Source organism: Citrobacter sp. CRE-46, assembly GCF_059615875.1.
Genome location: NZ_CM184341.1, coordinates 344,792 through 402,462, shown reverse-complemented (window position 1 = coordinate 402,462; position 57,671 = coordinate 344,792). Strand labels below are relative to the sequence as shown.

Annotated in this window: 51 protein-coding genes and 2 pseudogenes (2 of these 53 running past the window's edge); 27 read left to right on the top strand and 26 right to left on the bottom strand. The window is 53.4% G+C overall.

What is annotated here, in order from left to right; translation table 11 throughout:
• From AC534G_RS01885 to AC534G_RS01875, 3 genes and pseudogenes are all read left to right on the top strand, one after another.
• Nucleotides 1-147 (top strand): annotated as a pseudogene (locus AC534G_RS01885) (hydrolase); it begins 913 nt to the left of the window's first position.
• The gene (locus tag AC534G_RS01880) at nucleotides 144-362 is read left to right on the top strand and encodes a YheU family protein (protein ID WP_003023615.1); all 219 of its coding nucleotides are present in this window, start codon (nucleotides 144-146) and stop codon (nucleotides 360-362) included. Before AC534G_RS01885 ends, AC534G_RS01880 begins: the two are co-directional and overlap by 4 nt.
• A 53-nt stretch (nucleotides 363-415) precedes the next feature.
• Nucleotides 416-1,285, top strand: coding sequence for a phosphoribulokinase (locus tag AC534G_RS01875; protein WP_003827751.1), 870 nt, complete (start codon nucleotides 416-418; stop codon nucleotides 1,283-1,285).
• Nucleotides 1,286-1,383: 98 nt separating this feature from the next.
• Here the strand turns inward: AC534G_RS01875 and AC534G_RS01870 are convergent, their stop codons facing one another.
• Nucleotides 1,384-1,788, bottom strand: a complete 405-nt coding sequence (locus AC534G_RS01870) for an OsmC family protein (RefSeq protein WP_006687378.1) — start codon at nucleotides 1,786-1,788, stop codon at nucleotides 1,384-1,386.
• Between the two features lie 308 nt (nucleotides 1,789-2,096).
• On the opposite strand from AC534G_RS01870, the gene crp reads away from it, so the two are divergent.
• Nucleotides 2,097-2,729, top strand: coding sequence for a cAMP-activated global transcriptional regulator CRP (gene crp, locus AC534G_RS01865; RefSeq protein ID WP_000242758.1), 633 nt, complete (start codon nucleotides 2,097-2,099; stop codon nucleotides 2,727-2,729).
• Between the two features lie 51 nt (nucleotides 2,730-2,780).
• Nucleotides 2,781-4,868: a YccS/YhfK family putative transporter gene (locus AC534G_RS01860; RefSeq protein WP_110496662.1), complete on the top strand. Its 2,088-nt coding sequence runs from the start codon at nucleotides 2,781-2,783 to the stop codon at nucleotides 4,866-4,868.
• A 99-nt stretch (nucleotides 4,869-4,967) separates the two neighbouring features.
• Here AC534G_RS01860 and argD read toward each other — a convergent pair whose 3' ends face one another.
• The 5 genes from argD to ppiA form a co-directional block, all read right to left on the bottom strand.
• Entirely contained in the window at nucleotides 4,968-6,185 is a 1,218-nt protein-coding gene (gene argD, locus AC534G_RS01855; protein ID WP_110496660.1) for a bifunctional acetylornithine/succinyldiaminopimelate transaminase, read from the bottom strand.
• 85 nt (nucleotides 6,186-6,270) lie between these two features.
• Complete coding sequence (gene pabA / locus AC534G_RS01850; protein WP_038634811.1) at nucleotides 6,271-6,834, bottom strand: aminodeoxychorismate synthase component 2; 564 nt, start codon at nucleotides 6,832-6,834, stop codon at nucleotides 6,271-6,273.
• 31 nt (nucleotides 6,835-6,865) lie between these two features.
• Entirely contained in the window at nucleotides 6,866-7,468 is a 603-nt protein-coding gene (locus AC534G_RS01845) for a putative adenosine monophosphate-protein transferase Fic (protein ID WP_069323811.1), read from the bottom strand.
• Complete coding sequence (gene ficA, locus AC534G_RS01840; RefSeq protein ID WP_110496658.1) at nucleotides 7,458-7,625, bottom strand: FicA/YhfG family antitoxin; 168 nt, start codon at nucleotides 7,623-7,625, stop codon at nucleotides 7,458-7,460. Before ficA ends, AC534G_RS01845 begins: the two co-directional genes overlap by 11 nt.
• 107 nt (nucleotides 7,626-7,732) lie before the next feature.
• Nucleotides 7,733-8,305, bottom strand: a complete 573-nt coding sequence (gene ppiA / locus AC534G_RS01835; protein WP_003023595.1) for a peptidylprolyl isomerase A — start codon at nucleotides 8,303-8,305, stop codon at nucleotides 7,733-7,735.
• A gap of 264 nt (nucleotides 8,306-8,569) precedes the next feature.
• Here ppiA and tsgA point away from each other — a divergent pair, with 264 nt between their 5' ends.
• From tsgA to AC534G_RS01805, 6 genes are all read left to right on the top strand, one after another.
• The gene (gene tsgA, locus AC534G_RS01830) at nucleotides 8,570-9,751 is read left to right on the top strand and encodes an MFS transporter TsgA (protein WP_110496656.1); all 1,182 of its coding nucleotides are present in this window, start codon (nucleotides 8,570-8,572) and stop codon (nucleotides 9,749-9,751) included.
• Nucleotides 9,752-10,022: 271 nt separating this feature from the next.
• Nucleotides 10,023-12,566: an NADPH-nitrite reductase large subunit gene (nirB, locus tag AC534G_RS01825; protein ID WP_061381016.1), complete on the top strand. Its 2,544-nt coding sequence runs from the start codon at nucleotides 10,023-10,025 to the stop codon at nucleotides 12,564-12,566.
• Nucleotides 12,563-12,889, top strand: coding sequence for a nitrite reductase small subunit NirD (nirD, locus tag AC534G_RS01820; protein WP_038634824.1), 327 nt, complete (start codon nucleotides 12,563-12,565; stop codon nucleotides 12,887-12,889). Before nirB ends, nirD begins: the two co-directional genes overlap by 4 nt.
• Nucleotides 12,890-13,073: 184 nt before the next feature.
• The gene (gene nirC / locus AC534G_RS01815; RefSeq protein WP_110496654.1) at nucleotides 13,074-13,883 is read left to right on the top strand and encodes a nitrite transporter NirC; all 810 of its coding nucleotides are present in this window, start codon (nucleotides 13,074-13,076) and stop codon (nucleotides 13,881-13,883) included.
• 11 nt (nucleotides 13,884-13,894) lie between these two features.
• The gene (gene cysG / locus AC534G_RS01810; protein WP_038634829.1) at nucleotides 13,895-15,268 is read left to right on the top strand and encodes a siroheme synthase CysG; all 1,374 of its coding nucleotides are present in this window, start codon (nucleotides 13,895-13,897) and stop codon (nucleotides 15,266-15,268) included.
• Nucleotides 15,269-15,540: 272 nt separating this feature from the next.
• A complete protein-coding gene (locus AC534G_RS01805; RefSeq protein ID WP_110496652.1) occupies nucleotides 15,541-15,711 on the top strand; it encodes a YhfL family protein in 171 nt (56 codons plus the stop codon).
• A gap of 65 nt (nucleotides 15,712-15,776) precedes the next feature.
• Here the strand turns inward: AC534G_RS01805 and trpS are convergent, their stop codons facing one another.
• From trpS to AC534G_RS01745, 12 genes are all read right to left on the bottom strand, one after another.
• Nucleotides 15,777-16,781, bottom strand: coding sequence for a tryptophan--tRNA ligase (gene trpS, locus AC534G_RS01800; protein ID WP_038634836.1), 1,005 nt, complete (start codon nucleotides 16,779-16,781; stop codon nucleotides 15,777-15,779).
• Nucleotides 16,774-17,532, bottom strand: coding sequence for a phosphoglycolate phosphatase (gph, locus tag AC534G_RS01795; RefSeq protein WP_038634839.1), 759 nt, complete (start codon nucleotides 17,530-17,532; stop codon nucleotides 16,774-16,776). The genes trpS and gph overlap by 8 nt, the downstream gene beginning before the upstream one ends.
• Complete coding sequence (rpe, locus tag AC534G_RS01790; protein ID WP_110496651.1) at nucleotides 17,525-18,202, bottom strand: ribulose-phosphate 3-epimerase; 678 nt, start codon at nucleotides 18,200-18,202, stop codon at nucleotides 17,525-17,527. Before rpe ends, gph begins: the two co-directional genes overlap by 8 nt.
• 17 nt (nucleotides 18,203-18,219) lie before the next feature.
• Nucleotides 18,220-19,056 carry an adenine-specific DNA-methyltransferase gene (gene dam / locus AC534G_RS01785; protein ID WP_085048999.1) on the bottom strand — a complete coding sequence of 279 codons (837 nt, stop codon included), beginning with the start codon at nucleotides 19,054-19,056 and terminating at the stop codon, nucleotides 18,220-18,222.
• A 117-nt stretch (nucleotides 19,057-19,173) separates the two neighbouring features.
• Nucleotides 19,174-20,469, bottom strand: coding sequence for a cell division protein DamX (damX, locus tag AC534G_RS01780; RefSeq protein ID WP_038634845.1), 1,296 nt, complete (start codon nucleotides 20,467-20,469; stop codon nucleotides 19,174-19,176).
• 96 nt (nucleotides 20,470-20,565) lie between these two features.
• Complete coding sequence (gene aroB / locus AC534G_RS01775) at nucleotides 20,566-21,654, bottom strand: 3-dehydroquinate synthase (protein ID WP_110496649.1); 1,089 nt, start codon at nucleotides 21,652-21,654, stop codon at nucleotides 20,566-20,568.
• Nucleotides 21,655-21,711: 57 nt separating this feature from the next.
• A complete protein-coding gene (gene aroK / locus AC534G_RS01770; RefSeq protein WP_003023552.1) occupies nucleotides 21,712-22,233 on the bottom strand; it encodes a shikimate kinase AroK in 522 nt (173 codons plus the stop codon).
• A gap of 405 nt (nucleotides 22,234-22,638) precedes the next feature.
• Nucleotides 22,639-23,874, bottom strand: a complete 1,236-nt coding sequence (hofQ, locus tag AC534G_RS01765; RefSeq protein WP_174330367.1) for a DNA uptake porin HofQ — start codon at nucleotides 23,872-23,874, stop codon at nucleotides 22,639-22,641.
• Nucleotides 23,789-24,202, bottom strand: a complete 414-nt coding sequence (locus AC534G_RS01760) for a HofP DNA utilization family protein (protein WP_038634853.1) — start codon at nucleotides 24,200-24,202, stop codon at nucleotides 23,789-23,791. Before AC534G_RS01760 ends, hofQ begins: the two co-directional genes overlap by 86 nt.
• Nucleotides 24,192-24,647, bottom strand: coding sequence for a HofO family protein (locus tag AC534G_RS01755; RefSeq protein WP_110496645.1), 456 nt, complete (start codon nucleotides 24,645-24,647; stop codon nucleotides 24,192-24,194). The genes AC534G_RS01760 and AC534G_RS01755 overlap by 11 nt, the downstream gene beginning before the upstream one ends.
• Nucleotides 24,631-25,170: a PilN domain-containing protein gene (locus AC534G_RS01750; protein ID WP_038634859.1), complete on the bottom strand. Its 540-nt coding sequence runs from the start codon at nucleotides 25,168-25,170 to the stop codon at nucleotides 24,631-24,633. Before AC534G_RS01750 ends, AC534G_RS01755 begins: the two co-directional genes overlap by 17 nt.
• Nucleotides 25,170-25,949 (bottom strand): type IV pilus biogenesis protein PilM, encoded by a 780-nt coding sequence (locus tag AC534G_RS01745; protein WP_110496643.1) that lies wholly within the window; start codon nucleotides 25,947-25,949, stop codon nucleotides 25,170-25,172. Before AC534G_RS01745 ends, AC534G_RS01750 begins: the two co-directional genes overlap by 1 nt.
• Nucleotides 25,950-26,069: 120 nt before the next feature.
• On the opposite strand from AC534G_RS01745, the gene mrcA reads away from it, so the two are divergent.
• Nucleotides 26,070-28,622 carry a peptidoglycan glycosyltransferase/peptidoglycan DD-transpeptidase MrcA gene (mrcA, locus tag AC534G_RS01740; protein ID WP_199981055.1) on the top strand — a complete coding sequence of 851 codons (2,553 nt, stop codon included), beginning with the start codon at nucleotides 26,070-26,072 and terminating at the stop codon, nucleotides 28,620-28,622.
• A 55-nt stretch (nucleotides 28,623-28,677) separates the two neighbouring features.
• Here mrcA and nudE read toward each other — a convergent pair whose 3' ends face one another.
• The gene (gene nudE / locus AC534G_RS01735) at nucleotides 28,678-29,238 is read right to left on the bottom strand and encodes an ADP compounds hydrolase NudE (protein WP_038634868.1); all 561 of its coding nucleotides are present in this window, start codon (nucleotides 29,236-29,238) and stop codon (nucleotides 28,678-28,680) included.
• Between the two features lie 322 nt (nucleotides 29,239-29,560).
• On the opposite strand from nudE, the gene igaA reads away from it, so the two are divergent.
• The 5 genes from igaA (at nucleotide 29,561) to pckA (ending at nucleotide 35,943) form a co-directional block, all read left to right on the top strand.
• Nucleotides 29,561-31,696 (top strand): intracellular growth attenuator protein IgaA, encoded by a 2,136-nt coding sequence (igaA, locus tag AC534G_RS01730; protein WP_038634871.1) that lies wholly within the window; start codon nucleotides 29,561-29,563, stop codon nucleotides 31,694-31,696.
• 62 nt (nucleotides 31,697-31,758) lie between these two features.
• Nucleotides 31,759-32,427: a GMP/IMP nucleotidase gene (gene yrfG / locus AC534G_RS01725; RefSeq protein ID WP_110496639.1), complete on the top strand. Its 669-nt coding sequence runs from the start codon at nucleotides 31,759-31,761 to the stop codon at nucleotides 32,425-32,427.
• 10 nt (nucleotides 32,428-32,437) lie between these two features.
• Nucleotides 32,438-32,839 carry a ribosome-associated heat shock protein Hsp15 gene (hslR, locus tag AC534G_RS01720; RefSeq protein ID WP_003837900.1) on the top strand — a complete coding sequence of 134 codons (402 nt, stop codon included), beginning with the start codon at nucleotides 32,438-32,440 and terminating at the stop codon, nucleotides 32,837-32,839.
• 24 nt (nucleotides 32,840-32,863) lie between these two features.
• Nucleotides 32,864-33,742 (top strand): Hsp33 family molecular chaperone HslO, encoded by an 879-nt coding sequence (gene hslO / locus AC534G_RS01715; RefSeq protein WP_016157640.1) that lies wholly within the window; start codon nucleotides 32,864-32,866, stop codon nucleotides 33,740-33,742.
• Nucleotides 33,743-34,320: 578 nt separating this feature from the next.
• Nucleotides 34,321-35,943, top strand: coding sequence for a phosphoenolpyruvate carboxykinase (ATP) (gene pckA, locus AC534G_RS01710; protein ID WP_038634881.1), 1,623 nt, complete (start codon nucleotides 34,321-34,323; stop codon nucleotides 35,941-35,943).
• Between the two features lie 74 nt (nucleotides 35,944-36,017).
• On the opposite strand, the gene envZ is transcribed toward pckA, so the two are convergent.
• Together envZ and ompR are read right to left on the bottom strand one after the other, a co-directional pair.
• Nucleotides 36,018-37,370: a two-component system sensor histidine kinase EnvZ gene (gene envZ / locus AC534G_RS01705; protein ID WP_038634884.1), complete on the bottom strand. Its 1,353-nt coding sequence runs from the start codon at nucleotides 37,368-37,370 to the stop codon at nucleotides 36,018-36,020.
• Nucleotides 37,367-38,086 carry an osmolarity response regulator transcription factor OmpR gene (gene ompR, locus AC534G_RS01700; RefSeq protein ID WP_001157751.1) on the bottom strand — a complete coding sequence of 240 codons (720 nt, stop codon included), beginning with the start codon at nucleotides 38,084-38,086 and terminating at the stop codon, nucleotides 37,367-37,369. Before ompR ends, envZ begins: the two co-directional genes overlap by 4 nt.
• Nucleotides 38,087-38,311: 225 nt before the next feature.
• Between ompR and greB the strand changes: the two genes are divergently transcribed.
• The 6 genes and pseudogenes from greB to AC534G_RS01670 all read left to right on the top strand — a co-directional run.
• Nucleotides 38,312-38,785, top strand: coding sequence for a transcription elongation factor GreB (gene greB, locus AC534G_RS01695; RefSeq protein WP_003023524.1), 474 nt, complete (start codon nucleotides 38,312-38,314; stop codon nucleotides 38,783-38,785).
• A gap of 98 nt (nucleotides 38,786-38,883) precedes the next feature.
• The gene (locus AC534G_RS01690; RefSeq protein ID WP_110496635.1) at nucleotides 38,884-41,217 is read left to right on the top strand and encodes a Tex family protein; all 2,334 of its coding nucleotides are present in this window, start codon (nucleotides 38,884-38,886) and stop codon (nucleotides 41,215-41,217) included.
• Between the two features lie 375 nt (nucleotides 41,218-41,592).
• A complete protein-coding gene (gene feoA / locus AC534G_RS01685; RefSeq protein WP_003023519.1) occupies nucleotides 41,593-41,820 on the top strand; it encodes a ferrous iron transporter A in 228 nt (75 codons plus the stop codon).
• A gap of 18 nt (nucleotides 41,821-41,838) precedes the next feature.
• On the top strand, nucleotides 41,839-44,157 hold the full coding sequence (gene feoB / locus AC534G_RS01680; RefSeq protein WP_038634892.1) for a Fe(2+) transporter permease subunit FeoB: 2,319 nt from the start codon (nucleotides 41,839-41,841) through the stop codon (nucleotides 44,155-44,157).
• Nucleotides 44,158-44,168: 11 nt separating this feature from the next.
• On the top strand, nucleotides 44,169-44,405 hold the full coding sequence (feoC, locus tag AC534G_RS01675; RefSeq protein ID WP_069323799.1) for a [Fe-S]-dependent transcriptional repressor FeoC: 237 nt from the start codon (nucleotides 44,169-44,171) through the stop codon (nucleotides 44,403-44,405).
• An 11-nt stretch (nucleotides 44,406-44,416) separates the two neighbouring features.
• A pseudogene (locus AC534G_RS01670) lies at nucleotides 44,417-44,845 on the top strand (Rpn/YhgA-type helix-turn-helix domain-containing protein); the annotation flags it as partial.
• 43 nt (nucleotides 44,846-44,888) lie between these two features.
• Here the strand turns inward: AC534G_RS01670 and bioH are convergent.
• Entirely contained in the window at nucleotides 44,889-45,659 is a 771-nt protein-coding gene (gene bioH, locus AC534G_RS01665) for a pimeloyl-ACP methyl ester esterase BioH (RefSeq protein ID WP_110496633.1), read from the bottom strand.
• A 37-nt stretch (nucleotides 45,660-45,696) separates the two neighbouring features.
• On the opposite strand from bioH, the gene gntX reads away from it, so the two are divergent.
• From gntX to gntT, 3 genes are all read left to right on the top strand, one after another.
• The gene (gene gntX, locus AC534G_RS01660; protein ID WP_038634901.1) at nucleotides 45,697-46,380 is read left to right on the top strand and encodes a DNA utilization protein GntX; all 684 of its coding nucleotides are present in this window, start codon (nucleotides 45,697-45,699) and stop codon (nucleotides 46,378-46,380) included.
• Between the two features lie 58 nt (nucleotides 46,381-46,438).
• Nucleotides 46,439-47,014 carry a Fe-S biogenesis protein NfuA gene (nfuA, locus tag AC534G_RS01655; protein ID WP_003023509.1) on the top strand — a complete coding sequence of 192 codons (576 nt, stop codon included), beginning with the start codon at nucleotides 46,439-46,441 and terminating at the stop codon, nucleotides 47,012-47,014.
• Nucleotides 47,015-47,382: 368 nt separating this feature from the next.
• Nucleotides 47,383-48,699 (top strand): gluconate transporter, encoded by a 1,317-nt coding sequence (gntT, locus tag AC534G_RS01650; protein ID WP_003023507.1) that lies wholly within the window; start codon nucleotides 47,383-47,385, stop codon nucleotides 48,697-48,699.
• 96 nt (nucleotides 48,700-48,795) lie between these two features.
• Here the strand turns inward: gntT and malQ are convergent, their stop codons facing one another.
• A complete protein-coding gene (gene malQ, locus AC534G_RS01645; protein WP_110496631.1) occupies nucleotides 48,796-50,883 on the bottom strand; it encodes a 4-alpha-glucanotransferase in 2,088 nt (695 codons plus the stop codon).
• Nucleotides 50,884-50,892: 9 nt separating this feature from the next.
• The gene (gene malP / locus AC534G_RS01640; RefSeq protein WP_110496629.1) at nucleotides 50,893-53,286 is read right to left on the bottom strand and encodes a maltodextrin phosphorylase; all 2,394 of its coding nucleotides are present in this window, start codon (nucleotides 53,284-53,286) and stop codon (nucleotides 50,893-50,895) included.
• Between the two features lie 630 nt (nucleotides 53,287-53,916).
• Here malP and malT point away from each other — a divergent pair.
• A complete protein-coding gene (gene malT, locus AC534G_RS01635) occupies nucleotides 53,917-56,622 on the top strand; it encodes an HTH-type transcriptional regulator MalT (RefSeq protein WP_496594478.1) in 2,706 nt (901 codons plus the stop codon).
• A gap of 41 nt (nucleotides 56,623-56,663) precedes the next feature.
• Here malT and AC534G_RS01630 read toward each other — a convergent pair whose 3' ends face one another.
• On the bottom strand, nucleotides 56,664-57,422 hold the full coding sequence (locus tag AC534G_RS01630) for a DeoR/GlpR family transcriptional regulator (protein WP_003023499.1): 759 nt from the start codon (nucleotides 57,420-57,422) through the stop codon (nucleotides 56,664-56,666).
• A 95-nt stretch (nucleotides 57,423-57,517) separates the two neighbouring features.
• Nucleotides 57,518-57,671: the final stretch of a rhomboid family intramembrane serine protease GlpG gene (glpG, locus tag AC534G_RS01625; RefSeq protein WP_110496625.1), read on the bottom strand. 677 nt of this gene lie beyond the right edge of the window; 154 of the gene's 831 nt are visible here — the last part of the coding sequence; the start codon falls outside the window, past its right edge; its stop codon occupies nucleotides 57,518-57,520.

Here is a 57,671-nt window from a genome sequence, read left to right as displayed (position 1 = left end):
GAAAACCTGCCCTCACAGGTGGAGTATCAGTTGACTGAACACGGCGGACACGTCGGATTTATTGGCGGCACAGTGCGCCGCCCTGAGATGTGGCTGGAATCCAGAATTCCCGACTGGCTGACAACGTATCTGGAGGCGTCATCATGATTATCCCCTGGCAAGACATCTCCCCGGACGCGCTGGACAATCTGATTGAAAGCTTTGTCTTGCGCGAAGGTACCGATTATGGTGAACATGAACGTTCGCTCGAACAAAAAGTCGCCGACGTCAAACGCCAACTACAATCAGGTGAAGCCGTCCTGGTGTGGTCCGAACTGCATGAAACGGTCAACATCATGCCGAGGAAGCAGATTCACGAGTAATTCGTAGCCGACGGCTGACTATAATAAAAAATCAACCTATTCATGGAGTTGTTATGTCTGCCAAACATCCGGTGATTGCGGTAACAGGATCCAGCGGCGCGGGGACCACCACCACCAGCCTCGCGTTTCGTAAAATTTTCGCGCAGCTAAATCTGCGCGCCGCCGAGGTGGAAGGTGACAGTTTTCATCGCTATACCCGTCCGGAAATGGATATGGCGATTCGCAAAGCGCGCGATGCCGGGCGACATATCAGTTATTTCGGGCCCGAAGCCAATGACTTTGGTCTGCTGGAACAAACCTTCATTGAATACGGCCAGACGGGAAAAGGTCAGTCGCGTAAATATCTGCACACCTACGATGAAGCCGTACCGTGGAACCAGGTCCCGGGAACGTTTACCCCCTGGCAGCCATTGCCTGAACCGACGGATGTCCTGTTCTATGAAGGGCTACACGGCGGCGTCGTCACCCCACAGCAAAATGTGGCCCGGCATGTCGACCTTCTGGTCGGCGTAGTGCCGATCGTTAACCTGGAATGGATCCAGAAACTGACCCGCGATACCAGCGAGCGTGGACACTCGCGTGAAGCGGTGATGGACTCGGTTGTGCGCTCAATGGACGATTACATCAATTACATCACGCCGCAGTTTTCCCGTACGCACATTAACTTTCAGCGCGTACCCACCGTCGATACCTCAAACCCCTTTGCTGCCAAGAGCATTCCGTCGCTGGATGAAAGCTTTGTGGTCATTCATTTTCGTAATCTGGAAGGGATCGACTTTCCGTGGCTTCTGGCCATGCTGCAAGGCTCATTCATTTCCCACATCAATACATTAGTCGTACCTGGCGGCAAAATGGGTCTGGCGATGGAATTGATTATGCTGCCGCTGGTCCAGCGACTGATGGAAGGTAAAAAGATAGAGTGAGGTACGGGATGTGCCCGACGGCGCTACGCTTATCGGGCCTACGAATCGGTATCGTCCTGTAGGCCCGATAAGGCCAAGCTGCCATCCGGCTTCACGTATTACGCAGCAACCACTTCATAGGAGTGGGTAATATTCACCGCCTTTTCCAGCATCAATGCCACGGAACAATATTTTTCCGCCGAGAGATCGACGGCGCGGGAGACCGACGCCTCTTTCAGATCGTTGCCGGTGACGATGAAATGCAGATTAATGTGGGTAAACAAACGCGGCGCTTCTTCACGGCGCTCAGAGGTGAGCTTCACTTCGCAGTTGGTCACATCCTGACGCCCTTTTTGCAGGATCGACACCACATCGATCGCGCTACAACCGCCTGCAGCCATTAATACCATTTCCATCGGGCTCGGCGCTTTATCACCGGAGTTACCGTCCATCAAAATTTGGTGGCCAGAGGCGGACTCACCGAGGAAGGTTAACCCCTCAACCCACTTTACACGCGCTTGCATATTTCGTAACTCCAATGTTTCAATTTTCCTGACAGATTACGCGTACATAACAATTCTCGCAACGGAAGGCGACCTGCGTCATGCTGAAGCGAGACACCAGGAGACACACGGCGAAAGCTATGCTAAAACAGTCGGGATGCTACAGTAATACATTGACGTACTGCATGTATGCAGAGGACATCACATTACAGGCTGCAGTATATTTTTAGTAGCCCCCTTCCCAGGTAGCGGGAAGCACATTTTTGCAAACCCAGAGGCAGCGTCGTTTTCTGGCTCTGGAGACAGCTTATAACAGAGGATAACCGCGCATGGTGCTTGGCAAACCGCAAACAGACCCGACTCTCGAATGGTTCTTGTCTCATTGCCATATTCATAAGTACCCATCGAAGAGCACGCTGATTCACCAGGGTGAAAAAGCGGAAACGTTGTATTACATCGTTAAAGGCTCAGTGGCAGTGCTGATCAAAGATGAAGAAGGGAAAGAAATGATCCTTTCTTATCTGAATCAGGGCGATTTTATTGGTGAATTAGGCCTCTTCGAAGAAGGCCAGGAACGTAGCGCTTGGGTACGGGCCAAAACCGCATGTGAAGTCGCTGAAATTTCCTACAAAAAATTTCGCCAATTAATCCAGGTCAACCCGGATATTCTGATGCGCCTGTCTTCTCAGATGGCTCGTCGCCTGCAGGTCACGTCTGAAAAAGTAGGCAACCTTGCCTTCCTCGACGTCACCGGCCGTATTGCCCAGACTCTGCTGAATCTGGCAAAACAGCCTGACGCGATGACTCACCCGGACGGTATGCAGATTAAAATCACCCGCCAGGAAATCGGCCAGATCGTTGGCTGCTCCCGTGAGACCGTTGGTCGTATTCTGAAGATGCTGGAAGATCAGAACCTGATCTCCGCTCACGGTAAGACCATTGTCGTTTACGGCACACGTTAATCCCATCGAAATGGCGCGTTACCCGGTAGCGCGCCATTTTTGTTTGTTCCGATGTGGCGAAGACTGATTTATCACCCCGAGATCAACTACGCACTACGGCAGACGCTGGTGCTGTGTTTACCTGTGGCTGTCGGTCTTATCATTGGTCAGCTTCATCTGGGGCTTCTGTTTTCCCTCGTCCCTGCCTGTTGCAACATTGCCGGTCTTGATACCCCGCATAAACGCTTTTTTAAACGTTTAGTTATTGGCGCATCGCTGTTTGCCGGTTGCAGCCTGATCATGCAGTTACTGCTGGCGCAAGATATACCACTGCCGCTCATCCTCACCGGCCTGACGCTAATTCTTGGCGTAACCGCCGAGCTAAGCCCGTTGCATGCGCGACTGCTGCCAGCCTCACTCATCGCGGCAATTTTCACGCTAAGCCTTGCCGGGAACATGCCCGTCTGGGAGCCATTGCTGATCTATGCACTGGGTACGTTGTGGTACGGTCTGTTCAACTGGTTCTGGTTCTGGATGTGGCGTGAGCAGCCACTGCGTGAATCGCTTAGCCTGCTGTACCGCGAATTAGCCGATTACTGTGAGGCCAAGTACAGTCTGCTGACCCAGCATGCCGATCCAGAAAAAGCGCTGCCTCCGCTACTGGTTCGTCAACAAAAAGCGGTGGATTTGATTACCCAGTGCTACCAGCAAATGCACATGCTGTCGGCGCATCACAATAATGAATACAAGCGACTGTTGCGTGCCTTTCAGGAAGCGCTCGATTTGCAGGAACATATTTCAGTTAGCCTGCATCAGCCGGAAGAGGTGCAAAAGCTGGTCGAGCGAAGCCACGCGGAACAGGTGATTCGCTGGAACGCGCGCACCGTCGCCGCCCGCCTGCGCGTCCTGGCCGATGATATCTTGTATCACCGCTTACCGACCCGTTTCTCAATGGAAAAGCAAATTGGCTCGCTGGAGAAAATCGCCAACCAGCATCCGGATAATCCGGTAGGACAGTTTTGCTACTGGCACTTCAGCCGTATCGCCCGCGTGCTACGGACCCAGCGCCCGCTGTATGCCCGAGATTTGATGGCGGACAAACAGCGGCGGTTGCCGTTGATCCCGGCGCTGAAAAACTATCTGTCGTTGAAATCCCCGGCGCTGCGTAACGCCGGGCGCATTAGCGTCATGCTGAGTATCGCCAGCCTGATGGGCAGCGCCTTACATCTGCCTAAACCTTACTGGATTTTGATGACGATCCTGTTCGTCACGCAAAATGGCTATGGGGCGACCCGAGTGCGTATTTTGCATCGTTCGGTGGGTACGCTCGTCGGACTGGTGATTGCCGGCGTCACATTGCACTTTCATATTCAGGAAGGTTTCACGCTGGCAGGCATGTTGCTGATCACATTAGGCAGCTATCTGATCATTCGCAAAAACTACGGCTGGGCCACCGTCGGCTTTACGGTTACGGCGGTGTACACCCTGCAACTGCTGACGCTGAACGGGGAACAATTTATCGTGCCGCGGTTTGTCGACACGGTGATTGGCTGCTTAATCGCCTTTGGCGGCACGCTCTGGCTGTGGCCACAGTGGCAGAGTGGTCTGTTGCGTAAGAACGCCCACGATGCGTTAGAAGCCGACCAGGAGGCTATTCGCCTGATCCTCAGCAACGATCCGCAGGCCACGCCGCTGGCGTATCAACGCATGCGGGTCAACCAGGCGCATAACACGCTGTTTAACTCACTGAATCAGGCAATGCAGGAGCCGGGATTCAACGCGCACTATCTGGCGGATATGAAACTGTGGGTCACGCACAGCCAGTTTATTGTCGAACACATCAACGCGATGACCACACTGGCAAGGGAACATACGATGCTGACGCCAGATTTGGCGCAGCGGTATCTGGAGTCCTGCGAAATTGCGCTCCAGCGCTGTCAGCAGCGGCTGGAGTATGACGGACCGGGAAGCTCGGGCGATGTGAATATTCTCGAAGCGCCTGAAATGCTGTCCCACGGTCCATTAAGCACCCTGGAGCAGCATCTGCAGCGAATCTTGGGGCATCTGAACACCATGCACACCATTTCGTCGGTAGCATGGCGTCAACGACCCCACCACGGGATCTGGCTTAGCCGTCGGTTGCGGGACATGAAAGGTTAAGATCGGCTGCCGGATGCGCTACGCTTATCCGGCCTACGAATCACACCTTACCCTGTAGGCCGGATAAGGCGCTCGCGCCGCCATCCGGCAATCAGGCATTCAGCCCACCACCTTCGCTACCGCCTGCGCGAAACGCAGCATCCCTTCCTCGATATCCGCGTCTTCCACCACCAGCGACGGCGCGAAACGCATCACGTCCGGCCCGGCATTCAGCACCATCACCCCTTCGTGCGCGGCGGCGTAGAGGAAATCGCGCGACCGGCCTTTAAACTGCGGCTTCAGCTCGGCGCCAATCAGCAGCCCCATGCCGCGAATATCGCTGAAAATATCGAACTGCTGATTAATTTTCTGCAAATGATGCACAAACGTCTGACGTTTGCCCTGAATACCTTCCAGCACTTCCGGGGTGTTGATGATATCAAACGCGGCATCTGCAACCGCACAGGCCAGCGGATTACCGCCGTAAGTGGAACCGTGCGAACCCACGTGGAACGCGGAGGCAATTTCCTGAGTGGTCAGCATGGCGCTCACCGGGAAACCGCCGCCGAGCGCCTTGGCGCTGGTGAGGATATCCGGCGTCACGCCGTAGTGCATATAGGCAAATAAATCGCCGGTACGCCCCATCCCACACTGCACCTCATCAAAGACCAGCAGCGCCTGGTGCTGGTCGCAAAGTTCACGCAGACCTTGCAGGAATTCCGGGGTTGCCGCAGTGACGCCGCCTTCTCCCTGAATGGGCTCCACCACCACCGCGCAGGTGTGATCGTCCATCACCGCTTTTACCGCATGCAGATCGTTAAACGGCACATGGATGATATCCGCCGGTTTTGGTCCAAAGCCGTCGGAATATTTCGGTTGCCCACCAACAGATACGGTAAACAGCGAACGACCGTGAAACGCATTATGAAAGGCGATGATTTTGGTTTTGAACGGGCTGTGGCGTACGCAGGCATAATGACGCGCCAGCTTAAAGGCGGTTTCATTGGCTTCGGTACCGGAGTTCATGAACAGCACGCGTTCAGCAAAGGTCGCATCAATGATTTTACGACCTAAGCGCAACGCCGGTTCGTTGGTGAAAACGTTACTGGTGTGCCACAGGGTTTCGCCCTGGGTTTTTAACGCCTCAACCAGCACCGGATGGCAATGCCCTAACGCGGTAACTGCAATGCCGCCCGCGAAATCAACATACTCTTTGCCCTGTTGATCCCAGACCCGACTCCCTTTTCCTTTTACCGGGATAAACTCAGCCGGTGCATAAATCGGCAGAATTACTTCATCGAATGTCGCGCGCGTAATCGCAGTTTGTTCAGTTGCCATGTCATTACCACCCTGTTAAGCAGAAATGTTAGTGAAATTATAATCACAAAATATGAATAAAAAATCACTGAATAGCAACCACAAATCACCGTTGGAGGAAATTATCCAGCAGCTGATGCCCCTGTTCGCTGAGAATACTCTCCGGGTGAAACTGCACGCCTTCCAGATCCCACTCGCGGTGGCGAATGCCCATTATCTCTTGTGTTTCACTCCAGGCCGTCACTTCAAAGCAGTCAGGAAGCGTTTCGGGGGCAACCACCAGAGAATGGTAGCGTGTCACGGTTAATGGGTTGGCGAGTCCCTGAAAAACCCCCTGCCCGTTATGCGTAATCGGCGAGGTTTTACCATGCATCACTTTTGCTGCCCGAACCACGGTCGCGCCAAACGCCTGCGCCATCGCCTGGTGACCAAGACATACACCCAGCAGGGGAATTTTGCCCGCAAAATGGCGAATAACATCCAGCGAGATACCGGCATCATCCGGCGTGCATGGGCCGGGGGAAATCACGATTTTTTGCGGATTCAGCGCGTCGATTTGCGACAGCGTCAGCTCGTCGTTACGCCTGACGAGGACATCAGCACCCAGTTCGCAGAAGTATTGGTACAGGTTCCAGGTAAAAGAATCATAGTTATCGATAAGCAGGATCATGGCGGCTCCGGTACATAAGAACCGCGCTATTCTACTCAGTTTCCGGGGCTTCGCTTACCACTTTACGAAATATCGCCCGCAGAGCGGTCAGGTCGCCCATCGCCCCGCTCTGGTTCGCCTGGTTCCACTCCTCAACCTGAATGTCATCCCAGCTCAGCATATACCCGGCATGGATCGCTAGCTGTTCGAAGAAAATACGCTGCGCGAGACCGCTACCAATACGAAACGGATGCAGCACATTGATTTCGCAATAATAGTGCGCAAGGCGGTCGACGAATTTTTCTTCCGGCAATCCCACCAGCCAGGACTCCTCTTCCAGGTCCTGCATCAGCGCATTGCCCTCTTTCTCGATATAGGCGAAATGGCAAAAGCGAGTATCGCCCTGGTAGATATCAACTTCCCGCAGTTGTCCCGCCCAGTCGAAAATATCCTGGTATAACTGGCGATGAATGGCGCACAGGTGTGGCAGGCCACGCTTTAAAGGCCCCAACTCAACCGTCGCGGCGCGCAGTGCTGTTAATTCGTATGCCGCTTGTGCCAGACGCTGGGCCTGATGAATCCCCAGGCGGTTACGCATCACATTCAGACCGGGGTACAGATAAGGGTCGCGTCCATCACCGAATTTATCGCTCATAGTGCCTCCTCAACTCATCCAGACGCGTCAGGGCGTCTTCCGCACTCAGAGTAATCCGTGGAATATCCACGCCTTCCAGTCGTCGACTTCCCTGGAAATTGACATTACGCCGTTGCTCCCAGAGCCTGTACTTTTGTTTATCGGTGAGTTTTTTCACGTGACCTCCCTGAATGTAAGCGGCACTTGCCACAAGTATAAGCAGCAATTTCGGGTTACGCAGAGAAGGGAGAGAACGCGGGCAGGAACTGCCCGCGCAAAATACGATTACGGCAGGACTTTAGCAGAAAGGATAACAATCGGTTTTGACGGGACATTCTGGTAAGGGCCAACATCATGGGTCTGTACCTGAGAGATCTTATCTGCAACATCCATACCTTTCACAACTTTACCGAACACAGCATAGCCAAAGTCGCGTTGGCCATGATCGAGAAAAGCGTTGTCTGCAATGTTGATAAAGAACTGGCTGGTCGCGCTGTCTTTATCCGCTGTACGCGCCATCGCAATCGTACCGCGGGTGTTACGCAGACCGTTATCGGCTTCATTCTTGATTGGCGGGTTAGGTTTCTTCTGCTGCATCTGCTCGGTGAAGCCGCCGCCCTGTACCATAAAGCCTGGGATCACACGGTGGAACGTGGTGTTGTTATAAAAACCACTGTTCACATAATCGACAAAGTTTTGCACTGAAACCGGGGCTTTCTGGCTGTTCAGCTCCAGCTCGATGTTACCAGCAGAGGTGGTCAGCAGGACATGTGGGTCACCTTTTGCTGCCAGTGCTGCAGGAGAGAGCGCGGAAAGAGCGAGAACAGCTGCAACAGCCGCCAGAGTCGATTTGAGCATGAGAAGTCCTTAACAAGAGCAGAAATGAAGCAAGTGAAGTGATTCTAAAGAGCCTTCAAGGACAAGGCCATCCCTTTACTTAATTTTACGTATCTGAAACAAATGTAACTGCATAACCGGAATACCCATTGTGATCCAGCTCACATACAAAAATGTAACGGAGCAAGTTATTGCCATTAAATATTTAAATACGTCACTAAAACGCCTAAAATCTGCCCGCTCACGGCGCAATCAATGCGTCTTACACTTCTATACAGGCCAGTCATGACTAACAGCAATCGCATTAAGCTCACATGGATTAGCTTTCTCTCCTACGCCCTGACAGGCGCGTTGGTAATTGTCACCGGGATGGTGATGGGAAATATCGCAGATTACTTCCATTTGCCCGTTTCCAGTATGAGTAACACCTTCACCTTCCTGAATGCCGGCATCCTGATTTCTATCTTTTTGAATGCCTGGCTGATGGAAATTGTGCCCCTGAAAACCCAGTTGCGCTTTGGCTTTATCCTGATGGTTCTGGCGGTCGCCGGACTGATGCTCAGCCATAGCCTGGCCTTGTTCTCAGCAGCAATGTTTGTACTGGGGCTGGTGAGCGGTATCACCATGTCGATTGGTACGTTCCTGGTCACGCAGATGTATGAAGGTCGCCAGCGCGGTTCCCGCCTGCTGTTTACGGACTCCTTCTTCAGCATGGCTGGCATGATCTTCCCGATGGTGGCGGCGTTTCTGCTAGCGCGCAGCATCGAATGGTACTGGGTTTATGCCTGCATCGGCCTGGTATATGTTGCCATTTTCCTGCTGACCTTCGGTTGCGAATTCCCGGCGCTGGGCAAACACGCGCAGCAGTCAGACGCACCGGTAGTAAAAGAAAAATGGGGCATTGGCGTACTGTTCCTGTCCATTGCGGCTCTGTGCTACATCCTCGGCCAGCTTGGTTTTATCTCGTGGGTGCCGGAATATGCCAAAAGCCTGGGCATGAGCCTGGGTGATGCGGGTAAACTGGTCAGCGACTTCTGGATGTCTTACATGGTTGGTATGTGGGCGTTTAGCTTTATTCTGCGTTTCTTCGATTTGCAGCGCATCCTGACGGTACTGGCGGGTTTGGCCACCGTCCTGATGTATCTGTTTATCACCGGTACGCCGGAGCATATGCCGTGGTTCATTCTGACGCTGGGCTTCTTCTCCAGCGCGATTTATACCACCATTATTACCCTCGGTTCCCAGCAGACGAAGGTCGCCTCACCTAAACTGGTTAACTTCATTCTGACCTGCGGCACCATCGGTACCATGCTTACTTTCGTCGTCACTGGCCCGATCGTCGCTCATAGCGGTCCAATCGCGGCACTGCAAACAGCTAACGGCTTGTATGCCGTTGTGTTTGTGATGTGCTTTATCCTTGGGTTTGTTACGCGCCATCGCCAGCATAACGCGCCGGCCACGCATTAATCACTCTGCCGGATGGTGTCCTCGCCATCCGGCATATCCCTGGCGTCCCTTCCTCCATTGGTGATGTAGGCCAATTCATAAAAAAACCCCCTTAATTTGTGCGCTTTTTATACAAACACGAAAAGCCAGTCAATTCCGTAACTTATAAAAATGTAGGTAAATCAGTTATATACCTCTTAAGGAGTATATGAGGGCGAATTTGATTTGTATCAATAAGCGGGGTAGCTGAATCGTTAAGGTAGGCGGTAATAGAAAAGAAATCGAGGCAAAAATGAGCAAAGTCAGACTCGCTATTATCGGTAATGGTATGGTCGGCCATCGCTTTATTGAGGATCTTCTTGATAAATCCGACGCTGCCAATTTTGATATTACCGTCTTCTGTGAAGAACCCCGCAAAGCGTACGACCGCGTACACCTGTCTTCCTACTTCTCCCACCACACCGCCGAAGAGCTTTCTCTGGTGCGCGAAGGATTCTACGAGAAGCACGGCGTTAAGGTATTAGTCGGCGAGCGCGCAATTACCATCAACCGCCAGGAGAAGGTGATCCACTCCAGCGCGGGTCGTACGGTTTATTACGATAAGCTGATCATGGCGACTGGCTCTTATCCGTGGATCCCGCCGATTAAAGGTTCGGAAACCCAGGACTGCTTCGTTTACCGCACCATTGAAGACCTCAACGCCATTGAGTCTTGCGCGCGCCGTAGCAAACGCGGTGCTGTCGTCGGCGGTGGCCTGCTGGGCCTGGAAGCCGCCGGTGCGCTGAAAAACCTCGGCGTTGAAACCCACGTGATTGAATTCGCTCCGATGCTGATGGCTGAACAGCTGGATCATATGGGTGGCGAGCAGTTACGTCGCAAAATTGAAAGCATGGGCGTGCGTGTGCACACCAGCAAAAACACGAAAGAGATTGTCCAGGAAGGCGTCGAAGCGCGCAAAACCATGCGTTTTGCCGATGGTAGCGAACTGGAAGTCGACTTTATCGTTTTCTCTACCGGTATTCGTCCACGCGACAAACTGGCTACCCAGTGCGGTCTGGACGTCGCTCCGCGCGGTGGGATCGTGATTAACGACACCTGCCAGACTTCTGACCCGGACATCTATGCCATCGGCGAATGCGCCAGCTGGAACAACCGTGTATATGGTCTGGTGGCACCCGGCTACAAAATGGCGCAGGTTGCCGTTGACCATATCCTCGAAACCGAAAACGCCTTCGAAGGCGCAGATTTAAGCGCCAAGCTGAAGCTGCTTGGCGTTGACGTTGGCGGGATTGGCGACGCACATGGCCGCACACCGGGTGCGCGCAGCTACGTTTACCTCGACGAGAGCAAAGAAGTCTACAAACGCCTCATTGTCAGCAAAGATAACAAAACGCTGCTCGGCGCGGTTCTGGTGGGCGACACCAGCGATTACGGCAATCTGCTGCAACTGGTGCTGAACGCTATCGAACTGCCGGAAAACCCGGACTCATTGATCCTGCCTGCGCACGCGGGCAGCGGCAAACCGTCTATCGGCGTCGATAAACTGCCGGACAGCGCGCAGATTTGTTCCTGCTTCGACGTCACCAAAGGCATGCTGGTTGCTGCTATCAATAAAGGTTGCCACACCGTTGCGGCGCTGAAAGCTGAAACCAAAGCCGGTACCGGCTGCGGCGGGTGTATCCCGCTGGTAACGCAGGTCCTGAACGCTGAACTGGCGAAACAGGGTATTGAAGTTAACAACAACCTGTGTGAACACTTCCCGTACTCGCGTCAGGAACTGTTCCATCTCATTCGTGTAGAAGGCATTAAAACCTTCGAAGAGTTGCTGGCAAAACACGGGAAAGGCTACGGCTGTGAAGTGTGTAAACCTACCGTCGGTTCCCTGCTGGCCTCGTGCTGGAATGAGTACATTCTCAAACCTCAGCACACGCCGCTGCAAGACACCAACGACAACTTCCTGGCGAATATCCAGAAAGACGGCACCTACTCCGTGATCCCGCGCTCCGCTGGCGGTGAAATCACACCGGAAGGCCTGGTGGCCGTGGGACGTATCGCACGTGAATTTAACCTGTATACCAAAATCACCGGTTCTCAGCGTATTGGCCTGTTCGGCGCGCAGAAAGATGACCTGCCGGAAATCTGGCGTCAGTTGATTGAAGCCGGTTTCGAAACCGGTCATGCCTATGCTAAAGCGTTGCGTATGGCGAAAACCTGCGTGGGCAGCACCTGGTGCCGCTACGGCGTGGGCGATAGCGTCGGTTTCGGCGTCGAGCTGGAAAACCGCTACAAAGGCATTCGTACGCCGCATAAGATGAAGTTCGGTGTCTCTGGCTGTACCCGTGAATGCGCGGAAGCCCAGGGCAAAGACGTGGGTATCATCGCCACTGAAAAAGGCTGGAACCTGTACGTTTGCGGTAACGGCGGGATGAAACCTCGTCACGCCGATCTGCTGGCGGCAGATATCGATCGTGAAACGCTGCTGAAGTATCTCGATCGCTTCATGATGTTCTACATCCGCACTGCCGACAAACTGACCCGTACCGCACCGTGGTTAGACAACCTGGAAGGCGGCATTGAGTATCTGAAATCGGTCATCATCGACGACAAGCTGGGCCTGAACGAGCATCTGGAAGAAGAGATGGCCCGTCTGCGTGAAGCGGTGGTATGCGAGTGGACAGAAACCGTTAACACCCCATCCGCGCAGGTTCGCTTCAAGCACTTCATCAACAGCGACAAACGCGATCCGAACGTCCAGGTGGTGCCTGAACGTGAACAACATCGTCCGGCAACGCCTTATGAGCGTATCCCGGTGACTCTGGTGGAGGAGAACGCATGAGCCAGTGGCAAAACATCTGCAAAATCGATGACATTCTGCCTGCAACAGGCGTCTGCGCCCTGTTAGGTACTGAACAGGTCGCAATTTTCCGCCCGTATCACAGTGACCAGGTGTTTGCGATCAGCAACATCGATCCGTTCTTTGAGTCCAGCGTGCTTTCTCGTGGCTTGATCGCTGAGCATCAGGGCGAACTGTGGGTCGCCAGCCCGCTGAAAAAACAGCGCTTTCGTTTAAGCGACGGACTGTGCATGGAAGACGAACAGTTCTCCGTGAAACATTACGAAGCGCGCGTGAAAGACGGCATGGTGCAGTTGCGCGGTTAATAAACTTTTGGGAGGCGCAACGCCTCCCCTTTTTTGACGTATTTGTAGGTCTTTTATTGGTAGGCCTGATAAGCGTAGCGCCATCAGGCAATTGCAAAAGCACATTGCCGGATGGCGGCATAAATGCCTTATCCGGCCTACGGTTAAGATTTTTTTTATTTTTTTGTACTTCAAGGATAATCAAATGTTTACTGACACTATTAATAAGTGTGCGGCTAATGCTGCGCGCATCGCACGCCTGTCGGCTAATAATCCGCTCGGATTCTGGGTCAGTTCGGCAATGGCAGGGGCCTATGTCGGTCTCGGCATCATTCTTATTTTCACCCTCGGCAATCTGCTCGACCCGTCCGTACGTCCTCTGGTAATGGGTGCAACCTTTGGTATCGCCTTAACGCTGGTCATTATCGCGGGTTCTGAACTGTTTACCGGTCACACCATGTTCCTGACGCTCGGCGTCAAAGCGGGCACCATCAGCCACGGTCAAATGTGGGCAATTTTACCGCAAACCTGGCTGGGTAATCTGGTCGGTTCCGTGTTTGTCGCTCTGCTTTACAGTTGGGGTGGCGGCAGCTTGTTGCCGGTAGATACCAGCATCGTCCATTCGGTTGCACTGGCGAAAACCACCGCGCCTGCGACGGTACTGTTCTTCAAGGGCACACTGTGTAACTGGTTGGTTTGTCTGGCAATCTGGATGGCAATCCGTACCGAAGGCGCAGCAAAATTCCTCGCTATCTGGTGGTGTCTGCTGGCGTTTATTGCTTCCGGCTACGAACACTCGGTTGCCAACATGACGCTGTTTGCCCTCTCCTGGTTCGGCCACCACAGCGAAGCCTATACCCTGGCCGGAATTGGTCATAACCTGCTGTGGGTGACACTCGGTAATACTTTGTCCGGTGTCGTATTCATGGGATTGGGTTATTGGTATGCTACGCCAAAATCGGAGCGTCCGGCTCCGGCAAAAATCAATCAGCCAGAGGCTGCTGCCAATAATTAAGGGGTAATGTCGTGGATCATTTGCCTATATTTTGTCAACTACGTGACCGTGACTGCTTGATCGTCGGCGGTGGTGATGTCGCAGAACGCAAAGCGCGGTTATTACTGGAAGCGGGCGCCCGTTTAACGGTTAATGCGCTGGCGTTTATTCCGCAGTTCACCGTATGGGCAAATGAAGGCATGCTGACGCTTGTTGAGGGGCCGTTCGATGAATCCCTGCTCGATCCTTGCTGGCTGGTTATCGCCGCCACCGATGACGATGCCGTCAACCAAAGCGTCAGCACCGCCGCAGAATCACGCCGTATTTTCTGCAACGTGGTCGATGCGCCAAAAGCAGCCAGTTTTATCATGCCCTCCATTATCGACCGCTCGCCGCTGATGGTGGCGGTCTCGTCTGGCGGCACTTCGCCGGTGCTGGCCCGTCTGCTGCGTGAAAGACTCGAATCCATACTGCCTCAGCATCTTGGCCAGGTCGCACAGTATGCGGGCAAGCTGCGTTCCCGGGTTAAAAACCAGTTTGCCAGTATGGGTGAACGTCGCCGCTTCTGGGAAAAATTGTTCATTAATGACCGCCTGGCGCAGTCGCTGGCAAACAACGATCGGAAAGCTGTCGAGGAAACCACCGAGCAGTTGCTCAGCGAACCACTGGATCACCGTGGTGAAGTAGTGCTGGTTGGCGCCGGTCCTGGCGATGCCGGGCTACTAACGCTGAAAGGGCTGCAGCAGATCCAGCAAGCCGACGTAGTGGTTTATGACCGTCTGGTTTCCGACGATATTATGAACCTCGTGCGCCGCGATGCGGACCGGGTATTCGTCGGTAAACGCGCGGGTTACCACTGCGTACCGCAGGAAGAAATCAACCAGATCCTGCTGCGTGAAGCGCAACAAGGCAAGCGCGTGGTACGACTAAAAGGTGGTGACCCGTTCATCTTTGGCCGCGGTGGCGAAGAGCTGGAAACGCTTTGCCACGCCGGTATTCCATTCTCCGTTGTGCCGGGTATAACTGCGGCTTCCGGTTGCTCCGCTTATTCAGGTATTCCACTGACCCATCGCGATTACGCGCAAAGTGTTCGTCTGGTTACCGGACACCTGAAAACCGGCGGCGAGCTGGACTGGGAAAATCTGGCGGCAGAGAAACAGACGCTGGTGTTCTATATGGGACTGAATCAGGCGGCCACAATTCAGGAAAAACTGATCGAATTTGGCATGCAGGCCAATATGCCGGTTGCGCTGGTAGAAAACGGTACCTCCGTGAAGCAACGCGTCGTCAACGGTGTGCTGACGCAGCTCGGGGAATTAGCGCAACAGGTTGAAAGCCCAGCGCTGATTATCGTCGGTCGCGTGGTTGGACTACGCGATAAGCTGAACTGGTTCTCGAATCATTAATTGAATGTAAATACATGCCCTGATATTCAGGGCATGTATTTATCATCCTGCAGAAATAAATAATAAACGAAATACGCTACATGCTCACTTCAGCAAACCAATTATTAATTAAAATATAACCGCCCAGTAATCCAATTCATTAATTATATAATTTACATAAAGCTTGTTATGTCCTTATCCGGACTACTTAAATTTTATTTAAGTTGATATCTTAACCGTCGAGAAATGGATTTCATCCATTTTAAAAATAGATATCTTACAAGGATTTTAACATGCTGAAATTTGCAAAAATCACCATTGTCGCTGGGATTCTGGCTACACTGACCGCATGTACGGGTCATATTGAAAACAAAAAAAATAACTGCAGCTACGATTATTTCCTGCATCCAGCAATTTCAATTTCTAAAATTATTGGTGGCTGTGGTCCGGCTGCAGACCAGTAATAGATGCTATTGCGCAGATACAAAAAAACCGGGGATTCCCCGGTTTTTTTGCAACGCAGAAAATATTACGGTCTGGCGACAAAACCAATCGCTTCGTAAACGGCTTTCAGCGTAACAGACGCGCGTGCGCTGGCTTTTTCCGCACCGTCTTTCATTACTTTCTGCAGGAAAGCTTCATCGTTACGGAAACGGTGATAACGTTCCTGAAGCTCGGTCAGCATGCCGGAAACGGCCTCCGCGACTTCACCTTTCAGATGACCATACATTTTGCCTTCGAAGTGCTGTTCCAGCTCGGGAATACTCTGGCCGGTGACGGCAGAAAGGATATCCAGCAGGTTCGAAACGCCCGCTTTTTCTTTCACATCGTAACGAACAACAGGCGGCTCTTCCGAGTCAGTCATCGCTCGTTTGATTTTTTTGACCACAGATTTTGGATCTTCCAGCAGACCGATCACGTTGTTGCGGTTGTCATCCGACTTGGACATTTTTTTCGTCGGCTCCAGCAGCGACATCACGCGCGCGCCGGATTTAGGGATGAACGGTTCCGGTACTTTGAAGATGTCGCCATACAGCGCATTGAAGCGCTGAGCGATATCGCGGCTCAGTTCAAGATGCTGTTTCTGATCTTCGCCAACCGGTACCTGATTGGTCTGATACAGCAGAATGTCTGCCGCCATCAGTACCGGATAATCAAACAGACCGGCGTTGATGTTCTCTGCGTAACGCGCAGATTTATCTTTGAACTGGGTCATACGGCTCAGCTCGCCGAAATAGGTGTAGCAGTTCAGCGCCCAGCCTAACTGTGCGTGTTCCGGTACGTGCGACTGAACGAAAATGGTGCTTTTTTCAGGATCGATCCCGCATGCCAGATACAGCGCCAGCGTATCCAGCGTTGCTTTACGCAGTTGCTGAGCATCCTGACGAACGGTAATGGCATGTTGGTCAACGATGCAGTAGATGCAATGGTAGTCATCCTGCATGTTCACCCACTGACGCAGCGCACCCATATAGTTGCCAATGGTCAATTCACCTGAGGGCTGTGCGCCACTAAAAACGATGGGCTTAGTCATTTTTCGATTCCTGATTTTCGCTATGCGGAAGCCCGAGAGCGGGCAATAGTTCATTAATGCGGTTGTACATGACATCGGGCTCGCTCAATGCGATAGACTCACCGTAGTTGTAGCCATACGTCAGACCAACGGACGGACAACCAGCAGCCTTAGCCGCCTGAATATCATTACGAGAATCCCCTACGAAGAGCATTTGCTCAGGCTTGATGCCAAGCTTACTTGCCACCAGCAGCAGCGGATCCGGGTGTGGTTTTTTATTCTGCACGTCGTCACCACCGATGACCACGCTGAAGTATTTGGCGATATCTAACGCCTCGAGCAATGGCGCGACAAACGGGGTTGGTTTGTTGGTCACCAGACCCAGCGGCAAACCTTTAGCATGCAACGCGCCCAGCGTGTCGGCAACATCAGGGAACAGGAATGTCCCCTCTTCTGCGACATCGCCGTAGTACCTGTCGAACAGCTTACGCAAAATACGTACCTGTTCCTCGGCAGGAATATCATCATCAATGGGGGGTTTACCCATCGTTTTACGTAATGTCGCGCGCTCCTGACGAGACCATGCCAGCGCGCGCTCCATCAGTACATCTGCACCATTACCAATCCAGGTGATTACACGTTCTTCACCAGCAACCGGCAGTTCCAGCGCATACAGCGCCATATCCACCGCTGCGGCTAATCCCGGCGCGCTGTCGACCAGCGTGCCGTCGAGGTCAAAAGCGGCGCCCCGAATATCCTGAAACTTATCCATGACTTACCTTCGCCAGTTCATTGCGCATTTCACCAATGACTTTTTTGTAGTCTGGTTGGTCGAAAATAGCGGAGCCTGCAACAAACATATCTGCACCCGCCGCCGCGATTTCACCGATGTTGTTCACCTTGACGCCACCATCAACTTCCAGGCGGATGTCATAGCCAGATTCATCAATACGACGACGCACTTCACGCAGCTTATCCAGCGTTTGCGGGATGAAAGACTGTCCGCCAAAGCCTGGGTTAACGGACATCAGCAGGATCACATCCAGCTTATCCATGACATAGTCCAGGTAGCTTAAAGGCGTTGCCGGGTTAAACACCAGGCCCGCTTTACAACCATGTTCTTTGATCAGCTGCAAGGTACGATCAACGTGCTCGGAGGCTTCTGGATGGAAAGTAATGATGCTGGCGCCAGCGGCGGCGAAGTCAGGGACAATACGATCGACCGGTTTCACCATCAGGTGAACATCAATCGGGGCGGTGATGCCATATTTACGCAGCGATTTCAGAACCATCGGTCCGATGGTCAGGTTCGGTACGTAGTGATTGTCCATGACGTCGAAGTGTACTACATCGGCACCGGCAGTCAGCGCTCTCGCGGTGTCTTCGCCCAGGCGGGCAAAATCAGCCGACAGAATTGAGGGGGCGATCAAATACTGTTTCATCCGCTTCTCCTTGAGAATTATTTTTTCGCAGGCGTTGCGACTCCTGGTTTATACAGCGCCAGCAGTTCGTTCACCTTTTTACGCGTGCCGCCATTGCTGCTGATGCTGCGCCGCACTTTGACCTGAAAATGTTTCGCTGCCCGGTACCACTCACGGGTATCGGGCGTGTCATGGTTCGAAATTAACACCGGAATCTGCTTACTGACCAGCTTTTCTGCCATCTCGGCCAAATGCGCCTGCTCTTTCGGGCTAAAGCTGTTGGTATGATACGCGGTGAAATTTGCCGTCGCCGAAAGCGGTGCATAAGGCGGGTCACAATAGACTACGGAGTTGGTATCCGCACGGTCCATGCACTCTTCATAGGAAAGGCAATGGAACTCCGCATTCTGCGCTTTTTCAGCAAAATGGTATAACTCGGCTTCCGGAAAATAAGGTTTTTTATAACGACCAAACGGTACGTTAAACTCACCGCGCAGGTTATAACGGCACAACCCGTTGTAACCAAAGCGGTTCAGATACAGGAATAGCACTGCGCGGCGGAACGGGTCCTGGCAGGTATTAAATTCTTCCCGGAACTGGTAGTACACCTCAGCCTGATTAGTTTCAGGCATAAACAGCTCGCGCGAAGCCTGCACGTACTCATCGGTACGGGTCTTCACGATGTTATAGAGACTGATGAGGTCGCTGTTGATATCGGCAAGAATATAACGAGAAAAGTCGGTGTTGAGAAACACCGACCCGGCCCCTACGAAGGGTTCAATCAGACACTCACCCTGGGGTAAATGCCGTTTGATATCATCAAGCAGGGGGTATTTTCCCCCTGCCCATTTCAAAAAAGCGCGATTTTTTTTCATGCTGACTAACTAATTACACCTTCTCCGGCTGTGGAGAAAGCTCCGACAGCATCCTGCGCTTTAGTCTTTGTCCCGCAATTGGGCGAAACAGCAAACCATTGCAGAACATATCCTATCTTACTTCAAATCGGCCTGAACCTGGTGCAGCGGTTTTGCCCACGGATTTTTCGCCTGAATATCGGCGGGTAACGTAGACACTGCACGTTTCGCATCTTCTTTAGATGCATACACGCCCGTCACCAGAACATACCACGGTTGACCGTTACGCGTCGTCTGATACACCACGTAGTTCTTCAGGTTTTCTTTCTTCGCCCAACCGTTCAGGTTGTCGTAGTTAGAAGAACTGCTGAGCTGCAGCGTGTAATGGCCGGACGGCGCAGATTTTAACGCGCCAACATTTCCTGTACTTTTCGCTCCGCCAGCCACAGGCGTTGCCGTCGCGGTTGGCGCAGGTGTTGCAGTTTGTGCAGGCGTCGTCGTCGCGGTTGCTTTCGGTTCTGCTGTCGCTTTTGGCGCAGCGGTTACCACAGGCGCTTTGGTTGTAGTCGTCGGCGCAGTCGCGGCTGGTTTTGCCTGAGCAACAGGTTTCGGCTCTGTTGTCGTCGCTTTCACCGTGGTCTGCGGTTTGCTCTTCGGCTCAATGACGGCCTGTTTACGTTCCTGGTGCGTAGCAGCAGGACGTTCAACCGTTTCCGTTTTGGCAGTCTGGCGCGCAGCAGTACCATTACGAACTGGTGCGACGGTCGCAGGTTCAGTCGGCAGCGTAGAGTTCACCACGACGTTGTTAACCTGCTCCTGACCTTGCGGTTGCGTCAGCGCATTGTTCAGATCGCCCTGCACTTCAACACGCTGCTGACCTTCAGTTGCCGCAGGCGTCTGGCCTTGAGTTGGGGTAGAGGAAATCGGCGGCAGGGAAACATCCTGCTGGGTATTGCCCGCAGTCTGCTCAGCGCCCGTTGCAGGCGTATTCGTGTTCGCCTGATCCGTCGCATTGCTGCCAGAAAGATCGATGCTCTTCTCGCCAGACGCCGTCTGTTCACTGGAAGAAGATGAGGGGGCTTTCAGCGCAGAACCAATACCGATGATCAACAGCAGCAGCACCAGCACGCCCACACCCATCATCATATACTGACGAGAGGCAGGTTTACTGACCGCTTTCTTACGCTTGCGCGGACGACGTTCTACACGCTCTTCATCCACCGCATCGTCATCAGATTCATAGTCTTCTTCGATGTCCCGCTCTTCTTCACGCTCTTTACGTGCGCGCGCAGGACGGCGATCGTCAGCATCCAGATCAACATCATCAAAATTGATTTGCGGCTCATTATCGCGTTCAGACGATTGACGAGAACGACCAGTACGACGATCGCTGGGATCGGGTTTCAGCTCGTCTTCTGGTTTGAATTCATCCATTTAACACCCCACTCAAAGGTTAATGCTTACAACTTTGCACGTAACCTGAAGCTAAAAGACCTACGTTTTGCAACGTACGTCGGACCTTTCTTGTTGTTACGCCTGCTGGCAATCAGCAATAGCGTTAAGAACCACCTCGTGCGACACTCCGCCGCGCACTTCACTCTTCCCTATTGCCTGCGGAAGCACTAAACGAATTTCTCCCGCTAACACTTTTTTATCTCGCAGCATATGCGGTAAATAGGCCTCGGTGGACATTTCACGTGGCCCATTAACCGGTAAGCCTGCTCGCTGTAGCAGCGTAATGATGCGCTGCGTATCCGCAGAGCTAAACTGACCCAGACGTTCTGACGTACGAGCAGCCATTACCATACCTGCTGCGACAGCTTCACCATGTAACCAATTGCCATAACCCATTTCAGCTTCGATCGCATGGCCGAACGTGTGTCCCAGATTCAGTAAAGCACGTAAGCCCATTTCGCGCTCGTCTGCTGCGACAACTTCTGCTTTCAGCTCACAACAACGGCGAATACAGTACGCCATTGCCGGACCGTCCAGACGCAATAACGCGTCCAGATTGTCTTCCAGCCAGTTGAAAAACTCACCGTCAAGAATGATGCCGTATTTGATGACTTCCGCCAGCCCCGATGCCAGCTCACGCGCAGGAAGCGTTTTCAGACAATCGAGATCCACCACCACGGAGGCTGGTTGGTAAAACGCGCCAATCATGTTTTTACCGAGGGGATGGTTTACGGCGGTTTTGCCGCCGACGGAGGAGTCGACCTGCGACAACAGAGTTGTCGGGACTTGAATGAAACGAACACCGCGCTGGTAGCTGGCTGCCGCGAAACCGGTCAGATCGCCAATCACGCCGCCGCCAAGTGCGACTAACGTGGTATCGCGACCGTGCGGTTTTTGCAGTAACGCGGTGAAAACCGTATCCAGAACCGTCAGGCTTTTATACTGTTCGCCATCGGGAAGGATAACGCTATCAACGTTAACACCCGCCTGTTCAAGTACGCCGCGAACCTTATCGAGATACAGGGGAGCCAGGGTTTCGTTGGTCACCAACATAACCTGATCGCCCGATTTCAGCGGTAAGAATGAAGCTGGCTCATTGAACAAACCAGCCGCGATAGTGATAGGGTAACTACGTTCCCCGAGAGTGACTGTGATCCTCTCCATTACGCGACATCCACCTTAGTTACTTGTACCCGCAGACGAGTGTGTATTCGGCCAGAATTAGTTGCTTTCCAACATATGAATAATCTGGTTTGCTACGACTTTTGCGCTCTGATCGTCGGTGCGAATGGTCACGTCGGCAATCTCTTCGTACAGAGGATTGCGTTCGTCAGCCAACGCTTCCAGAACTTCACGAGGCGGTGATTCTACCTGCAGCAGCGGGCGTTTCTTGTCACGTTGAGTACGCGCAAGTTGTTTCTCAATTGTCGTTTCAAGATAGACCACGACGCCACGCGCGGAGAGACGGTTACGTGTTTCACGTGATTTTACAGAGCCACCGCCAGTTGCCAGCACAATACCCTGTTTTTCCGTCAACTCGTTGATGACTTTTTCTTCGCGATCACGGAAGCCGTCTTCACCTTCTACATCGAAGACCCAGCCCACATCAGCTCCGGTTCGTTTCTCAATCTCTTGATCAGAATCGTAAAATTCCATATTGAGTTGTTGAGCTAACTGCCGCCCAATAGTGCTTTTTCCGGCACCCATAGGCCCAACCAGAAAGATATTGCGTTTCTCTGCCATTTTTTCGGTACTACTAAGACTATTCGTTAATGGTAAACCCGCTTCGCAGACACCCAGCGCAGCAGGACATGAACTGAAACCTCATAAGATATTGCGAGAGTCAGACTGAAAATTATCTCAATACTCAAGCGGGTTTGGCAACTGAATAAATCACCAAACCCTACGCATTTCTGGTCGTGGCAGGCATGCAGCCCTGCAAACATCAGACATGGCGACATATCGCGTAGTCCAATGACGGCAAAATAAGCCTATGACACACCACCAGAAAGGCAAAGCGTATTCATTGCCGCATAAGTAAAGAAAAGTACCGACGCTCAAATCGGTACTCCTTGTATGCTAAATACACCCCCACGTCAAATCCCTGAAACGTGTTCAGTGCAAAAACAACGGTTTTTCATGCATAAGTTATTCCGTTGACACCAGTCTGGGCGTAATAAAGACCACTAACTCACGACGCTCATCTTCTTTTCCATCGTGACGAAAAAGAGAGCCAAGCCAGGGGATGTCGCCTAACAACGGCACGCTGTCAGCCGCAGATTTATTTTTATGTGAAAAAATGCCGCCCAACGCAATCGTCTCTCCGCTTTTTACCTCAACCTGCGTTTCAATTTCCTGCTTATCGATAGCCAGAACTTCACCATCAGCTTGTTGTAGCACCTGCCCGGGGACATTCTGGCTGATATGCAGTTTCAGCCTGATTCGCCCTTTCTGCAAAACAGTGGGCGTAACCTCCATCCCCAGTACCGCTTCTTTAAACTCGACGGATGTCGCCCCGCTTTCTCCGCTGGAGACCTGATACGGGATCTCGCTGCCCTGCTTAATACTGGCAGGTTGCAGATGAGAAGCCAGTAATCGCGGACTGGCGATGATATCAAGCTGCTGTTTTTGCTCCAGTGCCGACAGCTCCAGTTCCAGTAACCGACCGTTAATGCGACCAATATTAAATCCCACACGGGATGTTGCTGCGGGCACCGAAAGATCGCTGGCAAGCGTAGTGACATTCCCCACCACCCCCGGTTGTTGCGCGTCGGCCAGCGACCATTTAACCCCCAGCTCGCGCAAACTTTTTTCATTAATCGTGACGATATGCGCCGCCAGTTCGACCTGTTCAACGGGTAAATCCATTTGCGCCACCCACTTTTCCAGCGCGTTAAGCACAACGCTATTATCACGCAGCAGTAAGCGGTTGGTTCGTTTATCAACCGTCATGCTGCCTTTAGCGCTCAGCAACTTCTCTCCGGCTTTTGCCAGCTCGGCGGCGTCAGCGTATTGCAAAATGATGCTGCGATGTTCCAGAGGCAGACTGGCCTGCATTCGTGCCTGCTCATTTTCCTGGCGGGCCGCATTTTCACTCTGCCATTGCATAGAATGCACATGCAGAATGTTGCCCTCCTGGCGTAGCACTAATCCGGCGCTTTTCACGACCGTTTGCAACGCCTGCTTCCAGGGCACATCTGTCAGATGCAGTGACAGCACCCCGCCGACATCCGGTGAAACCACCAGGTTTTTCTTTTCTTGTTCCGCCAGGGCCTGCAAAACCTGCACAACAGGCACATCATCCACCACCAGCGTTACGTTTTGCGGTTTTCCCGCCTGCCCGCTGAACACCGCGACCAGCAGCATCATGGCTATCCATCTCATCCATCGCTTCATTTACCGCTCCCTGTCGTTGCCACTGCCATTGAGCAGGCTCGCAGCTTTTCTCTGTGTTGAGAGTTAAGCTTTCAGCCGTTATCTGCGAAATCGTCCAGCCGTTTTTCAGGACGTCATTTCGCTCAACTCGCCGCCATTTGTGCTGCCCATCCTGCACGATGCCGATCGGTCGCTCACCCACGCTCACCATTCCCTGATAACGCCACGTGGACCACTCAGCTATCTGGCAAGGGTCCTCCGGCGGTAAGAAGGGATTACGCATACCGGTCAGGATCAGCACACTGATGCATGCCAACAGCCAGCGTTCAACCGTCATTCAGATGTTCCAGTTGTAGCGTTAACAGCAGTTCAGCGCCTTCTACACTGAGAGAAAAACGGCTGACGTTCATCCCTTGTTCCGCCAGTTGGACAAACACCGGCGGGATAGCCTCCCACGCAGGCCTCAGCGTCATCTCCCCGCCCTGAATGGCGGGTTGCCAGTGGACAAGACGTACAAGGGGCGTCTGAAACAGCAACGGAGAGAATGGAATAAACGTCTCTTCAGCCTCTCCTGACGATGACGCCAGCAGATACAGGTTTCGCCATTGCGTCTGAATGGCAGCACGTTGCTGGTTTAGCGCCTCTTGTTGCATATCCCGCTGCCTGGCGGCGGGGTAAAGACATAGCGCTACCATCATAAGCAGCCCTAAAATCCAGCCGCATGCGCACATAACACGAAAGCGCAGCGACTGCGCGAGCCAGGCATCACAGAGCGTTATCATGCGTGTCACTCCGCGTCAGACGATAGTGGAATTGCCAACGCCCTTGGGCATCCTGCTGCGTTTCGCCGGGACGATTTAGCGTAAACAACGGCTGCTGGCGTAATTGCGTTTCCAGCGCCTTAAGGGCGGCAAAGTTCAGCGTATTTCCCGTCAGTTCCAGCGTCCCTTGCTGCCAGGTCATTTTGGTTAACCACGCCTGCTCCGGGAGTAATTCCGCCAGTTGTTGCAGAATCTTTTGCCAGCTTTGGGTCTGGTCACGCTGTTTGTTTCGCGCTTGTACCTGTTGCCATTGTTGCAGGCGCTGCTGCAAACGAGGCTTTAGCGCCGTCAGCGCCGCAATGCGCTTATTTTCAGCCTCTACCAGCAGGAGTTCGACCCGGTTTTCCACGCTAAAAACGCTGTTATAGATTAACGTCACGCCAATGCTCAGCAGTAGAGCAGCGCTAAAGAAGACGCCCCAGAAACGCAAACAGGTATACCGCCGAGTCTGACGCCAGGGCAGAAGATTGATGGTCGCTATCATCAATACGATCCTCCCATGGCCAGTCCTAATGCAATGGTAAAGCGGTGGCTGTGTGGTGGAATTGGCGGCTGGCGAACGGACACGACGTTTAAAGGATCGAATCCGCTGGGGTCGCATAGCGCAATAGCTGTCGGGGAAAGAGATAACGTTGCGGCGAGTTCGTCGAGACGGCCAATATCGCCCGTCAATTTTCGCCCCCATGACGAGCGGGTCGCCCATAGCCACTGGGTCTCATCACGCCATACCAGACACTGTTGATGTTCGGGTAAATAAGGAATAAATCGTTGCAAGGCGCTGGCGTCCGGCGTAATCGCTTTAACCTGTACTTTCAGCGCTTGTATTAACGTCAGCAGCGTTGAAATCTCTTTGCTTTGCGCGGCAGTGACGTTAAACGCCGGGCTCAACGTGTCTTCGCTATAATCAAAATGCAGCGCATCCTGCGACATATCCAGTTCACGTGCCATCAAACCGGACAACCATGCGGTTTGCTCTGGCTCTCGCAAGGTCATTGCCGGACGAGGAAACTTTTTTTGTAACGTCCTGTTGGCGGGAAAGGAGAGATAAATATGATGTCGGCGAGGAAGCTCACGGCTCCACGGCAATAGCGTTGCGACAAGCTGTTCTGGCTCACGAATGTGACCATCAACGATAACCTGAGGTGCCAACGACATACGCCACCAGCGCTGTAGAAACCAACCGGTCGCGTCGCGAACGACAGCGACAGCCAGCGCTTCATGTTGCTGAATATGCAGACCAATTTTCCAGATATTAAAAGCCATTGCTGATGATCTCCGTATCACCCGTTGCTTTAACGGGTATATCAATGCGTCTGGCTTGCCTTTATACTACCGCGCGTTTGTTTATAAACTGCCCAAATGCCACTAAATGGGAAATCTCCAGTGAAGTTCGTAAAGTATTTATTAATCCTTGCAGTATGTTGCATCCTGCTGGGAGCAGGCTCGATTTATGGCCTCTATCGCTATATTGAGCCGCAATTACCTGACGTCGCGACGCTCAAAGATGTGCGTTTACAGATCCCGATGCAGGTTTACAGCGCTGACGGCGAGCTGATCGCGCAATATGGCGAGAAACGTCGAATCCCGGTCACGCTGGATCAGATGCCGCCAGTGATGGTCAAAGCTTTTATCGCCACAGAAGACAGCCGCTTTTATGAGCACCACGGGGTCGACCCGGTGGGGATCTTCCGTGCAGCCAGCGTCGCATTGTTCTCCGGTCACGCCTCACAAGGGGCGAGTACCATTACCCAACAGTTGGCGAGAAACTTCTTCCTGAGTCCGGAACGTACGCTGATGCGTAAGATCAAAGAAGTTTTTCTGGCGATCCGCATTGAACAACTGCTGAGTAAAGATGAAATCCTCGAGCTGTATCTGAACAAGATCTACCTGGGATATCGCGCCTATGGCGTGGGGGCGGCCGCGCAGGTCTATTTCGGCAAGACGGTCGATCAGCTCAGCTTAAGTGAGATTGCGGTGATTGCCGGTCTGCCAAAAGCGCCGTCAACCTTCAACCCCCTCTATTCGATGGACCGGGCCACCGCACGACGTAACGTCGTGCTGTCGCGTATGCTGAGTGAAAATTACATTACGCAGGCCCAGTACGATCAGGCGCGCGGCGAGGCCATTGACGCCAACTATCACGCGCCGGAAATCGCCTTCTCTGCGCCGTATCTGTCTGAGATGGTGCGCCAGGAGATGTATAACCGCTATGGCGAGAAAGCCTATGAAGACGGGTATCGCATCACCACCACCATTACGCGCAAAGTGCAGCAGGCGGCCCAGCAGGCAGTACGTAACAACGTGATGGATTACGACATGCGTCACGGCTACCGCGGCCCGTCAAACGTGCTGTGGAAAGTGGGCGAAAGCAGTTGGGACAGCAAGAAAATCACCGATACGCTGAAAGCGCTGCCAACATATGGACCACTGCTGCCGGCGGTTGTCACCAGCGCCAATCCGCAGGAAGCCATTGCCGCGCTGGCAGATGGCACATCAGTTTCATTACGGATGGATGGCATGCGCTGGGCGCGTCCTTACCGCTCGGATACTCAGCAAGGTCCGACGCCGCGTAAAGTGACAGATGTGGTACAGACCGGGCAGCAAATCTGGGTACGCCAGGTTGGCGATGCCTGGTGGCTGGCGCAAGTGCCGGATGTTAACTCCGCACTGGTTTCTATTAATCCGCAAAACGGCGCGGTGTTGGCGCTGGTAGGGGGTTTTGACTTCAACCAGAGCAAGTTTAACCGTGCGACCCAGGCGCTACGCCAGGTAGGTTCCAACATCAAACCATTCCTCTATACCGCCGCAATGGATAAAGGTCTGACGCTGGCGAGCATGCTCAACGATGTGCCGATCTCCCGCTGGGATGCCGGTGCCGGTTCCGACTGGCAGCCGAAGAACTCACCGCCGCAGTATGCTGGTCCTATCCGTTTACGTCAGGGGCTGGGCCAGTCGAAAAACGTGGTGATGGTACGCGCCATGCGTGCTATGGGCGTGGATTACGCAGCAGAGTATCTGCAACGTTTCGGCTTCCCGGCACAGAACATTGTGCACACCGAATCGCTGGCGCTGGGTTCCGCCTCGTTCACACCATTGCAGGTGGCGCGCGGTTACGCGGTGATGGCGAACGGCGGCTTCCTGGTCGATCCGTATTTCATCAGTAAGATCGAAAGCGATATGGGCGGCGTTATCTTCGAAGCGAAGCCAAAAATTGCCTGCCCGGATTGTGATATCCCGGTGATTTATGGCGATACTCAGAAATCTAACGTGCTGGAAAACAGTAATGTAGAAGATGTCGCCGTCTCGCAGGAGCAGCAGAATGCCGCCGTGCCTATGCCACAGCTTGAGCAGGCCAACCAGGCGTTGGTCGCGCAGAGTGGAACGCAGGAGTACGCTCCGCACGTGATCAACACGCCGCTGGCGTTCCTGATTAAAAGCGCGCTGAACACCAATATCTTTGGGGAACCAGGCTGGATGGGAACCGGCTGGCGTGCGGGCCGCGACCTGAAACGTCACGATATCGGCGGAAAAACCGGGACTACCAACAGTTCTAAAGATGCGTGGTTCTCCGGTTACGGACCAGGCGTAGTGACATCAGTATGGATCGGCTTTGACGATCATCGCCGCAATCTGGGTCACACGACAGCTTCCGGGGCGATCAAAGATCAAATCTCCGGCTATGAAGGCGGCGCGAAGAGCGCGCAGCCTGCGTGGGATGCTTACATGAAATCCGTGCTGGATGGTGTGCCCGAGCAGCCGCTGACGCCGCCGCCGGGTATCGTGACGGTCAATATCGATCGCAGTACCGGTCAACTGGCGAGCGGCGGTAACAGCCGCGAAGAGTATTTCATTGAAGGTACTCAGCCAACGCAACAGGCGGTACACGAGGTGGGGACAACCATTATCGATAATGGTGAGACACACGAACTGTTCTGATCAAAAAAGGCGCTTCGGCGCCTTTTTTAGTGTTTGTGTATTAGTGGGATAGATATTAAAGCCGTCCCTGCCCTTTCAGCCATTCACGTACGAGGAACAACGCGCTCACATTACGCGCTTCGTGGAAATCAGGGTCTTCCAGCAAATCCATCATATGCGCGAGCGGCCAGCGTACCTGCGGTAATGGCTCAGGTTCATCCCCTTCCAGCGATTCGGGATAAAGATCCTCTGCCACCACAATGTTCATTTTGCTGGAGAAATAAGACGGCGCCATGCTGAGTTTCTTCAAAAACGTCAGATCTTTCGCGCCAAATCCCACCTCTTCTTTCAGTTCCCGATTCGCCGCCTCAAATACGCTTTCACCGGGATCGATTAATCCTTTGGAAAAACCCAGTTCGTAGGACTCGGTCCCGACCGCGTATTCGCGGATAAGGATCAGGTGGTCATCCACAATCGGCACAATCATTACCGCTTCACGCGTGGAGGGCCGCATACGTTCATAAACGCGGCGTACGCCGTTGCTGAACTCAAGGTCCACGCTTTCGACCTTAAACAGCCGGGATTGGGCGACGGTTTCCACTTTCAAAATCGTGGGTTTTTGTAATGATTTGCTCATTGTGAGGGTCTTTGCTGTGAAATCTGGGGTCATTGTGCGATATACCGCACGGTTTCGGCAACGTGAATTGCCGTTTATTTACATTTATGTAACGTACTAAAAGTTAATCCCTATTTCAAATTAAAAGTCAATAGGTTGAAATAACTCCAGGAATTTGCTGATATTCCATTTTTAGTGATTTTGCTATGATTCGCATTTACTGGGCTGCGCTTTAAGATGCTCAAGTTCAACTCCACACTTGCCGATAGCCAACTAAAGAATCACGAATATTGAACAGGGTGCAACTGACCACGCCTGACAGACTAAGTAAGATGGGGAAAGCATGAGCACCATTCTGATTTTTTTAGCTGCTTTGCTGGCCTGCTCATTGCTTGCAGGGTGGCGACTCAGAACGAAATCCAGACAGAAAAATTTACCTTTGAGCAACGTCTTTTCAGACGCCTCTAAGCGTAAGCTTACGCCTGAAGAACGCAGCGCTGTCGAAAACTATCTCGAAAACCTGAGTCAAATTCAGCAAGTACCTGGTCCAACTGGCGCCAGTTCTGCGCCAGTATCGTTAACACTGAATGCCCAAAGTAACAGCGTTATTGTGCTTACGCACGCGATTACACGTTACGGTATTACCACCGACGATCCTAACAAATGGCGCTATTATCTTGATTCCGTTGAGGTGCATTTGCCGCCTTTTTGGGAACAATACATCAATGACGAAAACAGCGTTGAGTTGATTCACACCAATACGTTACCGCTGGTTATTTCGCTAAACGGCCACACCCTGCAGGAATATATGCAGGAAGCGCGTGGCTATGCGTTACAGCATACCGCCTCTACCCAGGCGTCCATTCGCGGTGAAGAAAGCGAACAAATCGAACTGCTGAATATTCGTCAGGAAACCCATGAAGAATATGCGCTCAGCCGCCCTTCTGGATTACGCGAAGCGTTACTGATCGCCGCATCATTCCTGCTGTTCTTTTTATGTTTAATCATCCCGGATACGTTTGTTCCGTGGGCAGTCGGTGGCGCGGTGCTGTTGCTCGGTGCAGGTCTGTGGGGGCTGTTCGCTCCGCCATCTAAAACCGCCCTGCGAGAAATTCATTGTCTGCGCGGGACGCCGCGTCGCTGGGGTTTGTTTGGCGAGAACGACCAGGAGCAAATTAACAATATTTCTCTGGGTATTATTGATCTGATCTATCCCCCTCACTGGCAGCCTTACATTGCGCAGGATCTTGGTCAGCAAACGGATATCGATATTTATCTCGATCGCCACGTTGTACGCCAGGGGCGTTTTTTATCCCTGCACGACGAGGTTAAAAATTTCCCGTTGCAACACTGGCTACGCAATGCCGTTATCGCTGGCGGTTCGCTGTTAGTGCTGCTGATGCTGCTGTTCTGGATCCCGTTGGATATGCCGATAAAATTCACCCTTTCCTGGATGAAAGGCGCACAGACTATCGAAGCCACCAGCGTGAAACAGCTTGAGAACGCGGGCGTCCGCGTGGGGGACACACTACACCTGAGCGGCACAGGTATGTGTAACATTCATACCCAGGGGAGCTGGAATACACAGCCCGCCACGCCGTTCATGCCTTTTGATTGCACGCAAATTATCTGGAATGACGCGCGCGCGCTACCGCTTCCGGAATCCGATCTGGTGAACAAAGCCACCGCGCTCACGCAGGCCGTAAGCCGCCAGTTGCACCCCAAACCAGATGATGATTCCCGCGTCAGCGCGTCGTTACGTTCGGCAATCCAAAAGTCCGGCATGGTGTTACTGGACGATTTTGGTGAAATTGTCCTGAAAACAGCCGATCTGTGCGCAGCCAAAGATGAATGCGTGCGCTTAAAAAATGCGCTGGTTAACCTCGGTAACAGTAAAGACTGGGCCGCCCTGGTGAAACGCGCTAACGCAGGAAAACTGGATGGAGTAAATGTGCTGCTGCGTCCGGTAAGCGCCGAGTCGCTGGATAATCTGGTCAATACCTCTACGGCGCCGTTTATTTCACGCGAGACGGCGCGAGCGGCCCAGGCGCTAAATAGCCCTGCCCCCGGCGGTTTTCTGATTATCAGCGACGAGGGCAGCGATCTGGTCGATCAGCCGTGGCCGTCAACCTCCCTGTATGACTACCCGCCGCACGAACAGTGGAACGCCTTTCAGCGTCTGGCCCAGATGCTAATGCAAACACCGTTTCGCGCGGAGGGGATCGTCACCAATATCTCTACCGACGCCAACGGTACCCAGCACATTGGCCTGCACCGAATCCCGGATCGTTCAGGATTATGGCGCTACCTTGGCACGACGCTGCTGATGCTCTCCATGCTCGGATGCGCTATCTATAACAGCGTTCAGGCATTCAGACGCTACCAGCGCCATCGCTCGCGCATCGCAGAAATTCAAAGCTATTACGAAAGTTGCCTCAACCCAACGCTGATTGACGACCCGGAAAGCCTGATTCGATAACACGCTCGCGCGCCAGGATATGCTACCCTGTCGCGCATCATGTTTTCTTCTGGGGGGGTTCCATGCATATCAATATTGCCTGGCAGGATGTCGACACCGTGTTGTTAGATATGGACGGCACGCTGCTCGATCTGGCATTCGATAACTATTTCTGGCAAAAACTGGTGCCGGAAACCTATGGCGCAAAGCAGGGTATCTCTCCCCAGGAAGCCCAGGACTATATTCGCCAGCAGTATCATGCCGTGCAGCATACGCTAAACTGGTACTGCCTGGATTACTGGAGTGAGCGCCTGGATCTGGATATTTGCGCCATGACAACGGAACAAGGACCACGCGCTGTTTTGCGTGAAGATACCGTACCGTTTCTTGACGCCTTAAAAGCCAGCGGCAAGCGCCGTATTTTGCTCACCAACGCGCATCCGCATAACCTCGCGGTGAAGCTGGAGCATACCGGTCTGGCCTCGCACCTTGATTTATTACTTTCCACCCACACATTTGGTTATCCCAAAGAGGATCAGCGGTTATGGCACGCTGTGGCTGAAGAAACGGGAATGAGTGCAGAGAAGACGCTGTTTATTGACGATAGCGAACCCATTCTCGACGCCGCTGCTCTGTTCGGCATTCGTTACTGCCTCGGCGTAACCAATCCCGACTCAGGTATTGCGGAAAAACAGTACGCACGCCATCCGTCATTGAATGACTACCGCCGACTGATCCCCTCACTGATGTGAAGGAGACGCCATGAAAGAAAAGCCCTCTGCTGAAGTCAGGTTGGATAAATGGCTATGGGCTGCGCGCTTTTATAAAACGCGTGCGCTGGCCCGTGAAATGGTTGAAGGCGGTAAGGTGCATTACAACGGCCAACGTAGTAAGCCGAGCAAGATTGTCGAGCTGAACGCCACCCTCACCCTGCGCCAGGGAAATGACGAGCGGACGGTCATTATCAAGGCCATTACCGAGCAGCGTCGCCCGGCCACGGAAGCCGTTACGCTGTATGAAGAAACCGCGGAAAGCGTGGAAAAACGCGAAAAAATGGCGCTGGCGCGTAAACTTAACGCGTTAACCATGCCGCACCCGGACAGACGACCGGACAAGAAAGAACGCCGCGACCTGTTACGATTTAAACACGGCGACAGCGAGTGACTGTCACCTGCAAGAGAGATGATTATGCCGCAACATGACCAATTACATCGTTATCTGTTTGAAAACTTTGCCGTGCGCGGCGAGCTGGTGACCGTTTCGGAAACCCTGCAACAGATCCTCGAAAACCATACTTACCCGCAGCCGGTTAAAAACGTGCTGGCTGAACTGCTGGTCGCCACCAGCCTGCTTACCGCTACGCTGAAGTTTGCTGGTGATATCACCGTACAGTTGCAGGGCGATGGTCCGCTGAGCCTGGCCGTCATCAACGGCAACAACAATCAGCAGATGCGCGGCGTAGCCCGCATGCAAGGTGATATTCCTGAAGGCGCGGATCTGAAAACGCTGGTAGGCAACGGCTACCTGGTGATCACCATTACGCCGGAAGAAGGCGAGCGTTATCAGGGTGTGGTCGGTCTGGAAGGCGACACGCTGGCCGCCTGTCTGGAAGATTACTTCATGCGTTCTGAACAGCTACCGACACGGCTGTTTATCCGAACTGGCGACGTCGATGGCAAACCCGCCGCTGGTGGGATGCTGCTGCAGGTGATGCCGGCGCAAAACGCGCAGGCAGATGATTTTGATCACCTGACCGCCCTGACCGAAACCATCAAAACTGAAGAGCTGTTGACGCTGCCAGCCAACGAAGTACTGTGGCGTTTGTACCACGAAGAAGAAGTTACCCTCTACGATCCGCAGGACGTTGAGTTCAAATGCACCTGTTCACGCGAACGCTGCGCAGGCGCACTGAAAACGCTGCCGGACGAAGAAGTGGACAGCATTCTGGCGGAAGAAGGCGAGATCGATATGCACTGCGATTACTGCGGTAGCCACTATCTGTTTAACGCAATGGATATTGCCGAGATCCGCAGCAACGCTTCCCCGGCAGACCCACAGGTCCATTAAGTTTATCAGCCCGGTAGTGTGCTCTGCCGGGCTAACTCCCGCTTACTCAGCGCAATAATGCCTCTTTAGCCGTTCGCCAAGAATCACGATAACACGCCACACTCTGGGCGCTGAATCCAGTGACTGATTCGCTACCGCCTGCCGCAGGCCAATAGATTCCATGCCCCAGCGAGTAGTTTGTGAACGTTCAACACTAACCATGTCGTCATTCAGCATCAACAGAAAGCCTCATATCGCATCAACTTCACAATTTTGAATATTGACTGACCTTTTTCGGACCATGACGACGGGAAGTGAATCGATATTGTTTATGTATGAGTTACGTATTTTTCTTACATGAATGCGATTACACTCACAAGATTTCCGCCAAAAACACTCTCCATTAACGTTTTAAGAACATTTTCCACAACAAAAAAGGGTTTCCTGCCATAATATCTGCCTCTTTGTGACAGGAGTCGCAGCGCATTCGGTCACCTGTGATTTTGCCCGATGCGTAAATCTATGAGCCTTGTCGCGGTTAGCAATCCCAAAAAAACCTTACTATTCCAGGTAATACATATTGGCTAAGGAGCAGTGAAATGCGTGTGAACAACAGTTTAACCCCGCAAGATCTCAAGGCTTATGGTATCAATGACGTTCAGGATATCGTTTACAATCCAGACTACGACACGCTTTTCCAGGAAGAACTTGATCCTTCCCTTCAAGGTTATGAGCGTGGCGTATTGACGAATCTGGGCGCCGTTGCAGTTGATACCGGTATCTTTACCGGACGTTCGCCAAAGGATAAGTACATTGTCCGTGACGACACGACGCGTGATACGCTGTGGTGGTCCGACAAAGGTAAGGGTAAGAACGACAACAAACCGCTTTCCCCGGAAACCTGGCAACATCTGAAAGGGTTAGTCACCCAGCAACTTTCCGGCAAGCGCCTGTTTATTATTGATGCTTTCTGTGGCGCAAACGCCGATACCCGTCTTTCCGTGCGCTTCATTACCGAAGTTGCCTGGCAGGCGCATTTTGTCAAAAACATGTTCATCCGCCCAAGCGACGAAGAACTGGTTGATTTTAAACCTGATTTTATCGTGATGAACGGCGCTAAATGCACCAACCCGCAATGGAAAGAGCAGGGTCTGAACTCAGAAAACTTCGTGGCATTCAACCTGACTGAACGTATTCAGTTGATTGGTGGTACCTGGTACGGCGGCGAGATGAAAAAAGGTATGTTCTCCGTCATGAACTACCTGCTGCCGCTGAAGGGCATCGCCTCCATGCACTGCTCGGCAAACGTCGGGGAAAAAGGTGATGTGGCGGTCTTCTTTGGCTTGTCCGGCACCGGTAAAACCACGCTGTCCACCGACCCTAAACGCCGCCTGATCGGTGATGATGAACACGGTTGGGATGATGATGGCGTGTTTAACTTCGAAGGCGGTTGCTACGCTAAGACCATCAAGCTGTCTAAAGATGCCGAGCCGGAAATCTACAACGCGATCCGTCGTGACGCGCTGCTGGAAAACGTCACCGTGCGCGAAGATGGTTCTATCGACTTCGACGACGGTTCCAAAACCGAAAACACCCGAGTTTCCTACCCGATTTATCACATCGAGAATATCGTTAAGCCGGTGTCAAAAGCGGGTCATGCCACCAAAGTGATCTTCCTGACCGCTGACGCGTTTGGCGTGCTGCCACCAGTGTCTCGCCTGACGGCAGATCAAACGCAGTACCACTTCCTGTCTGGCTTCACTGCCAAACTGGCCGGTACCGAACGTGGCGTCACTGAACCTACCCCAACCTTCTCTGCCTGCTTTGGCGCAGCATTCCTGACGCTGCACCCAACGCAGTACGCTGAGGTGCTGGTGAAACGTATGCAGGCGGCAGGTGCGCAGGCGTATCTGGTTAACACCGGCTGGAACGGTACCGGTAAGCGTATCTCCATCAAAGATACCCGCGCGATTATCGACGCCATTCTGAACGGTTCACTGGACGACGCAGAAACATTCCGACTGCCGATGTTCGACCTGGCTATTCCAACCGAACTGCCGGGCGTGGATACTCGCATTCTCGATCCGCGTAACACCTACGCGTCACCGGAGCAGTGGCAGGAAAAAGCCAACGCACTGGCGAAACTGTTTATCGAGAATTTCGAGAAGTACACAGATACCCCAGCAGGTGAAGCACTGGTTAGCGCCGGGCCGAAGCTGTAATTGACGTTGCCGGATAGCGGTTTCGCCTTATCCGGCCTGCAACAACAAAAAGGGAGGCATTTCGCCTCCCTTTCTTATGCGTCTTTTGTGGTGCCCTGCGCACGAGTGAAGGGAACCGGAAGCCAGGCGCGAATCGACAACCCACCCCGCTCGCTGGTGCCAATTTCCAGCATACCGTTATGGTTATCGATAATACGCTGCACAATCGCCAGCCCCAGGCCCGTACCGCTGGTACTACGCGCGCTGTCGCCGCGGACAAACGGCTGGAACAGATGTTTACGCTGTTCCGGCTTGATACCCGGACCATCATCTTCCACCTGGAACCAGGCGCGATGCTGCTCCATACCGCTACTGACCTTAATCCAACCGTTACCATAGCGGGCGGCATTCACCACCATATTGGCAACCGCACGCTTGATCGACAGCGGATGCATCTTCACCTGAATGTTGCCCGGCAGCAGCGCAGTCTCAATTTCCCGCTCATAGCCGCTTTCCGCCGCGACCACTTCGCCTAACACCGAGTTCAGATCCGCCATCTCCATCGGCATCTCCTGACCGGTACGCAGGTAGTCGATAAACTGCTCGATAATAGCGTTACACTCTTCGATGTCCTTATTGATGGACTCTGCGAGATAACCGTCTTCCTCGCCCATCATTTCCGTCGCCAGACGGATACGCGTCAGTGGAGTACGTAGATCGTGACTCACCCCCGCCATCAGCAGCGTACGGTCATCGGCCAGTTGCTTCACGCCTGCCGCCATATGGTTAAAGGCACGGGTAACGGAACGCACCTCGGAAGCGCCATACTCACGCAACGGCGGCGGAATAATACCCTTACCCACCTGCAACGCCGCATGTTCAAGATCCACCAGCGGTCGGTTCTGAATACGAATAAACAACCATGCGCCGCCGATGGCCAGCAGCATGATCGCCAACGTATAGCGGAACAGCGGCGAAAAATCACCCTGATGGATTTCAGTCAGCGGCACACGTACCCAGATATTGGGCGACAGCCAGGTTTTCAGCCACACGACCGGCGAGCTTTTGTTGACCTCAACGCGGACTTCGGTCGGGCCACCCAGCTGCTGCGCCATCTGGTGGCTTAAGAATTCATAGTGTTGCGCCCAACGCAGTCCGGCCTCTTCAGCGGCCTCGTTGGAATAGAGGGAAATACCCAACTCACGATAAATTTCCCGGCGGAACGCGGGCGGCACCACCAGTTGCGTACCGTCCTCCAGTTGCAGTTTATCGGTCATCAGCATACGAACTTCGTAAGCCAGGACCTTATTAAACTGCTGGAGGCTCGGCAAAATCGCGAAGTTCAGCACGACCAGGTAAGTCGTCACCAGGCTGGCAAACAGCAAGGTGACGATGAGCAATAATGTGCGGGCAAACGAACTTCGTGGTGAGAAGCGCATTCGCCTCATGCTTTAGAACCGTCCGGAACAAAAACGTAGCCCAGACCCCATACGGTCTGGATATAACGCGGATGCGCCGGATCTTCTTCCACCATACGGCGCAGACGAGAAATCTGTACGTCGATGGAACGTTCCATCGCCGAGTATTCACGACCACGAGCCAGGTTCATCAGCTTGTCGCGAGACAGCGGCTCACGCGGGTGGCTTACCAGCGCTTTCAGTACCGCAAATTCCCCGCTGGTGAGCGGCATCGGTTCATCTTCGCGGAACATTTCACGCGTACCGAGGTTCAGTTTGAACTTACCAAAGGCAATAACCGCTTCTTCCTGAGAAGGTGCGCCCGGCAGTTCGTTCGCCTGACGACGCAGTACGGCACGAATACGCGCCAGCAGTTCACGCGGGTTAAACGGTTTCGGAATGTAATCGTCAGCGCCGATTTCCAGCCCTACGATACGATCAACTTCTTCACCCTTCGCGGTCACCATAATGATCGGCATCGGGTTGCTTTGGCTGCGCAGGCGACGGCAAATAGACAGGCCATCTTCACCCGGCAGCATTAAATCCAGCACCATCAGGTGAAAGGACTCACGGGTCAGCAGACGATCCATCTGCTCAGCGTTTGCGACGCTTCGAACCTGGAAGCCCTGCTCGGTCAGATAACGTTCCAGAAGCGCACGTAAGCGCATGTCGTCATCGACCACCAGAATCTTATAGTTCTCTTGCATTGTTATTACTCCCAAAGGTTCGCAACAATTAAGTGTATATTCTTAAGAAAGCTCACGTGAGTCACCAGCGAATTCTGGTATGAATTCCAGGCTAAATTGTTACAAAGCATATTAAACAGCAGCTTAAGTATACAATGTTTCTCGCAATACATTATTTATTCTGTTGATATGCTCACGTAATACTAATTGTGCGCATCATCACAGAGTTGAAGGTAAAACAATAAGATGAAAACGCCCCTGATAACCCGTGAAGGGTATGAAAAACTCAAACAAGAACTGAATTATCTCTGGCGTGAAGAGCGCCCGGAAGTCACCAAAAAGGTCACCTGGGCCGCAAGTCTGGGCGACCGCAGCGAAAATGCCGACTACCAGTATAATAAAAAGCGCCTGCGCGAAATCGACCGCCGCGTTCGTTATTTGACCAAGTGCATGGAAAATCTGAAAATCGTCGATTACTCCCCGCAACAGGAAGGGAAAGTCTTCTTTGGCGCATGGGTCGAGATTGAAAATGACGATGGCGACATCCGCAAATTCCGCATTGTCGGTTACGATGAGATCTTCGGCCGTAAAGATTACATCTCTATCGATTCGCCAATGGCGCGGGCACTGCTGAAAAAAGAGGTCGGCGATCTCGCGGTAGTAAACACCCCAGGCGGCGAAGCCAGTTGGTACGTAAACGAAATTGAATACGTGAAGTGAGACCGGAACAATCCGAAGCCCCCGTAGATGACTGGCATTTTTGCCAGTCAATCCGTATAACTATCCCCTGATTTTTTATCCTATAGACGAAGCTATCCATGATGAATGATTCTTTCTGCCGCATTATCGCAGGTGAAATTCAGGCTCGTGCTGAACAGGTAGAAGCTGCCGTTCGCCTGCTTGATGAAGGGAACACCGTGCCGTTTATCGCACGTTATCGTAAGGAAATCACCGGCGGTCTGGACGATACGCAATTGCGTAATCTGGAGACCCGTCTGGGATATCTGCGTGAACTGGAAGACCGCCGTCAGGCGATCCTGAAATCTATCGGCGAGCAAGGCAAACTGACCGACGATCTGGCGAATGCGATCAACGGTACGTTAAGTAAGACCGAACTCGAAGATCTCTATCTGCCGTACAAACCCAAGCGCCGCACCCGTGGGCAAATCGCCATTGAAGCCGGGCTGGAGCCGCTGGCAGACTTGCTGTGGAACGAACCCTCCCACGACCCGGAAACGGAAGCCACCAAATACCTCAACGCCGAAAACGGCGTGGCGGACACCAAAGCCGCTCTCGACGGCGCGCGCTACATTCTGATGGAGCGTTTCGCAGAAGACGCCGCGCTGCTGGCAAAAGTTCGTGATTACCTGTGGAAAAACGCGCATTTGGTTTCTACCGTGGTCAGCGGTAAAGAAGAGGAAGGGGCGAAGTTCCGTGACTACTTCGACCACCACGAACCGATTTCTACCGTGCCATCCCACCGCGCGCTGGCCATGTTTCGTGGTCGTAACGAAGGCATGTTACAGCTTTCATTGAATGCCGATCCGCAATTCGATGAGCCGCCAAAAGAGAGCCACGGCGAGCAGATTATCCAGGAACATCTGGGACTGCGCCTGAATAACGCACCTGCCGACAGCTGGCGTAAAGGCGTAGTGAGCTGGACATGGCGCATCAAAGTGCTGATGCACCTTGAAACCGAGCTGATGGGTACCGTGCGCGAACGTGCGGAAGATGAAGCGATTAACGTCTTTGCCCGCAACCTGCATGACCTGCTGATGGCCGCCCCAGCCGGACTGCGCGCCACAATGGGCCTCGATCCGGGTCTGCGTACCGGGGTAAAAGTGGCTGTGGTTGACGGTACCGGCAAACTGGTCGCTACCGATACCATTTACCCGCATACCGGTCAGGCCGCCAAAGCCGCCGTCGCCGTTGCGGCGTTGTGTGAAAAATACAACGTTGAGCTGGTGGCGATTGGTAATGGTACGGCGTCGCGCGAAACCGAGCGTTTCTTCCTCGACGTACAGAAACAGTTCCCGCAAGTCACCGCGCAGAAAGTAATCGTCAGCGAAGCCGGCGCGTCAGTGTACTCCGCTTCTGAGCTGGCGGCGCTGGAGTTCCCGGACCTTGATGTTTCGCTGCGTGGGGCGGTGTCTATCGCCCGTCGTCTGCAGGATCCGCTGGCTGAGCTGGTGAAAATCGATCCGAAATCTATCGGCGTGGGCCAGTATCAGCACGACGTAAGCCAGACGCAGCTGGCGCGTAAGCTGGATGCGGTAGTGGAAGACTGCGTAAACGCCGTCGGCGTGGATCTGAACACCGCCTCCGTACCGCTGCTGACCCGCGTGGCAGGCCTGACGCGCATGATGGCGCAGAACATCGTGGCCTGGCGTGACGAGAACGGCCAGTTCCAGAACCGTCAGCAACTGCTCAAAGTCAGCCGTCTGGGCCCTAAAGCCTTTGAACAGTGCGCGGGCTTCTTGCGTATCAATCACGGCGATAATCCGCTGGATGCCTCCACCGTTCACCCGGAAGCCTATCCGATTGTGGAACGCATTCTGGCCGCCACCGAGCAATCGCTGCGCGATCTGATGGGCAACAGCAGCGAACTGCGCAATCTGAAAGCCGCCGATTTTACTGACGAGCGCTTCGGGGTACCGACCGTCACCGACATCATCAAAGAGCTGGAAAAACCGGGTCGCGACCCGCGTCCTGAATTCAAAACCGCACAGTTTGCTGATGGCGTAGAAACCATGAACGATCTGCAACCGGGGATGATTCTGGAAGGGGCCGTCACCAACGTCACCAACTTCGGCGCGTTTGTCGATATCGGCGTACACCAGGACGGTCTGGTGCATATCTCTTCACTGTCGAATAAGTTCGTCGAAGATCCCCACACCGTGGTGAAAGCGGGCGATATTGTGAAGGTGAAAGTGCTGGAAGTAGACCTGCAGCGTAAGCGTATCGCGCTGACTATGCGTCTGGATGAGCAGCCAGGTGAAACCAACGCGCGTCGCAGTGGTGGAAATAACGATCGTACTCAGGGCAATCGCCCGGCCCCAAAAGCCGCGAAACCTCGTGGCCGTGACGCTCAGCCTGCGGGCAACAGCGCCATGATGGATGCGCTGGCAGCGGCAATGGGTAAAAAGCGCTAAGTTTAAACCATGTGCCGGATAGCGGTGTAAATACCGTATCCGGCATATTTACTATATTATCTTCTCTCTTCCTCATTATATTTATCACTTCATTAACAGATGAAACCTTAATTAAACATTAAGGATTTCAATAATTGCTAGCGCGAATCATTCGTCCCCAACCAGAATAAATATTGAGGAATATCAAAATTGGCTCAAATTATTATCTAATTGTACATTCCGTCACACTTATTCTATTGATGATAGAAACCATTCTCATTATCATTGGTTTGTTGATTATTTACTCTTTCCTTACGTTGGCTAATCATCTGGTCTCATGCCGCCCTGTCGCCCCATGAGGTAATCACCCAGTTAGCGAGATATAAGTAGGTCCCTATGCAATTCACTCCTGACAGTGCGTGGAAAATTACCGGTTTTGCCCGTGAAATCAGCCCGGCTTATCGTCAGAAACTGTTGTCACTTGGCATGCTACCCGGCTCATCCTTCAACGTGGTACGCGTCGCCCCGCTCGGCGATCCTATCCATATTGAAACGCGTCGCGTAAGTCTGGTATTGCGTAAAAAGGATTTGGCGTTATTAGAAGTGGAAGCGGTGTCCTGTTAATACAGTGAGTCTATAAAAATGAAAAAACTAACCATTGGTTTAATTGGTAATCCTAATTCCGGCAAGACAACCTTATTCAACCAGCTCACCGGCGCGCGTCAGCGTGTAGGCAACTGGGCTGGCGTTACCGTTGAGCGTAAAGAAGGTCATTTCGCCACGACGGACCATCAGGTCACGCTGGTCGACTTACCCGGCACCTATTCACTGACGACAATCTCGTCGCAGACCTCTCTTGATGAGCAAATCGCCTGCCACTACATTTTAAGCGGCGACGCGGATCTGTTGATCAACGTGGTCGATGCCTCAAACCTTGAGCGCAACCTCTACCTGACGTTGCAACTGCTTGAGCTGGGCATTCCCTGTATCGTCGCTCTGAACATGCTGGATATTGCTGAGAAACAGCAAATCCGTATCGATATCGACGCCCTCTCCGCCCGTCTTGGCTGCCCAGTGGTTCCGCTGGTCTCCACCCGCGCCCGCGGCATTGAAGCGTTGAAGCTGGCGATCGATCGCTACAAGGAAAACGACACCGTCGAACTGGTGCATTATGCCCAGCCGTTGTTGCAGGAAGCGGATTCCCTCGCCGATGCGATGGCCAAAGATATGCCGCTTAAACAACGCCGCTGGCTGGGCCTGCAGATGTTGGAAGGCGATATCTACAGCCGTGCCTACGCCGGTGAGGCCGCGCAAAACCTCGATGCCGCCATTGCGCGTCTGAGTGAAACAATGGACGATCCGGCGCTGCATATCGCCGATGCGCGTTACCAATGCATCGCCGCAATCTGCGATACCGTCAGTAATACCCTGACGGCAGAGCCGAGCCGTTTCACCACCGCGGTGGATAAAATCGTCCTTAACCGCTTCCTCGGGTTGCCGATTTTCCTGTTCGTGATGTACCTGATGTTCCTGCTCGCCATTAACATTGGCGGCGCACTGCAGCCGTTATTCGATGTGGGTTCCGTGGCGCTGTTTATTCATGGTATTCAATGGATTGGCTATACGCTGCACTTCCCGGACTGGCTCACTATCTTCCTGGCGCAAGGTCTTGGCGGCGGGATTAACACCGTGCTGCCGTTGGTGCCGCAAATCGGCATGATGTACTTGTTCCTCTCTTTCCTTGAAGACTCCGGTTACATGGCGCGCGCTGCGTTTGTGATGGACCGTCTGATGCAGGCACTGGGACTGCCGGGAAAATCGTTTGTCCCGCTGATCGTCGGCTTTGGCTGCAACGTACCGTCGGTGATGGGCGCCCGTACGCTGGATGCGCCACGTGAACGTCTGATGACCATCATGATGGCGCCGTTTATGTCCTGCGGCGCACGTCTGGCGATTTTCGCCGTCTTTGCCGCGGCTTTCTTTGGTCAGAACGGCGCGCTGGCGGTCTTCTCGTTGTACGTACTGGGTATCATCATGGCGGTGCTGACCGGCCTGATGCTCAAACACACCATCATGCGTGGCGAAGCAACACCGTTCGTCATGGAGCTGCCGGTGTACCATGTGCCGCACATCAAGAGCCTGATTATTCAGACCTGGCAACGTCTGAAAGGCTTCGTGCTGCGTGCCGGTAAAGTGATTATCATCGTCAGTATTTTCCTCAGCGCCTTTAACAGCTTCTCGCTAAGCGGGAAAATCGTCGATAACATCAACGACTCTGCTCTGGCTTCCGTCAGCCGCGTCATCACCCCAGTCTTCAAGCCGATTGGCGTCCACGAAGATAACTGGCAGGCAACCGTCGGTCTGTTCACCGGTGCGATGGCAAAAGAGGTGGTTGTCGGAACGCTGAACACGCTTTACACCGCAGAAAACATTCAGGAAGAAGAATTCAATCCGGCAGATTTCCACCTCGGTGACGAGCTGTTCAGTGCGGTGGATGAAACCTGGCAAAGCCTGAAAGACACCTTCAGCCTGAGCGTTCTGGCCAACCCTATTGAAGCCAGCAAAGGCGACGGCGAGATGGCTACAGGCGCAATGGGCGTGATGGGCGAGAAATTTGGCAGCGCCGCCGCCGCGTACAGTTACCTGATTTTCGTGCTGCTGTATGTCCCGTGCATTTCAGTGATGGGTGCTATCGCACGTGAATCCAGCCGTGGCTGGATGGGCTTCTCGATCCTGTGGGGCCTGAACATCGCCTATTCACTGTCGACGCTGTTTTATCAGACCGTCAGTTACAAAGCGCATCCGACTTACAGTCTGGTGTGCATCTTAGCCGTCATCCTGTTTAACATCGTGTTGCTGGGTCTGCTGCGCCGTGCCCGCAGCCGGGTGGATCTCTCACTGCTGTCAACCAACAGAACGGCTAGCTCCTGCTGTTCCAGTACCACTGGCGATTGCCACTAAGGTCGTCAACGATGGCATCGCTTATTCAGGTTCGTGATTTACTGGCGCTGCGGGGGCGTTTGGAGGCAAAGCAAATTAGCCACACGCTGCATACCCCGCAGCCAATGATTGACGCCATGCTGAATCAGTTAGAAAAGATGGGCAAAGCGGTGCGGATTCAGGAAGATGCCGATGGGTGTCTGTCCGGAAGCTGCAAGAGTTGCCCCGAAGGTAAAGCCTGCCTGCGCGAGTGGTGGGCTTTGCGCTAGTTTGCCGCTCCTGCCGGATGGCGCTATTGGAGCTCATCCAAAAACATATTCGTAAACGCGATTTGATAGGGTTAGTTGAAAAACTCGTCATCCTGCTTGTTAAAGGACATGCTAATGACAACCAGTTGAAAGCCCTGTTTAATTACCTGATGCAGGCCGGGGACACCGCACGTTTTAGCGAATTTATTCACCAGGTCGCCGAACGTTTACCTCAACACAAGGAAAAGTTGATGACTATTGCCGAAAGATTACGTCAGGAAGGGCACCTTAATGGTCTTCAGGAAGGTCACAGGAAAGGGTTACGACAGGGTTTGCAACAAGGCAAACAAGAGGAAGCTCTGCGCATTGCAACAACCATGTTGGCAGATGGCACAGACCCGCTGACCATCTGCAGAATCACCGGCCTGACCGCTGAGGATCTGGCTACGTGCAGCCATTAATCACCAGCCCGGCAGTATGATTCCACCGGGCAAAACAGCGGATTTATAGCCGCTGTTTTAACGCCACCAGCGCTGAGCAGAACTCCATCGGATGTGAGATAAACGGCGCATGCGCCGCTTTGGCAAACACCAACGACTCGCTTTGCGGCCACAGGGTATCCAGCATCGGGACGACTTTACGTGGAACCAAACCATCAAGATAACCGTACATCCGCAGAAAAGGTATATCCACAGAACATAACGGCTCACGCAGATCGACCGTTTTCAGAATCTCCAGCCCGCCGTTGAGCACATCGACGTCCGGCATGGGTAATGCCAGCACCGTTTTCTTCAGCGCTCGCGCATCCTGACGCGCGGTTTCCGTACCCATCGTTTGCAAGGCCAGAAAACGTTCCACCGTACGCTGGAAATCTTCGCTCAACTGTTGCTGGAAACCGGCCAGTACTTCCGGTTTAATGCCCGGCCATTCGTCGCGCGCGCTAAAACAAGGTGAGGATGCCACGGTAACCAGCGCCTGAACACGCTCAGGATGCGTTAACGCCACCTGACTGGCGACCAGCCCCCCGAGACTCCAGCCGAGCCAGATGGCTTTCTCCGGCGCCTGTTTTAATACCCGCCCGGCCATCTCTTCCAGCGACATTGCGCCGAACCCCTGGCTGCGACCAAATCCCGGCAAGTCGACAAGATGCAGCGTGAAATGCGAGCTCAGTTCCTCACTTATGCAATGCCATACTTCCGCGTTCAGTCCCCATCCGTGCAGCAGCACAAGATGGCAATTTCCCGAACCCTGGGTCTGCCACCAGATGTCATTCATCAGTTATTGTTCTCTTTTAGCCTGAAAGGATGCATCTATGCTAACAGTACCAGGATTGTGCTGGCTATGCCGAATGCCGTTGACGTTGGGGCACTGGGGGATCTGTTCGGTTTGCACGCGGGCAACGCGTCAGCCTCTCTGCCGGTGTCCTCAATGTGGACTACCCGCCGCACATCCTTCGCTTCCCTGCGGTCGTTGCCTGCAAAAACCCCCGCCGTGGCAGCGTCTGATCGCCGTCAGCGACTATATTCCTCCGCTGAGCGGACTTATCCACCAGTTTAAGTTTTCACGCCGCAGCGAAATGGCCAGTGCTCTTTCACGTTTACTGTTGCTGGAGGTATTACAGGCCCGGCGCGTCAGCGCTCTTCCTCTGCCGGACATGATCGTTAGCGTCCCGCTCTGGCAACGCCGACACTGGCGCAGAGGATTTAATCAGAGTGATTTACTGTGTCGCCCTTTGGCGCGCTGGCTTGGATGCGACTGGGACAGGCAGGCCATCACACGGGTTCGGGCCACCGCCACACAACACTATCTCAGCGCCAGATTACGCAAACGTAACCTGAAAAATGCCTTTCGCCTTGAATTGCCGGTGCAGGGACTCCATATGGTTATTGTGGATGATGTCGTCACTACCGGAAGTACCGTCGCGGAAATCGCGCAGCTGCTTTTACGCAACGGCGCGGCGACTGTCCAGGTATGGTGCCTGTGTCGAACCTTGTAGAGCCTCGATGATGGGCGTATTATAACCAAGTAAAATAGTCAACTATTAGGCCATTACTATGATCCATATTTCCGATGCTGCACAAGCGCACTTTGCCAAACTGCTGGCAAATCAGGAAGAAGGGACACAAATTCGCGTATTTGTGATTAATCCCGGCACGCCTAACGCTGAATGCGGCGTTTCTTATTGCCCGCCCGACGCCGTGGAAGCAACCGACACCGCCATTAAATTTGACCTGCTGACCGCATATGTTGATGAACTGAGCGCACCGTATCTGGAAGATGCAGAAATCGATTTCGTTACCGACCAGTTAGGCTCCCAGCTGACGCTGAAAGCGCCAAACGCCAAAATGCGTAAAGTTGCCGATGATGCGCCGCTGATGGAACGCGTAGAGTACATGCTGCAATCGCAGATCAACCCACAGCTGGCAGGCCATGGCGGCCGCGTCTCTCTGATGGAGATCACCGATGAAGGCTACGCCATTCTGCAATTTGGCGGCGGCTGTAACGGCTGTTCAATGGTAGATGTAACGCTGAAAGAAGGTATCGAGAAACAGCTGCTGGCTGAATTCCCTGAACTGAAAGGCGTTCGCGATTTAACCGAACACCAGCGCGGTGAGCACTCTTACTACTAACGACCAGACCTGCAAGGCCCGATCAGGCGCATCCGCGTCGCCATCGGGCATTGATGCCGGATGGCAGCATAAACGCTTTATCCGGCCTGCATCCTTACATTTCTCTGCATGTCCCCTGCAACAACACCGCTATAATTTGACCCGCCTCTCATAATTTAAATTTTGCCTGCTCAGGTGATTTTCAAGCGCTGCATGTTACCCGTATCATTCATATCAGCACCTAACACACCCATAACAACCAGCTAAACTAATTAGTTTTGACGGTAATCAGCATTGGTGCTGTGAATACTCGGTTCCCGGTCGGGACAATCGGAATTTGTCATCTAAACACTGACGTTACCCATAACAAAGTAAAGGCCAGGTAAATCATGCCATTAGTCATCGTTGCTATCGGTGTAATCTTGTTACTTCTCCTGATGATCCGTTTCAAAATGAACGGCTTCATCGCTCTCGTCCTGGTGGCGCTTGCTGTCGGATTGATGCAAGGGATGCCGCTGGATAAAGTCATCGGTTCTATTAAGGCCGGCGTCGGCGGAACCCTTGGCAGCCTCGCCCTGATTATGGGTTTTGGCGCCATGTTGGGCAAAATGCTGGCGGACTGCGGCGGCGCACAGCGCATCGCCACCACGCTGATTGCTAAATTCGGCAAAAAACACATTCAGTGGGCGGTAGTATTAACCGGTTTCACCGTCGGTTTTGCCCTGTTCTACGAAGTCGGCTTCGTACTGATGCTGCCGCTGGTGTTCACGATTGCCGCGGCGGCAAACATCCCGCTGCTGTACGTTGGTGTCCCGATGGCTGCTGCGCTGTCCGTCACGCACGGTTTCCTGCCGCCTCACCCGGGTCCGACTGCTATCGCCACCATTTTCCACGCAGATATGGGTAAAACCCTGCTGTTTGGTACGATTCTGGCCATCCCGACCGTTATTCTCGCCGGTCCGGTGTACGCGCGCTTCCTGAAAGGCATCGATAAGCCAATCCCGGAAGGTTTGTACAGCGCAAAAACCTTCACCGAAGAAGAGATGCCAGGCTTTGGCGTCAGCGTCTGGACCTCTTTGGTTCCGGTTATCCTGATGGCAATGCGCGCCGTCGCGGAGATGATTCTGCCTAAAGGTCATGCTTTCCTGACAGTTGCAGAATTCCTTGGCGACCCGGTCATGGCTACGCTTATCGCGGTGCTGATTGCGATGTTCACGTTTGGTCTGAACCGTGGACGTTCGATGGATCAGATTAACGACACGCTGGTGTCCTCAATCAAAATCATCGCGATGATGCTGTTGATCATCGGTGGTGGCGGTGCCTTCAAACAGGTTCTGGTTGATAGCGGCGTGGACAAATACATCGCTTCAATGATGCACGGCTCGAACGTTTCTCCGCTGCTGATGGCATGGTCTATCGCTGCGGTACTGCGTATCGCGCTGGGTTCCGCAACCGTTGCAGCTATCACCGCAGGTGGGATAGTGGCGCCGCTGATTGCGACGACCGGCGTAAGCCCTGAGCTGATGGTTATTGCAGTCGGTTCCGGCTCCGTCATTTTCTCCCACGTGAACGATCCTGGCTTCTGGCTGTTCAAGGAGTATTTCAACCTGACTATCGGTGAGACCATCAAGTCATGGTCAATGCTGGAGACCATTATCTCCGTCTGCGGTCTGGTAGGTTGTCTGCTGCTGGGCATGGTGGTCTGATAAAACGGTGCCGGGTGGCGCTTCGCTTACCCGGCCTACCGCAGTCATTGTAGGCCGGATAAGACGCATTCTGCGTCGCCATCCGGCCAACTAACACTATTTCTTCTTCGCAGCGGCTTTTCGGCGCTTATCCAAATCCTTAATCAGCTTGTTCACACCGTCATCGGCAAACATCTGCTCCAACGTAGCGGTGAGCTTACGCCGCCAGTTTTTGTACTGGTCGCTGGTCCCCGGGATGTTGACCGGATCCGCCATTCCTAACCAGTCCTCCGGTTGCAGGCCCAGCAGCGCACTGTTGCTGTCAGCGATGTAGCGTTGCATGCCACGATTAAGCATCGGCGTCATCGACATCAGCGAGGCCTTGTGACCCGCGCGTTTTGGCAGACAGCCATATTTGTGCAGCGCGTCCAGCAGCCCTTGTTTCGCCAACTCCCGGTCCTGATATAACCCTCGTAGCACAACCTCATCCGGGTACAGACCCAGCGCTCTACCCAGCGTCAGATCGCCGCTATCCCAATAACCTTTAAGCGTAGGAAGGTCATGCGTCGCCGCGACTGCCATTGATTGTTCCGGGTACGCTTTCGGCGCACGGAAGTTTTTCTCATGGTCATTCTCAAAGTAAAGCACTTTGTAGGAGTACACGCCGCTATCGCGCAGCTTGCTGACGATCTCCACCGGCACAGTACCCAGATCTTCACCAATCACCATGCAGTGATGACGTTTACTTTCCAGCGCCAGAATTGAAAGCAGATCGTCGACCGGATAATGCACATAGGCGCCGTGATCGGCCGTTTCACCGTAGGGGATCCACCACAGACGCAGCATCGACATAACATGATCGATACGCAATGCGCCGCAGTTCTGCATATTGGCACGCAGCAGCTCGATAAACGGTTCGTAAGCGCGGGCTGTGATGATGTGCGGATCCATCGGCGGCAGCCCCCAGTTCTGACCCAGCGGACCGAGAATATCCGGCGGCGCGCCAACCGAGGCTTTCAGGCAGTACAGCTCACGGTCGCACCAGGTTTCCGCCCCCCCTTCTGCCACGCCGACCGCCAGGTCGCGATACAGCCCAATAGGCATCGCAAAACACTGACTCGTTTCCCAGCAGTCAGCGAACTGGGTATACGCCAGCCACTGAAGCCACAGGTAGAAGTCCACGTCATCACGATGCGCTTCGCAGAACTGTTTAACCTCTGGCGAGTCCACCGACTGGAAAGCCTCTGGCCACACCGGCCAGCCCCAGCGCAATGCGTCTTCTTTCACCTGATGCGCATGCAGGGCGTCAAAGGCCGCCTGCCAGTACAGGCTATCGCCTTCCTGAGCCACAAACTGGCGAAATGCCGCCATCTGCTCATCATCACGCGCAGAGAAGCTTTTCCACGCCATACGTAGAGCCGTCATCTTCAGTGCGGTAACGGTAGAGTAATCCACCCATACGGCATCTCGCGCCTTTTGCAGGGCTTGCTGAGTCGTGGGTTTCTGCCACCAGGCCTGTGCCTCTTTACTGTGGTGGAAATCGTCTACTGCGTTGACATCAATATAAATAATATTCAGCCAGCGACGTGACGACGGGCTGTATGGACTTGCACTTTCCGGGTTCGCCGGATACAGCGCATGAATAGGATTCAGGCCGATAAACGCGCCGCCGCGTTGTGCCACATCCACCAACATGGCGCGGAGATCGCCAAAGTCGCCAATCCCCCAGTTTTTTTCTGAACGTAGGGTGTAAAGCTGAACGCATGCCCCCCACAGCTTCTGCCCGGCCAACAACGCCTGCGGTTCGTAACAGCGCTTCGGCGCCACGATGATACGGCAATGCGTACGCAACTCCCCCTGGGTCAGGGTAAGCGTGTGATATCCCTCCGGCAGTTTCGCCGGCAGATTGAAAGATTTACCGCCAACGGCATGCCCTTTGTACTGCACACCCTCTTCGGTGGTTAGCAGCCAGGTAAACTCTCCACTTCCCTCAACCGCCAACGGCATTTTTTTGCCCGCGGTATAAACCATGACGTTCGGCACCGGGGTCACCGCCACCTTCGTGGCGGCGGTGGTGCGATGCATGGCGTCAAGCAAACGCCGCTTGGTTTCGGCACCAATAGACTGCGGTTTACCGTGGGCATTAATGTAATGTGGGCTGATCCCCGCCGCCAGCGCGGCATTATCCAGACGTTTGCTTTCCATCGCGCTTCCTTAACGTTTCGCCTGCCAGATACGAGCCTGATAATCGCGAATAGAGCGATCTGAACTGAACATGCCGCAACGTGCGGTATTCAGAATCGCCGCCCGGGTCCAGGCGTCCTGGTCACGGTACAACACGTCAACCTGCTTCTGGGCTGCAACGTAGGCCGCGAAGTCCGCCATGACCAGATACGGATCACCGCCCTGCTTACCAATACTGTGCAGCATCTGGTCAAAGGCATGTTTATCGCCGTCGCTGAATTTTCCGCTTTCCAACTCCTTCAGAACAGCATCCAGCACCTTATCTTTCTTACGCCATTTCACCGGGTCATAGCCTTTCGCTTTCAGGGCTTTCACCTCTTCCACGGTATGACCAAAGATAAAGATATTTTCGTCGCCCACCTTCTCGGCGATTTCGACGTTGGCGCCATCCAGCGTACCGACGGTTAACGCGCCGTTCAGCGCCAGTTTCATGTTACCGGTGCCGGAAGCCTCTTTGCCCGCGGTTGAGATCTGCTCAGAGATATCCGCCGCCGGAATCAGCATTTCCGCTGCCGAGACACAATAATCCGGCAGGAAGACGACTTTCAGCTTGTCGCCGATTTTCGGGTCGTTATTGATGGTTTCCGCCACCTTGTTGATAGCGAAGATAATATTTTTCGCCAGGTAGTAACCCGGAGCGGCTTTCGCGCCAAACAGGAAGACGCGCGGCACGCGATCCGCCTGCGGGTTTTCACGAATTTCTTTGTACAGCGCCAGAATATGCAGCAAGTTCAGATGCTGACGCTTGTACTCATGCAGACGTTTGATCTGAATATCAAAGATTGCCTGCGGATTGATTTCAATACCTGTCCGTACCTTCACAAACTCTGCCAGGCGTTTTTTATTCGCCAGCTTAATGTCACGATAAGTCTGACGGAACTTCGCGTCGTCGGCGTATTTTTCCAGGTTAATCAACTGGTCGAGGTCGTTGGCCCACTCTTTTTTCAGCGATTTATCCAGCAGCGCGGCAAGCGCCGGGTTGCACTGTTTGATCCAGCGACGCGGGGTAATCCCGTTGGTGACGTTATGGAATTTGTTAGGCCAGAGCTGGTGATATTCCGGGAACAGATCTTTCACCACCAGATCGGAGTGCAGCGCCGCCACGCCGTTAACCGCAAAACCGCTGACCACGCACATATTGGCCATACGTACCTGTTTATTATGCACCACCGCCAGTTTCGCCCACACTTCAGCATCACCCGGCCAGGTTTTATCGACCAGTTTCTTAAAGCGGTCGTTAATCTCTTTGATGATTTGAATATGGCGCGGCAGTAGCGCTTTCACCAACTTCTCATCCCAGCACTCCAGCGCCTCTGGCATCAGGGTATGGTTGGTGTACGCAAAGGTTTTGCTGGTAATGGCCCACGCATCGTCCCAGCTCATCTGGTGCTCATCAATCAGCACACGCAGCAGCTCAGGGATCGCGATGGTCGGGTGAGTATCGTTCAGTTGAATCACTTCGAAATCGGCCAGCTCATGCAGTTTACGCCCTGCCAGATGATGGCGGCGCAGAATGTCGGCTACGGAGCAGGCGCACTGGAAGTACTGCTGCATCAGGCGCAGCTTTTTACCCGCGGTGTGGTTGTCGTTCGGGTACAGCACTTTGGTCAGTTTTTCGGCGTCGATGCCCTGCTGCTCTGCGCGCAGGAAATCGCCGTCATTAAATTTGGTCAGGTTAAACGGATGCGCGTGGCTGGCCTGCCACAGACGCAGCGGTTGCGCCACGCCGTTACGGTAGCCGAGAACCGGCAGATCCCAGGCCTGACCGGTGATGATAAATCCCGGCTCCCAGTGTCCCTCTTTGGTGACTTTACCGCCAATGCCGACCTGCACGTCCAACGCTTCGTTGTGACGGAACCACGGGTAGCTACCGCGATGCCAGTCATCCGGGGCTTCCATCTGCTGACCGTCGGCAAAAGACTGGCGGAACAGGCCGTACTGGTAGTTGAGACCATAGCCCGTCGCCGACTGGCCGACCGTCGCCATCGAATCCAGGAAGCAGGCCGCCAGACGCCCCAACCCACCGTTACCTAACGCCGGATCGATCTCTTCTTCCAGTAAATCGGTCAGGTTGACGTCGTGCGCTTTCAGTTCATCGCTCACCGCCTGATACCAGCCCAGATTGAGTAAGTTGTTGCCGGTCAGACGACCAATCAAAAACTCCATCGAGATGTAGTTAACATGGCGCTGATTTTTTGCCGGTTTCACCGCTGGCTGGGCGCTGAGTAACTCAGCCAACGCCCCACTCACTGCCTGCCACCACTGGCGCGACGTCATTTCGTGAGCCGACAGTAAACCGAAACGCTGCCACTGACGCGTCAGGGCTGCCTGAAATTGATCTTTGTTGAAGGTTGGCTGTGACATAGGGATTCCAGGTCCTTAGGTAATAAAACAACGTTATCGCTAGTTTGCCAGGCTCGTTGTTGACCTTCCTCATCCTGGCACGGATTAGGGAGGGAGGAGGAGCGGGGATGAGCATAAAAGTGTGATCGCCGCCACTTAAAGCAGAGAGGCATTGCCGGTCAATACGTAGGTTTCCCCCGCATCCCCCTGAAATGCATCACGGTTTTCGCATTAACCTAAAGAGATTAGCCAGACAATATCAAACAGTAAGATGATATTTAGAAAAAATATGTAAACAGAGAAATAGTTTCTCACCTGAAATACGCATTCTGCTTGAGTTATTTCACATGAAAGTTTTAAGTCGAGCACAAAACTCATCGTCTTTTTATTAAACGTTACAGTAACAACATAAAAAAGTGGAATCTTTCCGCTGGGTGAAAGTCACGCTGGATCCAGTCGCCACGCCTGTTGCGACTCTTTAAAGAAATTATTGCAATAGATGTATAGATTTGTGACATAGTGCAAAATCAGACACACAAAAAGCCCGCTTAGCTTGCATAAAATACCAATCTGGCCGACCTTATATCTATTAATTACGAAGCGCAAAAAAAATCATTCTTCCCCATTTTCACACAGTGAAGTGACTAACTTATGTTGATTCCGTCTAAATTAAGTCGTCCGGTTCGTCTCGACCATACGGTGGTTCGTGAGCGCCTGTTGGCTAAACTTTCCGGCGCGAACAATTTCAGGCTCGCCCTGATCACAAGTCCTGCTGGTTATGGAAAAACAACGCTTGTTTCACAATGGGCGGCGGGGAAGAACGAGTTAGGCTGGTACTCTCTGGATCAAGGCGATAACCAGCAGGAGCGCTTTGCCAGCTATCTGATTGCCGCGATCCAGCAGGCGACCGGTGGGCATTGCACCACCAGCGAAGCGCTGGTGCAAAAACGCCAGTATGCCAGCCTGACGTCACTGTTTGCGCAGCTATTTATTGAACTGGCCGAGTGGCATCGTCAACTCTACCTGGTGGTGGATGATTATCATCTAATCTCCAATCCGGCCATTCACGAAGCAATGCGCTTTTTCCTGCGTCATCAGCCTGAAAATCTCACACTGGTCGTGCTGTCGCGTAATCTGCCGCAGTTGGGCATTGCCAACCTGCGGGTGCGCGATCAGTTGCTGGAAATCGGCAGCCAACAACTGGCCTTTAACCATCAGGAAGCGAAACAATTTTTCGATCGGCGTTTATCCTCCCCGATTGAAGCGGCTGAAAGCAGCCGGATGTGCGATGACGTTGCTGGCTGGGCCACAGCGTTACAACTGATTGCCCTTTCCGCCCGCCAGAACAATAACTCTGCGCACCAGTCTGCACGACGCCTCGCTGGGATCAACGCCAGCCATTTATCCGACTACCTGGTGGATGAAGTACTGGATAGCGTTGACCTCGGCACCCGTCACTTTCTGCTCAAAAGCGCCATCCTGCGTTCGATGAACGATGCGCTGATCGTTCGGGTCACCGGCGAAGAAAACGGGCAAATGCGACTTGAGGAAATTGAGCGTCAGGGGTTATTTCTGCAGCGAATGGATGACGTCGGCGAGTGGTTCAGCTATCACCCGCTGTTTGGCAGCTTTTTACGCCAGCGTTGTCAGTGGGAACTGGCGAGCGAGCTGCCTGAAATACACCGCGCGGCCGCAGAAAGCTGGATGGCGCAGGGTTTCCCTAGCGAAGCTATCCACCACGCTCTGGCGGCAGGCGACGCCCATATGCTGCGCGATATCCTACTTAATCATGCGTGGGGCCTGTTTAACCACAGCGAACTGGCGCTATTGGAAGAGTCGCTGAAAGCCCTGCCGTGGGAAAGCCTACTGGAAAATCCGCGTCTGGTTCTGCTGCAAGCCTGGCTGATGCAAAGCCAGCACCGCTACAGCGAGGTTAATACCCTGCTGGCCCGTGCGGAACAAGAGATGAAAGGCGACATGGAGCCGACGCTGCACGCTGAATTTAACGCGCTGCGTGCGCAGGTAGCGATTAACGACGGTAACCCTGACGAAGCAGAACGTCTGGCAAAACTGGCGCTGGATGAATTACCCATCGCCTGGTTCTATAGCCGTATCGTTGCCACCTCGGTGCATGGTGAAGTCCTGCATTGTAAGGGTGATCTCACGCGTTCACTGGCGTTGATGCAGCAAACCGAGCAAATGGCGCGCCATCATGATGTCTGGCATTACGCGCTGTGGAGTCTGATCCAGCAAAGCGAAATTTTATTTGCCCAGGGCTTTTTGCAGGCCGCCTGGGAGACGCAGGAAAAAGCGTTCCAGCTGATCAAAGAGCAGCACCTGGAACAGCTGCCGATGCATGAGTTCCTGGTACGTATCCGCGCGCAGTTACTGTGGGCATGGGCACGTTTGGACGAAGCTGAAGCGTCTGCCCGCATGGGCATTGAGTTGCTTTCCACATTCCAGCCACAGCAACAGCTACAGTGCCTGGCGCTGCTGATTCAGTGTTCGCTGGCCCGGGGCGATTTAGACAACGCGCGTAGCCTGCTCAACCGTCTGGAAAACTTATTGGGCAACGGTCGCTATCACAGCGACTGGATCTCAAACGCCGATAAAGTCCGGGTGATTTACTGGCAAATGGTGGGTGACAAAAACTCGGCCGCCAACTGGCTACGCCACACGCCGAAGCCGGAGTTCGCTAATAACCACTTCCTGCAAAGTCAGTGGCGCAACATCGCCCGCGCGCAGATCCTGCTGGGTGAGTTTGAACCGGCGGAAATCGTACTGGAAGAGTTAAATGAAAATGCGCGTAACCTGCGCCTGATGAGCGATCTGAACCGTAACCTGTTGCTGCTTAATCAGTTGTACTGGCAGGCAGGACGCAAAAATGACGCGCAGCGCGTCTTACTCGAAGCGCTGCAACTGGCGAACCGTACCGGATTTATCAGCCACTTTGTTATCGAAGGTGAGGCGATGGCGCAGCAGTTGCGCCAACTGATTCAGCTCAATACGCTGCCAGAACTCGACCAGCACCGCGCCCAGCGCGTTTTGCGGGAGATTAACCAGCACCACCGCCACAAATTCGCCCACTTTGATGAAGGATTCGTTGAGCGACTGCTTACCCATCCGGAAGTGCCGGAGCTTATCCGCACCAGCCCGCTGACCCAGCGCGAATGGCAGGTTCTGGGACTGATTTATTCAGGTTACAGCAACGAGCAGATCGCCGGTGAGCTGGCCGTTGCAGCCACGACCATTAAGACGCACATCCGCAATTTGTACCAAAAACTCGGCGTCGCCCACCGCCAGGATGCGGTGCAGCATGCGCAGAAACTGCTGAAGATGATGGGCTATGGGGTATAGTTAATGCCTGATGCGCTACGCTTATCAGGCCTGGAGTTCACTTAACACAGCTCTAATTGAATATGGTGGTCGGCAATAACCTGCATCACGCCAGCTGGCGGCAGCGTGTCGGTATAAACCGCATCCACCATGCTAATGCTGCCCATATTCACCATCGCGTTACGTCCGAACTTCGAGTGATCCACTACCAGCATGACGTGACGTGAATTCTCAATGATCGCGCGTTTGGTGCGCACTTCGTGATAATCAAACTCCAGCAGGGAGCCATCGCTGTCGATACCGCTGATCCCCAGGATGCCGAAGTCCAGACGGAACTGGGAAATAAAGTCGAGGGTCGCTTCGCCCATAATGCCGCCGTCACGGCTACGCAGTTCGCCCCCGGCCAGAATAATGCGGAAATCCTCTTTCGCCATCAGCGTGTTTGCCACATTGAGATTATTGGTCACAATGCGTAAGTTGCTGTGATTAAGCAGCGCATGCGCCACCGCTTCCGGTGTGGTGCCGATATCAATAAACAGCGTTGAACCGTTAGGGATCTGCGTGGCAACTTTGCGCGCAATGCGCTCTTTTTCCGCCGTCTGCGTCGCTTTACGGTCATGCCATGGGGTATTGACCGAGCTGGATGGCAACGCCGCGCCGCCGTGGTGACGCAAAATCATATTTTGATCGGCCAGGTCATTCAGATCCCGGCGAATCGTCTGCGGGCTGACGGAGAAATGCTCCACCAGCTCCTCGGTACTGACGTATCCCTGTTTTTTTACCAGCTCAATGATCGCGTCATGTCGTTGTGTTTGCTTCATTATTGTTCCCTGGAATTTTGCCGGATGCGCTGACGCTTATCCGGCCTACAAATTGGTCCAAACGCACACCGCCTTCCGGCACCACAAAACTTGAGTCAAGTTCGTTTTCGCACATGAATAGTATCGGCAAACGCCATTGCCAGACCCACGGCCAGCCCGGCGATATGTGCGCCGTTCGCCATCGACATGCCGAACAGATCAAACCAGCCGGCAACAATCCAGATCAAGGCAAAGATAATCAAACCACGC

What these genes read in the sequence shown, in the direction of transcription:
- AC534G_RS01745 (WP_110496643.1), bottom strand. Translation starts at nt 25,949, where the DNA reads ATGGCTTTTAATATCTGGAAAATTGGTCTGCATATTCAGCAACATGAA.
- nudE (WP_038634868.1), bottom strand. Translation starts at nt 29,238, where the DNA reads ATGAGCAAATCATTACAAAAACCCACGATTTTGAAAGTGGAAACCGTC.
- feoA (WP_003023519.1), top strand. Translation starts at nt 41,593, where the DNA reads ATGCAATTCACTCCTGACAGTGCGTGGAAAATTACCGGTTTTGCCCGT.
- gph (WP_038634839.1), bottom strand. Translation starts at nt 17,532, where the DNA reads ATGGATAAGTTTCAGGATATTCGGGGCGCCGCTTTTGACCTCGACGGC.
- AC534G_RS01630 (WP_003023499.1), bottom strand. Translation starts at nt 57,422, where the DNA reads ATGAAGCAAACACAACGACATGACGCGATCATTGAGCTGGTAAAAAAA.
- AC534G_RS01755 (WP_110496645.1), bottom strand. Translation starts at nt 24,647, where the DNA reads ATGATAACGCTCTGTGATGCCTGGCTCGCGCAGTCGCTGCGCTTTCGT.
- ppiA (WP_003023595.1), bottom strand. Translation starts at nt 8,305, where the DNA reads ATGCTCAAATCGACTCTGGCGGCTGTTGCAGCTGTTCTCGCTCTTTCC.
- gntT (WP_003023507.1), top strand. Translation starts at nt 47,383, where the DNA reads ATGCCATTAGTCATCGTTGCTATCGGTGTAATCTTGTTACTTCTCCTG.
- envZ (WP_038634884.1), bottom strand. Translation starts at nt 37,370, where the DNA reads ATGAGGCGAATGCGCTTCTCACCACGAAGTTCGTTTGCCCGCACATTA.
- trpS (WP_038634836.1), bottom strand. Translation starts at nt 16,781, where the DNA reads ATGACTAAGCCCATCGTTTTTAGTGGCGCACAGCCCTCAGGTGAATTG.
- nirC (WP_110496654.1), top strand. Translation starts at nt 13,074, where the DNA reads ATGTTTACTGACACTATTAATAAGTGTGCGGCTAATGCTGCGCGCATC.
- greB (WP_003023524.1), top strand. Translation starts at nt 38,312, where the DNA reads ATGAAAACGCCCCTGATAACCCGTGAAGGGTATGAAAAACTCAAACAA.
- hofQ (WP_174330367.1), bottom strand. Translation starts at nt 23,874, where the DNA reads ATGAGATGGATAGCCATGATGCTGCTGGTCGCGGTGTTCAGCGGGCAG.
- AC534G_RS01880 (WP_003023615.1), top strand. Translation starts at nt 144, where the DNA reads ATGATTATCCCCTGGCAAGACATCTCCCCGGACGCGCTGGACAATCTG.
- crp (WP_000242758.1), top strand. Translation starts at nt 2,097, where the DNA reads ATGGTGCTTGGCAAACCGCAAACAGACCCGACTCTCGAATGGTTCTTG.
- bioH (WP_110496633.1), bottom strand. Translation starts at nt 45,659, where the DNA reads ATGAATGACATCTGGTGGCAGACCCAGGGTTCGGGAAATTGCCATCTT.
- AC534G_RS01875 (WP_003827751.1), top strand. Translation starts at nt 416, where the DNA reads ATGTCTGCCAAACATCCGGTGATTGCGGTAACAGGATCCAGCGGCGCG.
- malP (WP_110496629.1), bottom strand. Translation starts at nt 53,286, where the DNA reads ATGTCACAGCCAACCTTCAACAAAGATCAATTTCAGGCAGCCCTGACG.
- AC534G_RS01760 (WP_038634853.1), bottom strand. Translation starts at nt 24,202, where the DNA reads ATGACGGTTGAACGCTGGCTGTTGGCATGCATCAGTGTGCTGATCCTG.
- nirB (WP_061381016.1), top strand. Translation starts at nt 10,023, where the DNA reads ATGAGCAAAGTCAGACTCGCTATTATCGGTAATGGTATGGTCGGCCAT.
- gntX (WP_038634901.1), top strand. Translation starts at nt 45,697, where the DNA reads ATGCTAACAGTACCAGGATTGTGCTGGCTATGCCGAATGCCGTTGACG.
- ompR (WP_001157751.1), bottom strand. Translation starts at nt 38,086, where the DNA reads ATGCAAGAGAACTATAAGATTCTGGTGGTCGATGACGACATGCGCTTA.
- igaA (WP_038634871.1), top strand. Translation starts at nt 29,561, where the DNA reads ATGAGCACCATTCTGATTTTTTTAGCTGCTTTGCTGGCCTGCTCATTG.
- AC534G_RS01845 (WP_069323811.1), bottom strand. Translation starts at nt 7,468, where the DNA reads ATGAGCGATAAATTCGGTGATGGACGCGACCCTTATCTGTACCCCGGT.
- nfuA (WP_003023509.1), top strand. Translation starts at nt 46,439, where the DNA reads ATGATCCATATTTCCGATGCTGCACAAGCGCACTTTGCCAAACTGCTG.
- tsgA (WP_110496656.1), top strand. Translation starts at nt 8,570, where the DNA reads ATGACTAACAGCAATCGCATTAAGCTCACATGGATTAGCTTTCTCTCC.
- feoC (WP_069323799.1), top strand. Translation starts at nt 44,169, where the DNA reads ATGGCATCGCTTATTCAGGTTCGTGATTTACTGGCGCTGCGGGGGCGT.
- AC534G_RS01690 (WP_110496635.1), top strand. Translation starts at nt 38,884, where the DNA reads ATGATGAATGATTCTTTCTGCCGCATTATCGCAGGTGAAATTCAGGCT.
- AC534G_RS01750 (WP_038634859.1), bottom strand. Translation starts at nt 25,170, where the DNA reads ATGATAGCGACCATCAATCTTCTGCCCTGGCGTCAGACTCGGCGGTAT.
- AC534G_RS01870 (WP_006687378.1), bottom strand. Translation starts at nt 1,788, where the DNA reads ATGCAAGCGCGTGTAAAGTGGGTTGAGGGGTTAACCTTCCTCGGTGAG.
- AC534G_RS01805 (WP_110496652.1), top strand. Translation starts at nt 15,541, where the DNA reads ATGCTGAAATTTGCAAAAATCACCATTGTCGCTGGGATTCTGGCTACA.
- argD (WP_110496660.1), bottom strand. Translation starts at nt 6,185, where the DNA reads ATGGCAACTGAACAAACTGCGATTACGCGCGCGACATTCGATGAAGTA.
- aroK (WP_003023552.1), bottom strand. Translation starts at nt 22,233, where the DNA reads ATGGCAGAGAAACGCAATATCTTTCTGGTTGGGCCTATGGGTGCCGGA.
- feoB (WP_038634892.1), top strand. Translation starts at nt 41,839, where the DNA reads ATGAAAAAACTAACCATTGGTTTAATTGGTAATCCTAATTCCGGCAAG.
- damX (WP_038634845.1), bottom strand. Translation starts at nt 20,469, where the DNA reads ATGGATGAATTCAAACCAGAAGACGAGCTGAAACCCGATCCCAGCGAT.
- dam (WP_085048999.1), bottom strand. Translation starts at nt 19,056, where the DNA reads ATGAAAAAAAATCGCGCTTTTTTGAAATGGGCAGGGGGAAAATACCCC.
- rpe (WP_110496651.1), bottom strand. Translation starts at nt 18,202, where the DNA reads ATGAAACAGTATTTGATCGCCCCCTCAATTCTGTCGGCTGATTTTGCC.
- pckA (WP_038634881.1), top strand. Translation starts at nt 34,321, where the DNA reads ATGCGTGTGAACAACAGTTTAACCCCGCAAGATCTCAAGGCTTATGGT.
- nirD (WP_038634824.1), top strand. Translation starts at nt 12,563, where the DNA reads ATGAGCCAGTGGCAAAACATCTGCAAAATCGATGACATTCTGCCTGCA.
- AC534G_RS01860 (WP_110496662.1), top strand. Translation starts at nt 2,781, where the DNA reads ATGTGGCGAAGACTGATTTATCACCCCGAGATCAACTACGCACTACGG.
- aroB (WP_110496649.1), bottom strand. Translation starts at nt 21,654, where the DNA reads ATGGAGAGGATCACAGTCACTCTCGGGGAACGTAGTTACCCTATCACT.
- yrfG (WP_110496639.1), top strand. Translation starts at nt 31,759, where the DNA reads ATGCATATCAATATTGCCTGGCAGGATGTCGACACCGTGTTGTTAGAT.
- malQ (WP_110496631.1), bottom strand. Translation starts at nt 50,883, where the DNA reads ATGGAAAGCAAACGTCTGGATAATGCCGCGCTGGCGGCGGGGATCAGC.
- pabA (WP_038634811.1), bottom strand. Translation starts at nt 6,834, where the DNA reads ATGATCCTGCTTATCGATAACTATGATTCTTTTACCTGGAACCTGTAC.
- malT (WP_496594478.1), top strand. Translation starts at nt 53,917, where the DNA reads ATGTTGATTCCGTCTAAATTAAGTCGTCCGGTTCGTCTCGACCATACG.
- hslR (WP_003837900.1), top strand. Translation starts at nt 32,438, where the DNA reads ATGAAAGAAAAGCCCTCTGCTGAAGTCAGGTTGGATAAATGGCTATGG.
- hslO (WP_016157640.1), top strand. Translation starts at nt 32,864, where the DNA reads ATGCCGCAACATGACCAATTACATCGTTATCTGTTTGAAAACTTTGCC.